This is a genomic window from Spirosoma humi, assembly GCF_054776575.1.
In genome coordinates this window covers 57,672-115,342 of the sequence record NZ_BAAHBR010000017.1, presented here as the reverse complement: position 1 = coordinate 115,342, position 57,671 = coordinate 57,672, and the positions used below count along the sequence as shown (strand labels likewise).

General features: G+C 52.2%; 46 protein-coding genes (2 of these 46 cut by a window edge). 22 read left to right on the top strand and 24 right to left on the bottom strand.

Features of this window, described 5'->3' with window-relative positions:
• Window positions 1-395 carry the end of a DUF2278 family protein gene (locus tag ACYU8Y_RS22705; protein WP_460940424.1) on the top strand. 643 nt of this gene lie to the left of the window's left edge, so only the last 395 of its 1,038 coding nucleotides appear in the window; its start codon lies beyond the left edge, outside the window; its stop codon occupies window positions 393-395.
• 166 nt (window positions 396-561) lie between these two features.
• The gene (locus ACYU8Y_RS22700; protein ID WP_460940423.1) at window positions 562-999 is read left to right on the top strand and encodes a MarR family winged helix-turn-helix transcriptional regulator; all 438 of its coding nucleotides are present in this window, start codon (window positions 562-564) and stop codon (window positions 997-999) included.
• Window positions 1,000-1,015: 16 nt separating this feature from the next.
• Here the strand turns inward: ACYU8Y_RS22700 and ACYU8Y_RS22695 are convergent, their stop codons facing one another.
• The gene (locus ACYU8Y_RS22695; RefSeq protein ID WP_460940422.1) at window positions 1,016-3,355 is read right to left on the bottom strand and encodes a right-handed parallel beta-helix repeat-containing protein; all 2,340 of its coding nucleotides are present in this window, start codon (window positions 3,353-3,355) and stop codon (window positions 1,016-1,018) included.
• Between the two features lie 294 nt (window positions 3,356-3,649).
• Here ACYU8Y_RS22695 and ACYU8Y_RS22690 point away from each other — a divergent pair, with 294 nt between their 5' ends.
• Both ACYU8Y_RS22690 and ACYU8Y_RS22685 read left to right on the top strand, forming a co-directional pair.
• Complete coding sequence (locus ACYU8Y_RS22690; RefSeq protein WP_460940421.1) at window positions 3,650-4,540, top strand: flavin reductase family protein; 891 nt, start codon at window positions 3,650-3,652, stop codon at window positions 4,538-4,540.
• Window positions 4,540-4,824, top strand: coding sequence for a DUF3459 domain-containing protein (locus ACYU8Y_RS22685; protein WP_460940420.1), 285 nt, complete (start codon window positions 4,540-4,542; stop codon window positions 4,822-4,824). Before ACYU8Y_RS22690 ends, ACYU8Y_RS22685 begins: the two co-directional genes overlap by 1 nt.
• Here the strand turns inward: ACYU8Y_RS22685 and ACYU8Y_RS22680 are convergent.
• Both ACYU8Y_RS22680 and ACYU8Y_RS22675 read right to left on the bottom strand, forming a co-directional pair.
• Window positions 4,817-5,506 (bottom strand): DUF421 domain-containing protein, encoded by a 690-nt coding sequence (locus tag ACYU8Y_RS22680; RefSeq protein ID WP_460940419.1) that lies wholly within the window; start codon window positions 5,504-5,506, stop codon window positions 4,817-4,819. The two genes, ACYU8Y_RS22685 and ACYU8Y_RS22680, sit on opposite strands and share 8 nt — an antisense overlap.
• 7 nt (window positions 5,507-5,513) lie before the next feature.
• Window positions 5,514-6,203 carry a DUF421 domain-containing protein gene (locus tag ACYU8Y_RS22675; RefSeq protein ID WP_460940418.1) on the bottom strand — a complete coding sequence of 230 codons (690 nt, stop codon included), beginning with the start codon at window positions 6,201-6,203 and terminating at the stop codon, window positions 5,514-5,516.
• Window positions 6,204-6,498: 295 nt separating this feature from the next.
• Here ACYU8Y_RS22675 and ACYU8Y_RS22670 point away from each other — a divergent pair, with 295 nt between their 5' ends.
• A complete protein-coding gene (locus ACYU8Y_RS22670) occupies window positions 6,499-8,238 on the top strand; it encodes an alpha-amylase family protein (protein ID WP_460940417.1) in 1,740 nt (579 codons plus the stop codon).
• Window positions 8,239-8,259: 21 nt separating this feature from the next.
• Here the strand turns inward: ACYU8Y_RS22670 and ACYU8Y_RS22665 are convergent, their stop codons facing one another.
• The 6 genes from ACYU8Y_RS22665 to ggt form a co-directional block, all read right to left on the bottom strand.
• The gene (locus tag ACYU8Y_RS22665) at window positions 8,260-8,823 is read right to left on the bottom strand and encodes a TetR/AcrR family transcriptional regulator (RefSeq protein ID WP_460940416.1); all 564 of its coding nucleotides are present in this window, start codon (window positions 8,821-8,823) and stop codon (window positions 8,260-8,262) included.
• 208 nt (window positions 8,824-9,031) lie between these two features.
• Complete coding sequence (locus tag ACYU8Y_RS22660) at window positions 9,032-9,835, bottom strand: ferritin-like domain-containing protein (RefSeq protein WP_460940414.1); 804 nt, start codon at window positions 9,833-9,835, stop codon at window positions 9,032-9,034.
• Between the two features lie 15 nt (window positions 9,836-9,850).
• Entirely contained in the window at window positions 9,851-10,579 is a 729-nt protein-coding gene (locus ACYU8Y_RS22655; protein ID WP_460940413.1) for a ferritin-like domain-containing protein, read from the bottom strand.
• A gap of 140 nt (window positions 10,580-10,719) precedes the next feature.
• Complete coding sequence (locus ACYU8Y_RS22650) at window positions 10,720-12,039, bottom strand: sensor histidine kinase (protein WP_460940412.1); 1,320 nt, start codon at window positions 12,037-12,039, stop codon at window positions 10,720-10,722.
• A gap of 293 nt (window positions 12,040-12,332) precedes the next feature.
• Window positions 12,333-12,503, bottom strand: a complete 171-nt coding sequence (locus ACYU8Y_RS22645; protein ID WP_460940411.1) for a hypothetical protein — start codon at window positions 12,501-12,503, stop codon at window positions 12,333-12,335.
• 294 nt (window positions 12,504-12,797) lie between these two features.
• Window positions 12,798-14,606: a gamma-glutamyltransferase gene (gene ggt, locus ACYU8Y_RS22640; RefSeq protein WP_460940410.1), complete on the bottom strand. Its 1,809-nt coding sequence runs from the start codon at window positions 14,604-14,606 to the stop codon at window positions 12,798-12,800.
• Between the two features lie 201 nt (window positions 14,607-14,807).
• Here ggt and ACYU8Y_RS22635 point away from each other — a divergent pair, with 201 nt between their 5' ends.
• The 3 genes from ACYU8Y_RS22635 to ACYU8Y_RS22625 all read left to right on the top strand — a co-directional run bounded on the left by ACYU8Y_RS22635 (window position 14,808) and on the right by ACYU8Y_RS22625 (window position 18,840).
• Window positions 14,808-16,052 (top strand): ABC transporter permease, encoded by a 1,245-nt coding sequence (locus tag ACYU8Y_RS22635; protein ID WP_460940409.1) that lies wholly within the window; start codon window positions 14,808-14,810, stop codon window positions 16,050-16,052.
• A gap of 739 nt (window positions 16,053-16,791) precedes the next feature.
• Window positions 16,792-17,937 carry a fatty acid desaturase family protein gene (locus ACYU8Y_RS22630; RefSeq protein ID WP_460940408.1) on the top strand — a complete coding sequence of 382 codons (1,146 nt, stop codon included), beginning with the start codon at window positions 16,792-16,794 and terminating at the stop codon, window positions 17,935-17,937.
• A gap of 42 nt (window positions 17,938-17,979) precedes the next feature.
• Window positions 17,980-18,840 (top strand): transglutaminase family protein, encoded by an 861-nt coding sequence (locus ACYU8Y_RS22625; protein ID WP_460940407.1) that lies wholly within the window; start codon window positions 17,980-17,982, stop codon window positions 18,838-18,840.
• Window positions 18,841-18,958: 118 nt separating this feature from the next.
• Here ACYU8Y_RS22625 and ACYU8Y_RS22620 read toward each other — a convergent pair whose 3' ends face one another.
• From ACYU8Y_RS22620 to ACYU8Y_RS22585, 8 genes are all read right to left on the bottom strand, one after another.
• On the bottom strand, window positions 18,959-21,013 hold the full coding sequence (locus ACYU8Y_RS22620; protein ID WP_460940406.1) for an alpha-1,4-glucan--maltose-1-phosphate maltosyltransferase: 2,055 nt from the start codon (window positions 21,011-21,013) through the stop codon (window positions 18,959-18,961).
• Window positions 21,014-21,138: 125 nt separating this feature from the next.
• Entirely contained in the window at window positions 21,139-22,647 is a 1,509-nt protein-coding gene (locus ACYU8Y_RS22615; RefSeq protein ID WP_460940405.1) for a PA-phosphatase, read from the bottom strand.
• Between the two features lie 64 nt (window positions 22,648-22,711).
• Entirely contained in the window at window positions 22,712-23,629 is a 918-nt protein-coding gene (locus tag ACYU8Y_RS22610) for a hypothetical protein (RefSeq protein WP_460940404.1), read from the bottom strand.
• 266 nt (window positions 23,630-23,895) lie between these two features.
• Window positions 23,896-25,443: a vanadium-dependent haloperoxidase gene (locus tag ACYU8Y_RS22605; protein WP_460940403.1), complete on the bottom strand. Its 1,548-nt coding sequence runs from the start codon at window positions 25,441-25,443 to the stop codon at window positions 23,896-23,898.
• 18 nt (window positions 25,444-25,461) lie between these two features.
• Entirely contained in the window at window positions 25,462-26,358 is an 897-nt protein-coding gene (locus tag ACYU8Y_RS22600) for a hypothetical protein (protein WP_460940402.1), read from the bottom strand.
• 30 nt (window positions 26,359-26,388) lie between these two features.
• Window positions 26,389-28,608: a TonB-dependent receptor family protein gene (locus ACYU8Y_RS22595; protein WP_460940401.1), complete on the bottom strand. Its 2,220-nt coding sequence runs from the start codon at window positions 28,606-28,608 to the stop codon at window positions 26,389-26,391.
• Window positions 28,609-28,685: 77 nt separating this feature from the next.
• The gene (locus ACYU8Y_RS22590; protein WP_460940400.1) at window positions 28,686-29,801 is read right to left on the bottom strand and encodes a hypothetical protein; all 1,116 of its coding nucleotides are present in this window, start codon (window positions 29,799-29,801) and stop codon (window positions 28,686-28,688) included.
• Between the two features lie 299 nt (window positions 29,802-30,100).
• On the bottom strand, window positions 30,101-30,640 hold the full coding sequence (locus ACYU8Y_RS22585) for a hypothetical protein (RefSeq protein ID WP_460940399.1): 540 nt from the start codon (window positions 30,638-30,640) through the stop codon (window positions 30,101-30,103).
• A 283-nt stretch (window positions 30,641-30,923) separates the two neighbouring features.
• On the opposite strand from ACYU8Y_RS22585, the gene moaA reads away from it, so the two are divergent.
• Window positions 30,924-31,904: a GTP 3',8-cyclase MoaA gene (gene moaA / locus ACYU8Y_RS22580; RefSeq protein ID WP_460940398.1), complete on the top strand. Its 981-nt coding sequence runs from the start codon at window positions 30,924-30,926 to the stop codon at window positions 31,902-31,904.
• Window positions 31,905-31,939: 35 nt separating this feature from the next.
• On the opposite strand, the gene ACYU8Y_RS22575 is transcribed toward moaA, so the two are convergent.
• Both ACYU8Y_RS22575 and ACYU8Y_RS22570 read right to left on the bottom strand, forming a co-directional pair.
• Window positions 31,940-32,896: an ABC transporter substrate-binding protein gene (locus ACYU8Y_RS22575; RefSeq protein WP_460940397.1), complete on the bottom strand. Its 957-nt coding sequence runs from the start codon at window positions 32,894-32,896 to the stop codon at window positions 31,940-31,942.
• Between the two features lie 276 nt (window positions 32,897-33,172).
• A complete protein-coding gene (locus ACYU8Y_RS22570) occupies window positions 33,173-33,943 on the bottom strand; it encodes an NUDIX hydrolase (RefSeq protein ID WP_460940396.1) in 771 nt (256 codons plus the stop codon).
• An 85-nt stretch (window positions 33,944-34,028) separates the two neighbouring features.
• On the opposite strand from ACYU8Y_RS22570, the gene ACYU8Y_RS22565 reads away from it, so the two are divergent.
• Window positions 34,029-36,827, top strand: coding sequence for a PQQ-dependent sugar dehydrogenase (locus ACYU8Y_RS22565; RefSeq protein ID WP_460940395.1), 2,799 nt, complete (start codon window positions 34,029-34,031; stop codon window positions 36,825-36,827).
• Window positions 36,828-36,878: 51 nt separating this feature from the next.
• Window positions 36,879-37,904 carry a sugar phosphate isomerase/epimerase family protein gene (locus ACYU8Y_RS22560; protein WP_460940394.1) on the top strand — a complete coding sequence of 342 codons (1,026 nt, stop codon included), beginning with the start codon at window positions 36,879-36,881 and terminating at the stop codon, window positions 37,902-37,904.
• A 127-nt stretch (window positions 37,905-38,031) separates the two neighbouring features.
• On the opposite strand, the gene ACYU8Y_RS22555 is transcribed toward ACYU8Y_RS22560, so the two are convergent.
• From ACYU8Y_RS22555 to ACYU8Y_RS22545, 3 genes are all read right to left on the bottom strand, one after another.
• The gene (locus ACYU8Y_RS22555; protein WP_460940393.1) at window positions 38,032-38,895 is read right to left on the bottom strand and encodes a polysaccharide deacetylase family protein; all 864 of its coding nucleotides are present in this window, start codon (window positions 38,893-38,895) and stop codon (window positions 38,032-38,034) included.
• Window positions 38,896-39,025: 130 nt separating this feature from the next.
• Window positions 39,026-39,964, bottom strand: a complete 939-nt coding sequence (locus ACYU8Y_RS22550) for a polysaccharide deacetylase family protein (RefSeq protein ID WP_460940392.1) — start codon at window positions 39,962-39,964, stop codon at window positions 39,026-39,028.
• A 179-nt stretch (window positions 39,965-40,143) separates the two neighbouring features.
• A complete protein-coding gene (locus ACYU8Y_RS22545; RefSeq protein WP_460940391.1) occupies window positions 40,144-41,103 on the bottom strand; it encodes an HNH endonuclease in 960 nt (319 codons plus the stop codon).
• Window positions 41,104-41,297: 194 nt separating this feature from the next.
• Between ACYU8Y_RS22545 and ACYU8Y_RS22540 the strand changes: the two genes are divergently transcribed.
• From ACYU8Y_RS22540 to ACYU8Y_RS22505, 8 genes are all read left to right on the top strand, one after another.
• The gene (locus ACYU8Y_RS22540; RefSeq protein ID WP_460940390.1) at window positions 41,298-41,855 is read left to right on the top strand and encodes a gluconate 2-dehydrogenase subunit 3 family protein; all 558 of its coding nucleotides are present in this window, start codon (window positions 41,298-41,300) and stop codon (window positions 41,853-41,855) included.
• Window positions 41,856-42,023: 168 nt separating this feature from the next.
• Window positions 42,024-43,733: a GMC oxidoreductase gene (locus ACYU8Y_RS22535; RefSeq protein ID WP_460940389.1), complete on the top strand. Its 1,710-nt coding sequence runs from the start codon at window positions 42,024-42,026 to the stop codon at window positions 43,731-43,733.
• Window positions 43,734-43,860: 127 nt separating this feature from the next.
• Window positions 43,861-45,651, top strand: coding sequence for an L-lactate permease (locus tag ACYU8Y_RS22530; RefSeq protein ID WP_460940388.1), 1,791 nt, complete (start codon window positions 43,861-43,863; stop codon window positions 45,649-45,651).
• Between the two features lie 127 nt (window positions 45,652-45,778).
• Complete coding sequence (locus ACYU8Y_RS22525; protein ID WP_460940386.1) at window positions 45,779-46,735, top strand: D-2-hydroxyacid dehydrogenase; 957 nt, start codon at window positions 45,779-45,781, stop codon at window positions 46,733-46,735.
• A gap of 10 nt (window positions 46,736-46,745) precedes the next feature.
• Window positions 46,746-47,900 (top strand): glycerate kinase, encoded by a 1,155-nt coding sequence (locus ACYU8Y_RS22520; protein ID WP_460940385.1) that lies wholly within the window; start codon window positions 46,746-46,748, stop codon window positions 47,898-47,900.
• 253 nt (window positions 47,901-48,153) lie between these two features.
• Entirely contained in the window at window positions 48,154-48,441 is a 288-nt protein-coding gene (locus ACYU8Y_RS22515; RefSeq protein ID WP_460940384.1) for a hypothetical protein, read from the top strand.
• Between the two features lie 108 nt (window positions 48,442-48,549).
• Entirely contained in the window at window positions 48,550-49,146 is a 597-nt protein-coding gene (locus ACYU8Y_RS22510) for a hypothetical protein (RefSeq protein ID WP_460940383.1), read from the top strand.
• Window positions 49,147-49,243: 97 nt separating this feature from the next.
• Window positions 49,244-50,236, top strand: a complete 993-nt coding sequence (locus tag ACYU8Y_RS22505) for an aldo/keto reductase (protein WP_460940382.1) — start codon at window positions 49,244-49,246, stop codon at window positions 50,234-50,236.
• Between the two features lie 58 nt (window positions 50,237-50,294).
• On the opposite strand, the gene ACYU8Y_RS22500 is transcribed toward ACYU8Y_RS22505, so the two are convergent.
• Both ACYU8Y_RS22500 and ACYU8Y_RS22495 read right to left on the bottom strand, forming a co-directional pair.
• Window positions 50,295-52,268: a glycoside hydrolase family 127 protein gene (locus ACYU8Y_RS22500; RefSeq protein ID WP_460940381.1), complete on the bottom strand. Its 1,974-nt coding sequence runs from the start codon at window positions 52,266-52,268 to the stop codon at window positions 50,295-50,297.
• 282 nt (window positions 52,269-52,550) lie between these two features.
• Window positions 52,551-54,635, bottom strand: a complete 2,085-nt coding sequence (locus ACYU8Y_RS22495) for a S9 family peptidase (RefSeq protein ID WP_460941201.1) — start codon at window positions 54,633-54,635, stop codon at window positions 52,551-52,553.
• Window positions 54,636-54,827: 192 nt separating this feature from the next.
• On the opposite strand from ACYU8Y_RS22495, the gene ACYU8Y_RS22490 reads away from it, so the two are divergent.
• The 3 genes from ACYU8Y_RS22490 to ACYU8Y_RS22480 all read left to right on the top strand — a co-directional run.
• Window positions 54,828-55,535, top strand: coding sequence for a DUF3431 domain-containing protein (locus tag ACYU8Y_RS22490; RefSeq protein ID WP_460940380.1), 708 nt, complete (start codon window positions 54,828-54,830; stop codon window positions 55,533-55,535).
• 189 nt (window positions 55,536-55,724) lie between these two features.
• A complete protein-coding gene (locus tag ACYU8Y_RS22485) occupies window positions 55,725-57,218 on the top strand; it encodes a M20/M25/M40 family metallo-hydrolase (RefSeq protein ID WP_460940379.1) in 1,494 nt (497 codons plus the stop codon).
• A 93-nt stretch (window positions 57,219-57,311) separates the two neighbouring features.
• Window positions 57,312-57,671: the 5' portion of an FtsL-like putative cell division protein gene (locus ACYU8Y_RS22480; protein WP_460940378.1), read on the top strand. The gene runs 39 nt beyond the window's last position; 360 of the gene's 399 nt are visible here — the first part of the coding sequence; its start codon is at window positions 57,312-57,314; the stop codon falls past the right edge of the window.

Here is a 57,671-nt window from a genome sequence, read left to right as displayed (position 1 = left end):
CCTTGCATACGGACGATCAGACCGGAAATCGGATTACCGAGGACACCCCGGTTGTTACACCGATCGACGGGGATGTTGTCATTGTGGCGGCTTTGGTCAATCCGAAAGGCAATGAAGCCGGCAATGAGAAAGTCATCTTGCTAAACATGACCGATGATGCGATTGCGTTAGCTGGCTGGACGTTAGTAGATCGCACGCGCGATGAATTTGTCATTGGGCAGGTCACCATCCAGGCAGGCAGTACACTGGAAATAAAGATTCCAGCCGACAGCCATTTCAATTTAAGCAATAAGGGAGGTACCATCTCCTTACTGAATAGCCAAGGAATGAAAACCAGTGGGGTCCAGTATACCAAGCAGCAAGCCCAGGTCGAGGGCCGGTTGATTCGGTTTTAGTGCTTTTATACCAACAGTCAGCCGCCGTTCGGCAAGCGGGATAGTATCCGGCCGGGTACTCTCGAAACGCATGGCGAAACGGGTGATACGCTTATTAGTAAGTTAGATTGGTTATTTTTGTCAGTTGCACTCGCGGCATTCTGCTAACCGACTCTGATTACGGCCAATGACCCACCCATCTGATACGCGTGCTTATTTTTTTAAGATTGATACGACGATCAAGAAAATTCGGAATGCGCTGCAAAAGCAATTTACCGATGCGGGCTTCGACCTAACCGTCGATCAGTGGGTAATCATTGACCACTTGTATCGCAATCCGGGCATTAGTCAGAATACGATTTCGGAAATGACAACCAAAGACGCGCCAACCGTTACGCGCATCATCGACCTGCTCAGCCAGAAAGGCCTGACCGAACGGCGGATGGCCGATACCGACCGACGTAAGTTCCTGGTCTACCTGACCAAAGCCGGCGAAGCGAAATATGCCGAGGTATTGCCGGTCGTATCGGCCATGCGACGCAAAGGCTGGGGCGACCTGAGCGATGATGATTACCAGCACTTTGTCCGAATCATGGATTCTATTTACAGCAACATCAGCGAGTGATCTGGCTTGCTGACCGCTACTTCAGGGGTAACGTCAGCCCAATGGCCTGTTGATTTCGCATAATCGTTATGGGCAGACGTCCTGTCCAGTTTATCTGCTGTTGAATGGCCATCAGTCGGCCTATCGTCGGCACCTCTTCGTTGTTGGCCGTTCGAATCACATCCCCTTTTTGCAGCCCTGCTGTAGCCAGCGGACTTTCTGTCGGCATGTCGACGATAACAATCCCTTTTTCGTCGGGAAGGCCAAAAGCGGAGCGGTCGCCCAGGCCCTGCACATTACGAATAGTCGCCCCAAGCCAAACCATTTCGTTGACGGTTTCTTCGAGTTGTGCCGTGAGTAGTACCGGTAGTTTGGGCGTTTCGGCGATGAAGCGCAACGCAGGTCTCTGTACGCCAAACTGATCCATCAAAAAATTCTGAAAACCGATTGTCAGCGCCGGGCTGCCGGGCAGCACCCGATAATCGCCTTTAGCCGCATTCGTAAACTGGGGATCGCCTGCCAGACTGTGGGCGTCGGTGCCGTTTTGCTGCGCTTTCTGTAAGGCCACCGAATCGGGAAACAAATTAAAATCTACTTCCTTCCCCCAGTCGGTAATGCCAATGGGGGCGTAGGGCCGCATGACAATATTCCGCCGAAACACATCGCCACTGTTCTTAAACCACACATGCGGATGGAATGAGCTGTTAACCAGTATGTTGTTTTCGACCACCCGGTTAACTCCCTCCCGAACCTTGAGTCCGCCGTTCAGGCAAACATTATTGGTGATAACGTAATTACTGCTACCATCATCCAGGTCAATATCCCAGCCGTGATCGCAGCGAAATCGGTTATTCCGGATAATCGTTGTTGTCCTTGCATCCAGGTCAATCCACTCAGGATGAGCTGCCACCAGGCTATCCATCGTGGCCCGGTTGGGGTGCCAGAACCGGTCGCGGCCCCATGAGTTGAACGAGCCGTGATCGCCCGTTTCGAGTACCGTATCGAACACATCGTTGTATTCCAGCAGGTGCCCGCCCCAGGTACCTTCGCTGATGTTTATCCCGGCCCGGGGCACCTGATAAATGGAGTTATGCCGAACCACGATACCCGAAGCCATCGAAATCTCAACGCCTGCCGCCTGTTTTTCGAGTTGGCCAATGTGGTGAATCAAGTTATCCTCCGCTATACACTGAGCCGGATAAGCCTCATTTCCGGGGCCAGGCTGCCGATCCTGTTTTTCGTAGGGCACAAAGGCCTCATACCGAAAGGCCGGTGAGCGAACCGCCGAGGAGTCGCCCACGAAACAGATGGCACTGCCCCCGATGGCGTGAAAATAAGACCCCTTCACAATTGACTTCCGGTTGTAACCACTTATAAACAGGGCGTTTCCACCCAGTTCCGTAAATTCACAGTTGGTGAACTGGCAATTTTCGGTGTTTTCCAGGAAAGCGGCTGCCCCCCGGTAAATCATCCAATCGCTGCGTAAAAGCGGCTCATGGGTCTCCATGACTGTTCGCTCGGCGTTGACAAACCGAATGTTGTGAACATGCACGTTTTTGAGCGGTGCTTTCGGATTTCCTTTTAACTCGATCAGCCCTTTCAGGCGGGACACATCGATGCGGGCAGTTGCCAGGTTGACACCCGGTGGCGGCATGAGCGACAACACATGGGTGGTTCGGTTATAGAACCACTCGCCGGGCGCGTCCAGCTCTTCGGCAATGTTCTCGACAAAACGCTCCTGCGGGTGCATGGGTGCCGGACGGTTGTTCTGCCAACCGCCTTCCAGTTTCACCTGACCAGCCTCTTTTCCCGTTATCCGGTAGTGAAAATCCCCCCATTCGCCATTGTGCAGGGCATGAACATACCCCCCTTTGGACGCTTTCCAGCGGCTGATTCGCTCGGCACTCAGCGCATCGGCAGCCGTACCGTTGTAGACACGCGCTTTAGCGTCATAATTCGGGTAGCGGGCCAGCACCTGTTTCTGGCCATTGACAAACAATTGCTCGAAAGCCGGGCCCGTAACAGCGGCTGTCCAGATGCCGTTCGGATTCTTTTTCCAGCGGAGCTGCAACCGCCTTCCGCCACTCAGCTGTGCCGTTTCCGTCTGGTAGTTGCTGATGGTCAAACTCTTTCCCTGCGTGATTTGCGGGTCGATACGCACCGTTTTGGGCAGATAATAAATGCCCCGTCGCAAGAAAATCTGAACCTTGTCTGTGGGCGCCGACTTTACTTTCGTCAGTGCTTTATCCAAACTGGCCAGCGGACGGGTAAACGTACCCGGATTTGAGTTGCTGCCCGATGGCGCAACAAACAACTGGGTTTGAGCATAAAGCGTCAATGTCGTCAGATAAAGAACAGGAAAGATCAGGCTTTTCATGAGTGTGCGGAGTGGCTTGACGCCAGGCATTGTAACAGGAACCCGTAGCGAATGTAAATAGATTAGGCTATCATTACTGACAGTTAGATTTGCTACTGTGTAATCAGGCAAACATACTAAAGACTAATGTTATTAGGTAATTGGCGACATCCCGACGAATACAACGATCGGCGTTGGTGCCTAATCGTCCACCAGCCATTTCTTCTTATGCGCTATGGCATTTTTAGCCGATGATGATACACTAAACTCGCGGGGCCGGGGTTTCGAACCCGGCTTTCTGGTCAATTTACAAGCATGATAACCATCAATCCAGCCGACTTAAAACCCAATGAATTCTACCGGTTTATGATCGGTACCATTGGGCCAAGACCCATTGCTTTCGCCAGCACGATGGCAGCCGACGGAACCGTCAATCTGAGTCCCTTCAGCTTCTTCAATATCTTTGGTTATAACCCAGCCACGCTGGTTTTCGCACCAAGCCGGAACCGCCACGGCCATAAGAAGCACACGCTCCTGAATCTGGAAGAAGTGGGCGAAGTCGTGATCAACATCGTTAACTACGCGATGGTCGAGCAGATGTCGCTGGCCAGTGCAGAGTTCGAAAAAGGTGTTAATGAGTTCGAGAAAGCAGGCTTCACGGCAATTGCGTCGGATCGGGTACGCCCACCCCGCGTGGCCGAATCACCGGCTGCGTTTGAGTGTATCGTAAAGCAGATCATTCCTACGGGCGATGGTCCGGGTTCGGGCAGTCTGGTCATTTGCGAGGTGGTGATGGGCCATTTCCACGATACGATTTTCGACGCTAAGGGGGCCATTGACCCGAACCAGCTCGACCTCATTGGCCGCATGGGGGCCGACTGGTACTGCCGTGCCCACGGTGATGCCCTGTTTGAGGTAGCCCGTCCACAAGTCGGAATCGGCGTCGATCAGATACCGCCCGACATTCGTAACAGCGCCATTTTATCCGGCAACGACCTGGGCAAGCTCGGCAGTTTTCAAGCTTTTCCTACTAAGGATGACCTGGAGACGTACCGGGAGTCCGGCGTTCTGGCAGAGTTGGTCAACGAAGCCCGAAACGGTTGCCAGTATTTACCCGATTTGCTGCATGCAAGAGCGAAACAACTTCTTGCCGAAAACAAGGTAAAAGAAGCCTGGCTGACGCTGCTGGCGACCCAGGCCTACTGATGTTTCCCAAACAGCTGATCAGCCTGCGGCAACAGGAACCCTCTCTAAACGTTGATGCTTATGTACCCGTTTATTCGGATACACAACTTATCGTCTACATCCGGCAAGCGAAGAGTTCCCCACGCTTCCTGATTGTGCTGAACCTCAGCCACAGCCCTGCCCATTTCACGCCAACGGACGGCTCGTTTGAGGGAATCGTCGAGATGGCCACCTCGCCAGAACGGGAAGGCCAATCGATCTGCTTGGCTAGTGATGAGGGCATTCTGGTCAGGCTAACTACTTGAGCGCCTGAACCCATTCCGTATGCTCACAGTTGGTGCAGGCATCCGTTTTCTGACCCGATTCAGGCTGTAGGTTTCCACAATGATAGCAAACACACTGCTCCGGGGCTTCTTCCTGCTCGGCAATGAACTCGGCATCCCACTCTGGCAACAGTGAAAGGCCCGGTTTGGGATTGGGCTCTTTGACGAGTGTAAATGCCCCGTTTGCTTCGATATACAGCCGCTTGACGTGGCCCAGGTGAACTAATCCGCTTGAGCGAAGCTGGGCAAAGAGCAGTTCACGCGTCATACGGGCATCTTTCATGGTCGCCAACTGAATAACGGCGTTCTCAACCAACGTGCTACTTATATCCTGAGAAAGCCCCTCGAAGGTTTCATTTCTGGCGGCCCAGTACGAAATAATTCGTTGTATGCAGACGACCACCAGCGCAATAATGACGGCGGGTAGAAGACCTCGGCTGGCATCGAGAATAGGCACCCCGATAGCGGCTGCCATCGAGACCATTGCGGCCATTTCGTTCCGGCTTAACTGTGACGACATTCGACGGCCCATCAACCGCATCGATACAACCAGTATGAGGTAAACAACAAAGGCCCGAATTATAATTTCAACGTAAAAACTCCCCGGTACTTCTCCGAAAAGAATCCGCGGCCAGTCGGCCAGATATATCTGATCTTTTTTCATGATGACCTTAAAGAACCGCTTCGACCCAGTTATCCGTTTGGCAAATGCTGCAAGGGCCGGGTTTCGGCAAGGCAGGAGCCGTGTTCCCACAATTTGTGCAGGCCAACTGATGGTCGCCTATGCGCTCATGAATGGCCCGGACTTCATTGTCGGAGGGCGGCAGCACAGACAGGCCGGGCTTAGGCTGTTCATTCTCGTAAATACTAAACTCCCCGTAAGCCTCCAGGTACAGCCGTTTTACGCTACCCAGATTATAAACATTTTCGCTCCGCAAAGCGGCAAAGATCTGTTGATGCGAAAGCCGATTGGAGGTCAGTTGCTCCAGTTGAATGATGCCGTCTTTAACCAAAACCGTTTCGGTCCCCTGAATTAACTTTTCGGCTTTGCTGCTTTTGAACCCCAGTAAGCTCGTTCCTCTCAGAAAGATGAGCGCACAGGCCAGTGCCAGTACCGCCGGTAGCAACCCCCGATCGGGTATCTGCATCCCCGGAGCCATAATTCCGCCCATGGTGAGCATGACGGCCAGTTCCAGATTCGTAAGCTGGCCGTTCATGCGTTTACCAAGTAGTCGCATGATGACCAACAGCACCATATAAATCAGTGATGTACGGATAAAGACCTCGAGCATGAATTCGACGGGAGCATCGCCGATCAGTATCCGTTGCCAGTCATCCAGCCAGATATGTTCCTTTTTCATGACCAGTTAACTGCATGTTCTATCGAAATGATTGAGTAAAAGGGAAAAATCTATCTTTATTCATATAACCTTTCTAAAAGATTATATTCCACCGGAACAGACTCGTTTTCTGCCGTTTATGTGACCTCAGCTTGTTAAATCTGATGGTAGTGTTAACGGTAATCGTGCCAAAACGGCAAGGACTAAACCCGTTTACGCCTTCATTAACAAACCAGACAATCAGGAAATGAATGAAACGCTAACAGGATCGCTTGTCAATTGGTTGATATAAGAATCGGGCCATCCTCAAATCTCCATGAAGTACTTCCTTCTTAGTCTCTTTATCAGTATCCTTGCCTCCTGCCAACCCGGCACAACGAAAACAGAATCAACTGAAACGCCCCCGGCCCCGCTCCCAACCGATTTTATGGAAGAGCTGTGGTACAAAAACGGGCTCGTTTATAGTGTCGATGTCGAAGTATTTAAAGATTCCGATAATGATGGCGTCGGCGATTTTAAGGGGCTTACCCAGCAGTTGGACTACCTCAAAACGATAGGCGTCGAAACGATCTGGCTGGCTCCCTTTCAGCCCAGCCCCAACGAGGACGATGGCTACGATATATCGGACTTCTACGGCATAGATAAGCGACTGGGCACCAGTCAGGATTTTGCCGACTGTATCCGACAGGCCAGCCAACGAGGTATTCGGGTGATGATGGATTTGGTAACGAACCATACGTCCGATCAGCATCCGTGGTTTCAGCAGGCTCGCCGACAGAAAGATTCGCCTTACCGGTCGTGGTATGTATGGGCCAAGGAGCGCCCGAAAAAATGGGATAAAGGCATGGTGTTTCCGGGCGTTCAGAAAGACATCTGGACCTACGACAAACAGGCGGGTGAGTATTATTACCACCGCTTCTACGAAGCCCAGCCAGACCTGAATATGCAGAATCCGGCGGTGCAGCGGGAAATGCGAAAAATTGTCCGGTACTGGCTCGACAGGGGAATAGCCGGTTTTCGGGTCGATGCGGTTCCGTTTCTGATCGAGGTAGCCAATGCCGACTTCGACCCCGACAAACCCGAGCATCAGTTTGACATGATCACCCAACTGCATCAGTATATTCAATGGCATAAGCGGGATGCTATCCTATTGGGCGAAGCCAACGTTGACCCCAAAGAACAGGAGCCCTACTTTGGGAAAGAAGGGCAGGGTATGCAAACGATGTTCAACTTTTTTGCCAATCAGCATTTGTTCTACGCGCTGGCTACCGGCGAAACAGCTTCGCTGAAAAAGGCCCTGAACGCCACGAAAAACATTCCGCCCACAGCTCAGTGGGCCACCTTTCTGCGGAACCACGATGAGATCGACTTAGGCCGGTTAAGCGATGCAGACCGGGATAAAGTATATGCCAAATTTGGCCCCGACACAACCATGCAGCTTTATGACCGGGGCATTCGTCGCCGGTTGGCACCCATGCTGGGCGACAAACGTCTGATCAATTTAGCGTATAGCGTGCTCTTCTCGTTGCCCGGTATGCCCGTTATTCGATACGGTGAAGAAATTGGCATGGGGGATGACCTTAGCCTACAGGAGCGGTTGTCGGTCCGAACGCCGATGCAGTGGTCGAATGAGCTTAATGCCGGGTTTTCAACGGCGGCTAAACCCGTTCGACCCATCATCAGTCAGGGGCCTTACAGCTACAAAACGGTTAACGTAGCCGCTCAACGCGCTGACTCATCTTCGCTTTTGAACCAGGTTACCCGCTTTGCCCGCCTGCGCAAACAATGCCCTGAAATTGGATTGGCAAACGGAACAATCATCGACACCGGCTCGGATCATGTGCTGGCCATTCAGTACGACTGGCAGGGCCGGTCTTTGCTAACGGTTTATAATTTCAGTACTGAACCACAGCAATGCCAGCTCAAAAGCACATTCAAAACCGGCTTCACGCTAACGAACTTATTCGACCAGACAACCAATACGATTGGCAACAACGGGACTGTTTCGGTGAACCTGGCGGGGTACGGTTCGGCCTGGTATCGCCTGAAAAAATAAGGCTGGCTGCGTGTCCGGTAGTCAGTGCGCTTTTGTTTCGTACATAGCCAGCCCTTCCTGAGTCAGTAACCCGCGAATGAAATGATGCTTTATGGCCGTTTCGGCACCAGTGTATGGTATTTCCCATTGGCTTTGGGTGATCCACAGCCAGGCAAGAGCGGGTTCATCGACATCGGAGCGGTATAATCCTTGCTCTATACCCGCCCGGATATTAGTGGCCAGAATTACACTAATATAGGTGGCCCGGAAGGTTTCGAACACACGCCAGACGGTTGGGTAATAGCGTTCAATATCGCGTAGTAAGTTTGGATTAGTCGTTTGGCGATACGCAATCAGCCGGTCCCAGATGCGTAATGCGCTAACAATTGGGTTCGAGGCCAGCCTATGAATGGCTTTGGCTTCACGTAAGCTCTCCTCCAACTGCGTTTCCAGTACCAGCCTGACGAGTTCCTCTTTATCTTGAAAATGCTGATAAAGCGTCTTCTTAGAGATGCCCAATTGCTGGGCAACATCGTCCAGGCGAACGGTGCGTACGCCGAGTTGATTAAATAAATGCCTTGCTTCGGCGATAATCCGTTCTTTCACTTGCTGTAGTTGACCATTGTCTGTACGTCAAACTGCGGATGTACTGACTATGTTCTGACAGTCTTTTCCATTGAACGATAGGCCTATACGTAAGGCTATAGCCGGCGGTGTTTTCATATTCGTAGTGTTCTTAATAAATAAGCCGCCGATGCACAGCTTACCTGCATCGACGGCTCAATTGTCTTTATGCTGTTATAAAAAGTCAGGCTTACGACAGAAAGGGCGTAACGATAGCCGTCACCTGTTCGCGGGTCAGTGGCTCATCGAAAGCTTCGGTAATGCCCTCCAGCGGCACCTGCCCTGACAGCAAATTGGCCAGGTTGATTCCTTTCTGGACGACATTGTCTTCGCCCATGTAAACCATAGAACCAACCGATTGCGGTAAGCCCGATGGGCTGGCCAGTGGAACCCAGCCTTTCTGCCCGCGCATGTACCGAATCCGGGCCGCGTGGGCTGCTTCGGTAGCGTGGATACGCAAAGCTGTCTCCAAAATAGGTTTGGCATTCATCAGATTGGGCGCCTGCCCTTTGTAAGCCCGGACACCCGTATCTTCAAAGGCCTGCGAAACGGCCGCAAACGTCTGGAAGTTGGTAAACGTATCCGTAAACATACCCTTGGCCGAATAATCGAAAGGTGGTTTAGCAATAGCTTTTGAGCCCAATACTGACTTCAGCAGTTTGACGTGCAACTCTTCATGCCGACGAATGTATTCGAAAGCAGGCTTGAACTCGTTGGGAATCAGGCCGGGTACGTTAGTACCAAACTCGTAGAAGTCCGATTCCAGATGTTCCAGCAGCAGGGCAAAGTTCAAAACATCCACCACATTCTGAGGCAGTTCACTGCTTTGTCCATACGCTTTGGTCAGCGCCGAAGCCATAATGGCCGGAGCGGCTACGGCTACAGTTTTGCGGGTTAACGTACTGAATAAACCCCGACGCGACACGTGTTCCAGCCGGTCAAAAAACTCTGCGTCAACCTTGTCGAGTTCGGTAAAAATAGATTGGAGATTCATAAGTATTGAACAGGTTTAGGCGACGTTGGTCGGGAGATTGCGGGCATCAATTGTTTCACGTACGTATTTCTGGGCTTTAGGCAGCACCTCCATCGGTTCCAGTTTGATGAACAGGCCGGCATCCACCACGATGTTGTCGCCCGCAAAAGCAGTTTGGTTCATATACTCCATTTCGCGGATGATGGATACGTGCCGGGCTTCTACAGAAACGATTTTGCCAGCAACTGCCAGATTTTCGGGGTCAGTCAGATACTTACCACCACCGTTGTAAGCCGCGGTTCCGATTTCGGCGAACATACGAGCTGCCTCCAGCACGTCGGTGCGCTGGCGGAAATTGATGTCGCTGAAATCGAGCGTCAGGTCCGGAATACCGGCACTGCCCAGTGCCGCGCGATAAAATGCCCGGTGCGTTACTTCGTGGTTGCGCAGATCCTGAAACAACTGCAACTCCATGGCGGTGATTTTTTCATAAGGATTGGCCAGCACCAGTTCGTAGAAACGAGCTTCAATCTGTTCGAGCACGAAGGCGTAGTTCAGAATGCCAAGATCTCCGCCTGGCAGGGTAATGACATCTCCAGGAGCGGCAGCGCGGGCTCCATCAGGGCTAACCTGAAGATCGGCGGTGGAACAGGCTGTTAACAGACCGCCCGTTACAGCTGCGGCCCCAACCGTTCGCAAAAATGACCGCCGGTGGGCATTCGCTGCCATACCTGTCGGTTGCGTTAATTCGTTGAGTTTTTTCATGAAAAAGATGAGAAATAAGTAGTACTATAGATTTACTGCCTCCTTAGACTTCCGAAGAAACAGAAAAGTTTCATATAATGAGATAACGGTCCTCTATCCCAACTACTTATGACTCGCTTCAACGTCAACGACCGCAACACTCACTCCGGCCGATGGATAGCCATATGAATCCGGAAAAGCGTACCGCGGCCAGGCTCGCTCTCAACCTCCAGATTAGCTTCCAGCAGATCGCATAATCGCTTGACAATTTGCAAGCCAACGCCTTCTCCATAACCTCCTTTTCGGGTTTCCTCTTTAGCTAGCACGGGGCCGGACGGTATATCCTGATTCGCATTGGGCAGAACATTAACCGGCTCTGCCTGGTCGACGCTCATTATGCTGGTCGCATCAACCGTCGGTTTGAGCTGCTTTACCAAAATACGGGTTAGTCCCGACGGCAAGCCCGGCCCTGAATCCTGAATACCGATCATCCAGCGTGCGTCACCCTGCTGCGACCAGGAAATGGAGATAAATCCGCTGGGTGTATACGCCAGTGAATTGATCAGCAGGTTCTGCACGATCCGCTGAAGTTTAATTTTGTCCGTTTCAACCAACAACGAGTCCGGGCCGTTAGCTTGCAGGACCAGGCCTCGCTGGGAGGCCATCGGCTGAACGCTTTCGACAATTTCCTTTAACAATTCACTGGCGTCAAAATGCTCCACATGGAGTGTTTCCTCGCCGGCTTCCAGTCGGGCCAACGCCATTAGATTATCCAGCATCGCCTGAACGTTAGCCAGGTTGCGGCTCAGCATATCCGTATACTGTTCTCGTTCCTCATCGCTCAGGCTTTCGGCTTTAAGCAGGTAAGCCGCACTGTTGATGATACCAAATCGTCCCCGCAAATCATGGGAAGAAGTGCGAAGGATATCTCCCCGCTGGCGGGAAAGATCTTCCATTTGATGGAGGGCCTGTTGTAAGGCAGCCACCCGATTGGCAGCTTCAAGCCGTTGAAGTTCGTCGTATTTTTTTACGCTGCCATGCATGGTTTCGGTCATCACCCAAACGATCTGCTGCTGAACCTCAAGCAGTAGTCGGGCATCCGTCTGGGGGAATAACTCCAGGTAGGTCTGCAACTCGTTGAACAGGCTCTTTATCAAATGATCGATCTCCCGTATTGTCTCCGCCAAAGCCAGCGCTTTTTGCCAGCGGTGCAGCCCATGGGATGTAGCCGTCACGCCAAGATCGGCCTCCGGTTGCTGATTCAGTAAACGTTGTTCCAGAATATCCAGAACCAGGGGAAGCAAGTCATTGAACTCCTGTCGACTAAGTACAGACACTTTACTTAACGTGGGGTCCTGTTCGCAGGCTAACCGCCAGTTTTGCAAAATGGCTTCCCGCCGTGCATATAGGTACTTGACGAGTTCCCGGATGGGCGAAAGTTGATCGGTAGTGGGTGATTGATTTGGGGCAGGGGTATCCATAAAAGCCTCTGGTTGTGCAACTCCATTTCAAGCTCAGCAAAACTGCCGAACAGAACGATACGAACTAGTTACCTGTGTTCTTTACAGGTTAACAGCCGTTTGAAGTAAAGGTTATGAAGTCATAACCAGGAAGCGAAAAAATTGGGGCAGTGCGTCGCGTATCGGTATGTACCAGACCTATACAGTCTACTGTGAAGAACCTAAATAAACCTGAATATGCCTGCGGATGAATAAGAAGCGGCATCGGAGCCATTTAGGTTCTTCATTACAGTACGTAATGCAAGGGAGGCAGACTAGCGGTTTCCCACAGTAGGTCCGTAATTCCTGGAAATAAGCCAGCCGTCAAACGTCGTTGGCTTTACCAGGTAAGGAGAAGCGACCAGGGCATAGGCCTCCATAATATCATTACAGTCTTCGGACGAACTTAGCATAATGACCGGAATCTGGCAGAAAGGAACAGCCATCAGTCTAATCTGCCTTAACGGTTGCCATTCATCCGTACGATTAGGACGATACAAATCCTGGATAATCAACTTGGGAATTTCCCATTCCTGATACTGACACTCCTGGAGGGGGCCGGTAATGCTCCCGCTTTTTCCAACCTCGATTCAATTCCGTATAACACCGACTGGCAGGATGCTATTTACCGGCCAGGGCCCATACAGAATTATCGGATCAGCAATGTCTTGATATAACAAAGCCGCCCTGGTTGATTCCAGAGCGGCTTCTTTTTTTTATAAATAAACAGACGACGTTACTCAGTAGCCCCGCGCGGTGTTGTCGGCCCGTGGGTCAGAGGCTCCTTCGTAAGAACCATCAGCCCGAATCAGGACGCAATCCATCCGGCCAAGGGTATTCGTCAGTTTTTCCAGTAGGTAACCCCGGTTTTTCAGGGCATCAATCGTGGCATCGGAGAAAGCGCCGTTCTCGAAAATCGTTTTATCCGGCAGCCACTGGTGGTGAAACTTCAGGGCATTTACCGCCTGCTGCATCGTCATGCCATGTTCGATCACGTTCAGTATCGTTTGATACACCGACGTCATAATGGTTGATCCGCCGGGCGTGCCAACCACCATAAACAGTTTCCCCTCTTTCTCCAGAATCGTTGGTGTCATGGACGACAGCATCCGTTTGTTGGGAGCGATGGCATTGGCCTGGTTCCCAATCAATCCATACATGTTAGGCGCACCGGGCTTCACGCTGAAATCGTCCATTTCGTTGTTCATGAAGAAACCCGCTCCACCAATCACGACACGGCTCCCGTAGCCACCATTGAGGGTTGTGGTAATACTCACCGCATTGCCATCCTTGTCCACCACCGAAAAGTGAGTTGTTTCCAGACTCTCGTAGCCGGGAATCGATCCGCCTTTTATGGCGCGGCTGTCGGTGGCTTTCGCCCAGGAGAAATCTGTCCAGCGGGTACGCAGGTAGTCCGGGCTCATCAGTTGCGTGGTGGGTACTTTCACAAAATCGGGGTCTCCCAAAAACTTGGCCCGGTCGGCATACACGCGCCGTTCGGCTTCAATCATGACCTGTACCGTACTGTCGCGATTCCAGCCCCATTTACGCAGGGGAAACGGCTCCGTAAAGCGCATCATCTGCACCAGCGCGATGCCACCGCTGGAGGTTGGCGGCATCGTGATTACGTTGTAGTTTTTGTAAGTCGCCTGAATGGGATCGCGCCAGACAGCGTGGTAGTTTTTCAGATCTTCTTCGGTAATCAGGCCTTTGCCACGCGCCATTTCTTCGGCCAGCAAGCGCGCTGTTTCGCCTTCATAAAAGCCAGCGCGACCCTGCGCCTGAATGCGTTGCAGCGTTTTTGCCAGATCCGCCTGCACCAGCAAGTCGCCCTGATGCCAGCTAACGGTATCGGTTACCGCTGCACTTTTCAAAAAGTAAGCTTTTCCAGGGTTGATGGTCGTGAGGTCCGCTTTGATCCGGTTCAGCCCAACGGCATCCCGTTCGGTGAGTGCAAACCCTTTCTGGGCCAGATCAATGGCGGGCTGCAACACCTGTGCCCACGGCAGCTTACCAAAGCGTTTGTGCGCTTCGGCCATACCATCGACCGAACCCGGCACCCCACTCGCCAGATGGCCGCTGATGCTGAGTCCCGGCCGAACGTTGCCCGCCGAGTCAAGGTACATGTTCGCAGTAGCCCGGCCGGGCGCTTTCTCCCGGTAATCCAGCGAATACGCTTTGCCAGCACTTTCACGGTAGACCATAAAACCGCCCCCACCGATGTTACCCGCTCCCGGATAAACGACCGCCAGGGCAAACTGCACGGCCACGGCCGCATCGACGGCATTACCACCTGCTTTCAGTATGGCAAGCCCAACCTGGGAGGCCTCCGGATGGGCCGACGCGACCATACCATTTCGCCCGATAACACCCACCCGATCCGAGAAAAATGGTTTTACGGTGGGGTCTTCGTCGCGGTACTGATAAACCCCCTGGCTCTGAGCTACCTTCGTATCGGCAGTCGATGAGGTCGTTGATTGGGTTTTACAGGCACCGACCGCTATCGCCAGAAGGAGCCATAGGGCATAAGGAGTGACACGTTTGTGCATAGAGCGTTCAGATTGCGGTTGTACAGTAATTTACAAAAATAACGTTATCCGGACGATACCCAAATCAGCCACTTATCCGCCTGAAGGTCACACTTGTCCGAAATGGTTTGGTGGATACTGGCCTATGTTGTACTTTCCGATGGTGAAGTCGTTCCGATGTAACGCACTCTCCTCCTTTCACCCTTTCGCTTTTCAAACCGCGTGAAGTTCATTCGTCAGACCTTTGAAAGTTTTCGATTTGCTTGGCAGGCGCTACGGTCAAATCTGCTGCGTACCATGCTCTCGCTGTTGGGCGTGACTATCGGTATTTTTGCCATCATCGCCGTGTTTACGCTGGTCGATTCGCTGGAACGGAACATCAAGGAGAGTCTGTCATTCATCGGCGACAAGGTGGTGTATGTGCAAAAATGGCCCTGGTCTTTCGGGAGCGGTGAGTATCAGTGGTGGAAATACTTTCAGCGGCCAGAACCCACCTATAAAGAATACAAATTCCTGAAGGAAAAGCTCGAAAATGCGCAGGCAATTGTAGCCATGGACTTCAAAGGACGCGTGACGATCAAAAACGGGAATAACAGCATGGCCGCGCTTATTCAGGGAACCACGCTCGACTATAATATCATTTCGGATGTACCCATTGAACAGGGTCGGTATTTTACCCAGCAGGAAATCGACGTGGCTCGTAACGTCGCCATCATTGGCTCCGATGTAGCCGAGAATGTGTTTCCCGGCCAGGACCCGATTGGCAAAACATTCAAAATCAGCGGTCTGAATTTCACCGTCATCGGGTTGCAGCGCAAAAAAGGCGAAAGTATTCTCAATGTAGGTGGCAACCCCGATACCAAGTGCCTGATTCCCTACGGCGCTTTTGCCAAAATGTTCCACTCCATCAACCCCAGTATCGACATTGCCATAAAAGGATACGATACCGACGAGGGACTACTCGAACTGGAAAGCGAAATTCGGGGATTGTTGCGTACCCGGCGCGGTGTGCGCCCCCTGCAGGACGATAACTTTGCCATCAACCGCCCCGAAGCAGCCGCCCAGGCGATTAGTGGAATTTTTGTGGTACTGACCCTGGCGGGTTGGGTCATTGGCGGTTTCTCGATTTTAATCGGCGGCTTTGGTATCGCTAATATCATGTTCGTTAGCGTGAAAGAGCGAACCAACATCATTGGCATTCAAAAATCATTAGGGGCTAAAAATTACGTAATCCTTTTCCAGTTTCTGTTCGAAGCGGTCTTACTAAGCCTGGTCGGTGGGCTGGTTGGCATTTTATTGGTTTACCTGATTACGTTCATAAGCCTGGGTAGTCTGGTGCTTCAACTCACGGCCGCCAACATCGTCCTGGGGCTGGGGGTCTCGAGCGTGATCGGCATTCTATCCGGTATCATTCCGGCGTTCTCGGCTGCCCATCTTGACCCTGTCATCGCCATTCGGGCCAAATAAAGGTTTAGGTACCTTGTTTCCAGAACAATCGAACCAATAGGCAATCCAGCAAAATATTTAGTTACTACGAAAACGATTTGACAAATATTATTTTCCTTGCATTGGCTATAAGGAACTTATATATGCAGAAACAGGTTGTCCCATCAGCCAACACTTATTTCTCACTCTGTCCGCTTCCAGCAATTGTTATCGTTTTTTAATGCATCTGGAGGCTCGTTTTTATCTTGTTCATTCGTCCGGTTTGTTGCCGAACGAACCCATTCTCTCACCCACACGATAAGGTTTATAACCGGTATCGCCAATAAGCAGCGTTAAAAGTCAAGCACAGCATTTACGTGAAACGGCCTGACTGTCTGCGCTACTCAGAATACACTCTACTCCCATTTCGATTCTGTTATCATTTACCCCGAAATGCCAAAAAGTAACCGAAACGAACTATCTTTCGGGACTGACCTTCTTTTAATGAGCAATGCACTGGTGATCGTCTCTAGCAAATGACACCTTTAGATCACGAAGAAAACCGCTCATGTACAGTTTATTAGGCGATAAACTTATGAAGGTTAGTAGAAAAGTTTTAGCTGGCGATTAAAAGCTCTCGTCATGTTGGGCGTTATGCCATGGGAGGCTTTTTCGGAAGTTCCTCTACGGGCTGACTGTATGTTCACCGAAAGAGGCAAACCGATTTTACCTAGTATAAAGCAGGTATAACAGATCGGCCAACTTTTTAACTATTATATTGATGTCGAATCCATTAAAATTCAGAGACCAAACCCGATCACAATTTTTTCCCACCGTTCGTAGACGAGTCGACGCTTATTTTGTCGGCAACTCCCTTTCTCCTCATGCCAATGGCGCTATGTGGAGGAAGGCAAGCTTCTTTCTGGTTGGCTATGCTACGCTGTATGGCCTTATTTTATCCAACCAGTTCGGGTTATGGACAATGCTGGGATTAGCCATTGTGCTGGGCATTTTCGCGGCTTTTATTGGTTTCAATGTATCGCACGATGGCCTACATGGCTCTTTTTCAGGGCGTAGCTGGATCAACCGGCTCATGGGCAACAGCTTTTATCTGCTGGGAGCCAACCCCTATATCTGGAAGATAACGCACAATATTGTCCACCACACGTATACTAACATACCCGGCCATGATGAAGATATCGAGCTGGCTCCGGGCCTGGTTCGCCTAGACCCTCAGGAAGACCTTCGGCCCTGGCACCGGTATCAGCAGTGGTACACCTTTCCGCTCTACGCGCTGGCGTCGCTCTCGTGGGTACTTCGCAAAGACTACGTAAAATTTTTCAAGAACGAGATTGGGCATCACGATAACTCGTCGCATCCCCGGTCTGAATACGTCAAGCTGTTTGCCTCTAAAACGATCTATTACATCTGTTTCCTGATTTTGCCGTATGTGCTTCTCGACCTGACCTGGTGGCAGTTGGCCATAGGGTTTGTGCTGATGCACGTAGCGGAAGGGCTGGTTCTGGGTCTGGTCTTCCAGTTAGCCCATGCCGTAGAAGGGACTGATTTCCCAATACCCGATGAGCGGGGCGATATACAATCGGCCTGGGCCGTACACCAGATGCACACGACAGCTAATTTTGCCCCTGATTCGGCCTTGGCCGCATTTCTGTGCGGTGGTCTGAACCGCCAGATCGAGCACCATTTATTTCCAAAAGTCTGTCATATTCATTACCCGGCAATCGGTAAAATCGTTAAAGATACGGCCCATGAATTCGGATTACCTTATCTGGAAAACCGTAGTTTCGGCTCAGCACTCGTGTCTCACTTCCGTCTGTTGCGGGTATTGGGAAAAACTCAACCAACTAAACCAGTCGAACACATTAGCCTACCACTGGCCCAACGAGTGCCCGAACCGTCCTTATAAGGACTGGTCAGGCTGGCCAGCAATTCTCTCTTTTACTTAACCATGTCTACCCGCGTTGCGATTCATCACCACACTCAGTATGATTACGATCGAACGGTTTCGCTGTCGCCCCATTTAATTCGGCTCAGGCCGGTGGCGCACAGCCGGGCTACAATCGAATCCTATTCCCTGACAATTCAGCCCACTAATCACGTCGTTCACTGGCAGCAGGACCCATTCGGCAACTTCATTGCCCGTGTTGATTTCTGGGAACCCATGCAGTCGATGTCCATCGATGTGGCCATCGTTGCCGGTCTGGAGCCCATCAACCCATTCGATTTTTTTCTGGACACCTACGCGATCTCGTTTCCGTTCGACTATGAGGCCCAGTTAAAAAAAGACTTGTCGCCTTATCTGGACGTTACCGAGCAGGGGACCCATTATGACCAGTGGCTTCAAACAATTGACCGAACAACCCAGGGCACGATCGACTTTCTGATTGGCCTGAACAGACGAATTTTCCAGGATATTGCCTACACAACGCGTATGGAGCCCGGCGTGCAAACGGCAGAAGAAACGCTTGACAGGGCCATTGGTTCCTGCCGTGATTCGGGGTGGCTTCTGGTCCAGACGCTGCGCAGAGTTGGCTTGGCGGCCCGGTTTGTTTCCGGTTACCTGGCCCAGGTTATACCGGAAGGACCCTCTGAGCTGAAGGAGAATTCGCTGGCGCTGCATGCCTGGGCTGAAGTATTTATTCCAGGTGCTGGCTGGATCGGTCTGGATCCAACATCGGGTATGTTAGCTACGGAAGGTCACATTGCGCTGGCCTGTACCTCAGAACCCATGGGCGCGGCCCCCGTAACTGGTACCTCCGAAATAGCCGAGACCACCCTTTCGTATTCGAATACGCTGGTGAAGTTGTAAATGGTACGTGCGTGATGAGCCAATTGATTTTTGTCATCCCGACGTTAGGAGGGATCTTAGTCTCCCCTAGCGTTCATATAAGGGTAAATTAAGATCCCTCCTAACGTCGGGATGACAACTACAGCTCAATCCGAAACAAGTGCATGGGCAACACGTAAGGGTCCAGTTCAACATAGTTCTGTTCTCCCTGCCAGGTATAATATGCCCCGGTGAGCAGGTCGTGTACTTTATACGGTTGATCGTATCCGATGCCCAGCTGCCAGATAGGCACCTGCACCATACCCGCCCGCCGTTGATAGGCATCCGTATTGACAACGATCAGCAACCGATTAGTACCCGTAATTTTCAGATAGGCCATAATAGCGTCGTCGCTGACCGTGCAGAACGCCAGGTTGTTGGTTGTTTGCAGAGCCACATTGTCGCGCCGAATCCGGTTGACGAGCGTGATCAGGTAGGTCAGTTTGTTTGTTTTGTCCCAGTCCCAAAGCCGTATTTCGTATTTTTCTGAATTGAGGTATTCCTCTTTGTTCGGGAAGGGCACATGCTCCATCAACTCGAATGACGGGCCATAGATCCCGTAATTACTCGACAGTGTGGCCGCCATGAAATAGCGAATCAGAAACTGTGGCTCGTGGCCGGATTGCAGGCTGTACGGATTAATATCGTGGGTCGTAGGCCAGAAGTTGGGGCGGAAGTAATGCTTCATTTCTCCCTGGGTCAACTCTGTCATGTATTCCTGCAACTCAGCTTTCGTATTGCGCCAGGTGTAATAGGTATACGAATGGGCAAATCCCCGCTTGGCCAGTTCCTGCATCACCTTCGGTTTGGTAAACGCTTCGGACAGAAAGATCATATCCGGGTATTCTTTCTTAACCTCCGCAATGATCCACTCCCAGAAAACGAACGGCTTGGTATGCGGGTTATCGACCCGGATAATGCGGACGCCCCAGGATCCCCACACCAGCAACACCCGCTTCAGTTCTTCCCAGAGATTCCGCCAGTCTTCCGTTTCGAAATAAACCGGGTAGATATCCTGATACTTCTTGGGTGGATTTTCGGCATACTGGATCGTTCCATCGGGCCGTTTCTTAAACCATTCGGGGTGTTCTTTAGCCCAGGGATGGTCGGGAGAGCATTGAATAGCCAGATCCATCGCGATCTCCATCTCGTAATTCTTGGCAATGGCAATGAGGTGTTTGAAATCATCGACCGTACCCAGTTCCGAATGAATCGTGTCGTGGCCACCCTCCTCGGAGCCAATACCATATGGTACACCCGGCTCGCCCGGCTGGCAGATAACGGAATTATTTTTACCCTTCCGGTGGGCGGTTCCGATGGGATGGATTGGAGGGAGATAAAGCACATCAAACCCCATCCCCGAGATGCGGGGCAGCAGGGCTTCTACATCCCGAAAGGTGCCATGAACACCCTCCTGGCGCGATGCCGAGCGGGGAAAAAGACAATACCAGGTACTGAATCCGGCACGTGCCCGGTCGACCTCTACGCCCAATTCATGCGCGTAGCGGGTGGTGTGGCTGCGTTCGGGATAGCGGTTGGCATAGAATGTAAACTGATCGCTTTCGGCTACCGATACCGCTTCGTTATACTGATCTCCGTCCGGGGCGTTCGATCCGGCACGAAACAGAGCCGCCAGTTCCCGAAGCACCTTGACATCGGGTATTTCGTCACTGATCTCAACCTTTTTTTTGCTCTTCGATTTAACGGCAGGCGCATCGGTTTTCTTCCCCCCGGCTCGTTCAAGCATACCGTCGAGGTAAGTCGCTCCAGCCAGTAACTCACTGGTAATTCGTTGGCCATCGGCCACTTTCAAATGAATCTCGTGTTGCCAGGAAGCGGGGTGGTTGATCCAGGCTTCGAAAGTATAGAGGTAACGGCCCTGTCTTTCAACAACGAACGAAGCCCCCCAGCGATCATTCACTAGGGGAGCCATGGCCATTTCGGTCCAGTTGGCGTCGTCGGTATGTTTATACAATAAAACTACCGTCAAGTAATCGTGGCCATCGGCAAATATGTCGGCCTCTACGGCCACAACATCGCCGGGGATGGCCTTTATAGGGAATCGGCCGCCGTCTAGTTCGGGGCTGACCCGTTCGATAACAACGCGGGCCCGACCAAAATCGGGTTGTCCGGAAAGCGAAGTAGGTAGGCTCATTGCAAAATCGTTTGATTAGTTAATCGTAAACGGTTGAGCAATGTTACAAAAAAGCTGGTTTTACTACGTCAGGCGTTTCGGCGACGTTACCCTATACCAGGTTGCTGTACCGGGTGAGCCGACGCCTATTTTGCCCCGTCAGCCTTAGCCCCGGTAACGGCCGTTTGCCCGATAAACGTGCCTAGTTTCGCACCAGCTTCGGTATCGAACCGAAAGCTTGTACCGCCATAAAGCTCCGCCAGTGCCGACTCAGTAGCCTTTGCGGCCAGATTCGTCGATTCATCCGGGAATAGATAAGCCAGTACGGTGGTGGCGGCCGCCGAAACCGCTGCCTGATCGGACACGTAGCCGGGTGTATTGGGAATAACGGTTGCCGTTTTAACGGTGGCGTCGAGCTGCGAGGGACGGGGGGTGAAATACGTATATTTCGCAGACCAGGCCGCCGTTATGGCATCCTGCATCGCCCGGTTCATGAGTGCGTACGTACGAGCGGCCCGAAGTTCATTCTGGCTATTCTGCCGAATGAGGTCTTCAACCAGAAAATTCCATTGACCCGATTGCGAATAGGTATTGGTGCCATTATCCCAGTAATTGGCAATACGCCATTGATCCCGCGTACGCGTCATAGCGATGTCACGTACTTCGCTCAGTGCTTTTTGAAACTCCGGCGAGCTGGTAGCGGGGGGCGCAGCCGGAACAGCCCGAAAAATCGCCGTTGAATCGAACCAGGTTTTCACCTTACCCGCCAGCGGCAGGATGGGCGAGCGGGCAGGCAGTTCCAGACTACGCCACTTCTGGTCGTAAGGAGCCGACGCCAGCTTCGATTGCCAGGTGCCCGATGCGTCGATAGCCTGGCTGAAGCGGTCGGTTCTGGCCCGGTCGATGACCTTGGCCGTTACGGCAGCAGCCAGTTCTTCGCCCGCTTTCACATCGCTGGGCACGTTGGTCCCGGCCCAAACCCGGCTTTGCTTGTGCTCAGCGGCTTTAGCTTTCAAAAAGGCCATTTCAGTTGGAAAGAGATAGGCCAGCACCTGACACGACGCTTCGGCAATGGCCGCATCTTCCGACGGATACGAGGGAACATCCACCACCGGAATCCTCGTAATAACGCCCTGGCTTTCCAGCGAAGCCCGATTGTACTGGTATTTGGCTCGCCAGGCAACAACCAACGCATCATATTGAGCTACACTCAGCAGCGCGTACACCCGGGCGGCATAAGGCGACCCAGCAAACGGATTGGCATCGTTAGACGTGATGACCTGCCCCGTTGCATTGTCATAACCAGGTGGGGTGTTGTATTTCGCTACCAATTGACGGGCAATCTGATTCCAGCGCAAAACGCCCCCAACTGCCCAATAATTGACTGCCGTATTCTGTTCGGGAGTAGCGCTCAGCAACCCATTTTTAACCGCGCTCAACTCCTGCTGATACGCATCGGACGTAGTGGCTGTCGGTTGGGGCACGGTAATATCGTTGGCCGACTTCAGCACAATCGTACGCCAGTTACCACCGTCGGCATCGGGGGAGCCGGGCGCGGTGAAGGGCAGAATACCCTCGTCGATGGTCGGCTCTTTACAGCCCGCAGCCCATAGCAGTAGCGTACTCAGCAGTATAGACGAAAAAATCGTTTTCATAGTTGTAAAGCTTTCGCCTGGAGACAGACTCGAAGCGGATAGGGTCGTTCAAAAATCGGGGAAACTAGTTGTTGGCTGTCCAGTGACCAATGACGATACCGCCATTGATCTGTGTTGTTTTGCCAATATTACGTCCATCCAGGGTGGCGCTATAACCGGCCAGCAGCCCAAATTGCTTGAGCAGGCGCACATAGGCCGTTGCCCCTACCCGCGTGAAGCCAACCGCATTGGTCGGAAAGGGAACGCCCGGCCCGATATCCGTACCCCGGTTGTGGGGCGTTTGCTGCTGTCCCCAAACGTCGATATTAAACACTTTGGATACGATTCCTCCACGAACAATGATCTCGGTCACGTCGGGTACGTTGACAACGGAACCACTGTTTGGATTAAGCTGGCTGGGGTCGTAGTAGTTGACCGTGTGGTCGAGCGTTACCTGCCCATTTCGGATGTAGCCGTACTGCCCAGTTATAAAAAACGAACGGGCTTTAAAGTGCAGCATTGTTCGCCCATCGAGGTTACGCGAACCCCGGCCAATGGCCACCAGCGCATCGTTCACGTAATTTTCGACCGGCACCGAGTATCCGACGGCGAACAGCCAGGATAGCTTGGCCTTGCCAAATTTGTAATCAAATGCTTCCCATCGCAAGGTAGCGGAGGCATCCTGAAAGCCTTCCTGTTTGGGCGAGTATCCAGCGCTGGCCTGCGTACGAACGTAAGGAACCGCTACTATCAGGTCGAGATCGTAGCCAAGCCCGTAAGTACCCACAACGGTCAGGGCCTGGGTGGTTACAGTGCCGAGGTTCGGATTTTTTGTCTCGGCTTTATTGACGTAGTACGTATCAAAGGTCGACTGGGAACCGATTATGGCTAAACTGGCCTTTCGCTGGCCACGCATAAATCCGTCTATTAACCCCTGCGCCTGGGTTTTTGAAGCAAGGTTCAGAAAGACCAGTACACTGGCCGTAACGGCTATAAATCGCATAAATCCATTTTAGGTTGAACAAAAGTAATCGTTCAGGCGGAGCATATCCTATGAACGACCGTTTTCCTTGTTATTGGTTAACCCGAAGCCGGAATTCTTCGATTTTCTTGTATAGGCCTTAATAGAGTGAGTTACTTGAACGTTCACTAGCCCTACCTACAAACAGAATGGCCAGAACGTTTTCGACTTAACCGGCAAAAAAGTACCCCGGCCGCAGAGCAACCGGGGACTATCAACGTAACCTATGATAAAAAGCAAAATGTCAATTATAAACCTGAGCCATCGCCCTTGCCGCGCGATACAGCATAGGCACCAATATTCTTACCGCAGGTGAGCCCCACCGAACAGTCGAACCGGTAATGGATTAAGCCGTATACCCGCGAATCCGATGCTTCCTGCGCTTTTGTCCAGAAATCGTCGGCCTGATCGGGGAAGATGCTGCCTAAAACGACGGCGGCAGCCGCCGAAAAAGTGGAGTGTCCTGATGTGTAGGATGGGAAATTAGGCAGTCCTACGGATGTTTTCATGCCAAACTGCTGAGGCCGTGGGTAGTAGTAAAACGACTTTGTATCCCAGCAGCAAATACCCGCATCCATCAGCGCCGTACCAACCAGCGCCAGCGTCCGGGCCATGCGCACTTCGCTGTATTTGGCATCGTTAGCTGCGTTGGCCGCAGCCCGCATCCAGTGGCCGGGGGGCGTGTAACTGCCCGCACCGTCGGCCCAGTAGTTGGCAATACGGGCCTGTTCGCGGGTTTGGCCTTTGTTGATCGCCTGAAGCTCGTTCATTGCTGTGGTAAACTCAGGACTGTCGATGGCCGGGGGCGGACCGGGACGAAGTTTAACTTTCGTAGCGGCATCGAAATTCCAGGTCTGCACCGCCCCATAATTAGGAAGCATCGGCGGACGGGCGGGTAACTCCTGGCTCAACCAGGCTTCCCGTAGTCCCCGGGCTTTGGCATCGGCAATCATCCCTGCGGTGAGGGTTTGGTTGTTGGCCGCACTCATACCATCCGTTTTAGCACGGGCCATCACTTTAACGGCTACCTGATTTCCCAGATCGCCACCGGCATTCAGGTCGCTCATCACATTCATACCCGCCCATAGGCGGCTGTTGCGATGTTCGGCCAGTTTAGCGTCCAGAAACGGTACTTCGCCGGGAAACATGGCCTTCAGTACAGTATATGACGCAGCCGCGACAACGGCATCTTCCGATGGGTACGCGGGCAGGGACGATGTAGGTAGAGCAACGCGAATAGTAGCATCCACTTTGGATGGGGCTGCCCGCTTGAACATGTATTTATAATTCCAGACAGCTACCAGTGCATCATACTGCGCCACACTCAGGTAAGCGAAAACACGGGCAGTATACGGTGGATTGGCAAATGGAAATCGAGGATCAGCCAGTGGGTTGGCGGCATCGGGCACCGGATATTTTCCGTCGGCCGTTGAGGCAGGCGGTACGTTGTAGCGGGCGGCCAGTTCACGGGCAATTTCATTCCAGCGGTAAGCAGCCCCGGTGCCCCAATACGCGACGGCTTCCTGTTGTTCCTGCGTCAGGCTGGCTGATTTCGATTTAAGATCGGCCACTTCGGCCAGGTATTCGGTTGATGTTACGGATGTGGGTGTCGCCACCGTTACGTCGGTGGGTGCCGTGAGCACGTAAGTTTTCCAGGTACCGGCTTTCTCGTCTACGCTGGCGGGGGTGTAGCCGACGCGTAACGGTTCGGAAATGCTTTTGTCGCAGGAGATAACGGCGGCAGACAAACCGATCAATGCGCAACTGAGTGTAAATAAATGACTGTATTTTTTCATGACGCTACGGTAGCTTGCTTATTTCTTAAAATTGATTTGATACAACAGCCCCACCATGTAACTGGTGCTCTGACCCACGTTCAACCCATCGACGACGTATCCTACGCGGGCGTTGACTCCAATGTTGTGCGGCTGCACTTTGGCATACCAGCCCACCGATGTGGCCTGCATGTTATTCGTTGGGAAAGGCATATCGTTCCGGCGAATATTGTCACCACTGAGGCAGGCCGTACGCTCAGCCCAGAATTCCGTTTGCCAGCCCTTCCGCAATACCCCCAGCCGAACGGCTGCATCGTACGTATTGGGAACCTGCACCTGGTTGGTGTTATACACGCGGTCGTCGGCCTGGTACGCGTCCTGATCGATTTTCGTGTTACCCCGCCAGCCGTAACTGCCGTGGGCTGTCAGATAAAGGCCGGTTTTGGGTTCCCGGTAGTTAGCCAGCAACCGACCCGTAAACGTACGGCATTGCAGGCCAATCGACATGGGCATAAAACTCGGTACGTAATTGCCCAGCGGAATCGACCCACCAACAACTGCGTTGAGCGAAAATCCACCTACCTGAACGGCTTTTACTTTTAGCCAGGCCGACAAGTCCTGCACACCGTGCTGGCCCATGAGGTTGCCCGCGCTGTTGCTGGTCCAAATGTATGGCAGGCTTAAAATAACGTTAACCCGCTTGCTGATACCGATAACGGGCATCAGCATAAAGCTTTGGGTGGTTTGCGTACCGATGTTCAGGTTTTCGCGCTTGAGGGTATTTTCCCAGTATTGGTTCCAGGAGCTATGGGTATACATACCCGCCACGCAAACCTGGTTTTTATTCATGTAAATAGCATCCTGAGGCATCTGGGCCTTTGTGATGAACGGTGCCAGCAAAAAAGCGATGAGCAGGCAATTGAGATGTGTTTTCATAGGTTTGTTTAGTTTTCGATACGATGGATATTAAATAGTGAGGCCAACCGTCAATACGGCACTGCGGCCATCCGATGGCCAGACACCCGGCCCGGGATAAAAGGTGGGACGTTTGGTAAAATATTGCTGATTCAGCAGGTTATTCACACTTCCGCGAATTGTCAGGCCGCGTTTGCTATGCCAGGTCCCGTTCAAATCCCAGAGGCTGTAAGCAGGCACCGGGCCAACGGCTCCATTGGCCGACGCAACGGGCGTGTTCAGGGCATCGGAAAACGTCTGGCTGACATAACTGTATTGCAATGTCAGGCTGGTGGTTCCGTAACGGGCGGTCAGTCCGTTGCGGCTGGTCCATTCCGGAGCCGACTCCACCCGATTACCCGCTACCGACCGGTTCTCGGCCCCGGCCGATACCCGACCATTGAGGTAACGTGCTTTATTATAGGCCGTTGACGTAAATCCGCTAATCAGGATTCGCTCCGTTCGAACAAGCTGGGTTTCCACGAGGGCCTCTACACCGGTGCTCCGACTGTCGCCAATGTTGGTCCGGAAAATGTAATTTGTTCCATCGGGATTGGTTAACAGGACCGTACCCAGCCGATTCCGGTAGAGCAAGTCGAACACTGTAACATTCAGATGCAAACCCTGCCAGCGACCGTCAATTCCAATTTCGGCGTTGTACCCGTGGGCATCTTTCAGGTTCTTATCGATTCGCTCGTAGACGGATGCAGGAATGATGTCCTTGAAAACAACCGGACGATACGCCTGTGACCAGCCGCCATATACCTTAATGGATTCATTGACGCGGTACTCGCCATTGACACCCAACAACAGGAAATGATGGCTGATATCGGTCGGCAGGTTTTCCGGTGCATAATAGGTGATCGTACCGCGCATTTCCGTCTTACCACTTTCGAGCCGCATACCTGGCGAAATTGTCAGTTGGTCCGTCAGGTGAAACTGGTTTTCGGCAAAGGCCGCAACATTTCGGGTTCGGTAATGCAGATCGCGCTTGAACGGGCTGGTCAGCGATAAATCAAAATCCGTTTCGGTCGTACCCACGCCGAGCTGACGACGGTGCAGGTCATTGTTCATTAGTTGAATACCCACCGCCAGGGCTGAGCCAACGTTACCCAGTTTATATTGATGCAGCAACCGCCATTCGGAGGTGTAGCTGTTGAAGTTGTCGATGTCAACCTGCCGGGCTTTGTATTGGCCCGTTATCCGGCTGATGGTATCGGGAACGGTAGCGAACGCATCCAGTTGAACGCTGTTACGAGCCCCCAGAACGGCCGACACCGTCCACAGAAGCCGGGTCCGATCCGACAGTTGCCAGTCTGTTTTCAGCGACGGGATATAGATGTCCGGGTTGAAGTAATTCCGGCTCCGGGTCGACTGGCGCGGGTTCTGGGCAAACATCGCATCCGTCAAGGGTCCCGGAATCTGGTAATTGTACGTTGACCGACCCAGTTCGGCCGTAAACCCCAGCCGCTGAGTGGCCTGATACTGTACGCGTCCAAACTGGGCATTGGCATCGGAGCGGCTGTTTTCCCGGTAGCCGTCCGAGTGACGCCGGTAGTAATAGGCATAATAGGTCCATTTCCCCACACGGCCGCCCACGGCGTTGTAGGTACTTAAGAGGCCATAGGAACCAACCGAGTTTACCGTTTCGAAGCCAAACGTCCGCGTGGTATCGGCCCCCTTGGTTACGTAATTAAGCATACCGCCAAACTGAGCGCCGTACTGCAGCGAGGCCGTACCCCGTACCAACTCGATCCGGTTAATGCTTTCCATTGGTGGCGAGTAGTGACTGGCGGGATAGCCGTACATATCGGAGTTGGTAATGACGCCATTCTGCCGGATGTTGTTTTCCCAGGACCGGTGTGGATCGAGCCCCCGGGTCGCCATGTTGATCTGATTCCCAGTACCATCCATATCGTAGACGAACACACCGGGAATCCGCGCAAATAGCTGACGGGGTGTTTTCTCCGCCACATTAGCATCAATATCGGTCAGGCGAATAACTTCATTTCGTTTTCCTCCCATCAGATACGTGCCGTGTACGTTAGGCAACGACTCGACCACCGTTGGGCGGAAACCTTTCACCGTAACCTGCTTCAGCGTTCGGCTGGGTAATGAGTCGGTTGATTGCCCTTTGGATGCTCGCTGATTGAATGACTGGGCCTTTGAGCTACAAACAAAACCTACAACGAAGCTGCTCATAAACACCCATTTAATTCCTTTACTTTTCATAGTCAGATTGTAAGCGGTATAGAACGGGAGCCATCGCCATCGCGCTTGTCACCCGTGCTACTGTCAACGTCATTCACCTAAAACCAACGCGATACATTAACCGAAACCAGGTAATCGGCAAAAGCCGCATCGCCATGTTTCAGACCCAATGGATCGAGCCGGTCGGCATAGCTCGTAATGCGGTTCCGGTAAACAGCGACCGGAACCGTGGCCGCAATCGACGTTTTGTGGCGCATGTATGCCAGGCCCGGCTCGACCGATACGATGTAGCCGGGGCGACGAAAGCCGCTGCTACCGCCGAAAGCATCAATGGCAGGTACGCCTTCTACCCGACCGCCCAACATAACGGCCAGCCCCGGAATGGCTTTGATGGATTGGCTTAAACCAAGACGAGCAGCAAACTGATCAGCTACGGAGAAATTGCCCGTTACCAAATCAATCGTGGTGGCTTCCGGATTACGCACCGTGCTGTTGGTTTCGCGCGGATTGAATAGGTAAAAGCCGTTAGCGTACGCGGCCAGCGTTTTGGTCAGCGACACGTAGCCCTGAAGTTCAACGCTTACGCCCACGCCACCATCACCAAGCTGAATCGACTGATCGACAGGTTTGTTGATCGTGTAATCGACGCCTTCCTTAGTCAGTTTGTGGAAATCGTCAGTTACGCCGTAATTACCCGTTGGGAGCTTTACCCCCAGGCCTACCGATAGATTAGCCTTGGGCAACTTCACCGGATTTACGAGCCAGTAATTACCCGAAAGGCGCAGATCGCCAATTCCCTGCGATTGGGTATCGAATCGTTTCTGCTGGGGGTTCTGAGCGATGGCGTTGCCGTAATGTTCGTAAAGCGACGAACGGTCATTGTACTGGATAGGCAGATTGACCGAGAACGACAACCGCTGGTTAACCATGTAGGTGAGGCCCAGATCGATGGCGTGCGACACGTTGATGACGTTGGTCCCTTGCTGAACGCGCTGTTTCTGTTCTTCATCGCCAACAAAATGTTTATAAGACCGAAAGAACCGGTAGCCTGCCGATACCTGCCAGTGGCCAGTGCGCTGTTTAAAGTAATCGGCCGAGCCCACGGGCGCAGCACTACTCATGTGCCGGACAGCCACGCACCCCTGCGCCGACGCAGATACGGTAAAAATAACGGTACAGGCGAACGCCAGTACGATTGTATAAATCGATTTCATGGAGAATAGAGTCTGAATAAGAAAAAATGAATTGCGTAGGACTTTTCAGTCGACGGGAGCCCACGTGCCGCATCCAGCTATTGTAAAAAAGCGGACACCAGACACTAGCTCGTTAAGCGGAGAAAAGCCTACAATCGCATGCGGAGTTGATCAACCAGCCATTGGGTCATGTAGCGGTTCGGGAAGCCTGGGCCAGGCATCGACGCACATCATCTACAAGCTGCTCACACCCTAAAGCGCAACAGAACGACCAGCAAAAGCCACTGAAAAACAGCCAGAAATACGATCAGAAATTCACCTCAGACTTCGGGAGGGGGCGAATGAACGGGGAGCGCACGGGCGGCCGTCACAAACAGGAAGTTTGGAATGCGGCTGGCGGTACGCCAGACAGGGGCGCAAAAATTGAAAATATCCCTTGGATTGGGGGAGTATTCTTTCAGAAGAAACTTGAGCAGTTTACTGGCTTTCTTGTGCGAATCCGACGCACCCGAAACGTGGTCGTTCATGAACGACAGCAAATCGCTCTGCCAGAATGAATGACTCTCGGTCTGTAAACCTGTAATATGCAGTACGTCGCCCTGAATTTCCAGACTAACAACGCTGTAATACTGCCCATGATAGCTGAATCCGTCGGAGGTGGTGCGGGTAAGGGCGCTGGCATCGGGCTTGTCTTTCAGCGGAATCTGAAATTCAACCATACTATCAACCGAGCGGTACACCATAAGCTGTTCCGACAGGTCATGCTCGGCCTGCCACCACGTACCAACGAACACCAGCACATAAGCCAGCGTGTGGTAGAGGAACAAACCAAAGAGACCAATGGAAACCGCTTTCTTCAAAATTGTAGCCAGTTAAAGTTTTTTCAAAAATAATACAAAAATTTAAACAAAAAGAATTCTAAACAGGTTTGCCCGTAATTTTACTCAACTTCGTAACGATATAGTCGGGTTAGACTATCGGCTATCGACCGATGGGGAGACGAATTCGACCCCTAAATAGGCTTTCTCCTTGCAAGTGCCTAGTTGCGTCAATTCAATCTTGATTTGTGGACGATAGATACCGGCAGAATTAGGATTGCTGACTGTAATCAAAAGCCGTAGATTTGTGTTAGAAGACTACCGCATGATTTACGACAACCACAACCGCCCCATTACGTACGTCCGGCTGGCCGTAACGGACCGCTGTAACTTACGGTGCTTCTACTGTATGCCCGAAGAAGGGATCAAGTATTTACCGAAGCATCAGGTTCTGACTTATGAAGAAATGGAGCGACTGGTGCGGGTACTGGCTCAGTTGGGCGTTCAGAAAGTGCGGATTACGGGTGGCGAGCCTTTTGTCCGGACGGGCCTGATGGATTTTCTCCACCGACTGGCTGAAATTAATGGGCTAAACGACATATCCCTGACCACAAACGGTGTATTGACCGCTCCGCACGTCAGCGCCTTAGCTGCCCTGGGAGTTAAATCCGTGAATTTGAGTCTGGATACACTTGACCGGGAGCGCTTTCGCCAGATCACCCGGCGTGATGAATTACCCGCCGTTCTGAAAACCCTCGATGCCCTGCTGGCAGCCGGCATCCATACGAAGATCAACGCGGTAGTCATGGATGGACAGAATACCCAGGATCTGGTTCCCCTGACCGAAATGACCCGGACGATGCCTGTGGACGTTCGGTTTATAGAAGAAATGCCCTTCAACGGTGAAGGTAGTCACTACCCGGTGCTTAACTGGACGCACCGCCGTATCGTAGACGAAATACGGGCACACTTCCCCGACTTACAAAAGATACAAGACCCCCCGTTTTCTACCTCAGCCAACTACCAGGTTCCCGGCCATCAGGGCTCCATCGGCGTCATTGCTGCTTTCAGCCGGACCTTTTGCGGCAGCTGTAACCGAATTCGTATGACGGCGCAGGGCACGCTGAAAACCTGCCTGTATGATAACGGAGTGTTGGATGTACGGGCGCTGCTCCGGGGAGGTGCTTCGGACGACGAATTGACGGCGGCTTTTCTAAAAGCCTTTTCCCATCGCCCGGCCAATGGTTTCGAAGCGGAACAGCAACGGGATACCGTTACCGAGTCGATGTCTACCATTGGCGGATAACCAGTACAGAAGCCGACGCCTGTTAGGTATCCGCATCAACGCATCATCGCCGGAACCCCATCCAGAAATTTATTGGTAAATAACGTATCGACGTCCATGCGCTGAATCAATTCTCCGTCCCGATCACTCAGCAGGTGGTTTCGAATCATCCAATTCACGAAAGACACCCAGACATTGCGGTGCATAAACCCCCAGTGTCCTTCGCCATCCAGGTAATAGCCGGAGACCAGTTGCTGGCTTTGTTCCAGAAAATTACGTTTGGTGAGTGTTGGGTGATTCGCCGTTTTCATCAACAGCCGAACGGATTCATCCGGATTCTTTATGGCAAAGCGATAGCCAGCCGCTGTCTCCTCCAGAAATCGGCGTAATGCATCACTGTTTTGTTCTGTCCACTGGCTATGAGCGGTCAGCACAGGGTTGTAGCCGTACGGAATTTCGTATTCATCAAACAAAAACTGGTTCAGGTCAACGCCCTGTATATCAGCCTGTACGCCCTCCCAGGTCAGCCAGCACCAGGCCGCATCGACTTCGCGGGTCAGTAAGGCCCGCCAGATACCGTCCCAGCCTAGTTTATGGGATATGAACTGCCCGCGACCATCGTCATTCTGAATAAGCTGCCGAATCATATCATCCTCATACCGAGCCCCATACGAACCATATACCTTCCCATCCAGCTCCCGGGGACGGCTGATGCCACTTTCCTTGAGGGTGACAATAGCACTAATATCCCGCGCCAGAACGGCCGCCACGGCAACCAGGGGAACACCGTTTGTCTGGTAACTAACAACGCTCTCAGAGGGCGTAATGGCCAGTTCGGCCTCCCCGTTCGCTACCCGACGGGAAGGCATTGTCCGGTAGTCATCCTGATCAGGCGATATCAGTTCTACATCGAGGCCAACCTGACGGTAAAGCCCTTTGGCCAGGGCCACATAGAATCCAGTATGGTTCGTATTAGGTGTTCTATCAAGAGCTATACGGATGCGAGTATTCATACTACGGTAATGCTACGGCTTTTTTTACGTGCCAGATAAAAAGTTAATGACACGCTCCAAACCACTGAAAAAATGTTAATTTATTGACAACGAACATGTTACTTAAGACGACACCGACCCACATACCCGATGCCATTAATTAACTATACAACCGAAGTAAGGTTTTTTAAATAGATGCCGTCGGCAAGAAAAGGGCACCAGGCACGTATCCTTTCCTGATCTGCAAAATTCCGAGTATGCTCATGCAACTACTAATGAGTCAGTTACACTATCTACCTAGCCTACAAACAGAATTTCGTCCTTTAACGCTTTTTCATATTTCACCTTATCGAACCGGTATAAATACGGGGCTTTGTGAGCACCGCCGGTTTTGCGTTCTTCCAGCCGTTCCAGAATGTCGTACCCAAGCATGCGTTTCTGAAAATTCCGCCGGTCGAGTAACTGACCCAGAATGGTTTCGTAAAGCTGCTGCAAATCAGGCATGGTAAACTTATCCGGCAACAGATTGTAGCCAATGGGCTGATAACTGAGTTGACGGCGCAGGGTTTTCAACGCCAGCGTAACCATGTCGTTATGATCGAAAAGCAGGGGCGGAAGTTGATCAATATCCCACCAGCGGCATTCTTCCGTAAAAAAATCAGGCGAGGGCGTTACTTCGGCAAACTCAACCAGGGCGTAGTACCCTACCGATACGTCACGCGTAATGATTTCTTTTCCCATTTCGATGGGTAGCCCCAGCTTTATCAGTGTTTCCTGCAACGTGAAATTTTTGTACCGCTCCACATCGCCGAAGGTGTGAAACTGTTGCAGAAAGATTTCGCTCAATCCCGTCCGCTTCTGTAAGCTGCGATGGGCAGCATCATCCAGGTTCTCTCCGTGAAGCACCCGCCCACCCGGTAAGCACCAATCATTGGTCCCTTTCCAGCGTAACAACAGCACCTTTAGTTGCCCATCGTGAAACCCGAATATGGTGCAGTCCAGGGACACATGCGGCAAATAATCCTTCAATTCGTCAATAAACCGCAGCACTTCATTTTGGTACTCCATACAGGAAATTTAAAATTATTTATAGTGTGTAAAATCAACACAATAGAAAATTATACTATTATTGTGTTGATTTTACACATCAATTATGACATCTAGCTCCTATACACCGAGGGCCTACCGCACACTAACAGCCCTGTGCCTGGGGGCAATCGGCCTGTGGGCTTACTCAGCCAAACCCTTAGTCGATCCGGGCGACTTGCCCGATGCGAACCGCTTCACAAAGGTAGTACTCGCCGAAAAGCTAAACGAGCCGCTCGAAATGGCCATTCTCCCCGATGAGCGCGTGCTACTCGTGGAACGTCACGGCGATGTTCGCTTGTATTCGCCGGTGACCAAACAGCTTAAAACAATTGCAACAATTCCGGTCAGCACAAAATATAAAGATAAAGAAGGGAACGAAACCGAAGCAGAAGACGGGCTGCTTGGCGTCAATATCGACCCCAATTTTGAGAAAAACCACTGGATTTACCTCTACTACTCGCCTGCTGGGGCTGAGTCGAAAAATAGTTTAGCCCGGTACGAACTGCGCGGTGACGAACTGGTGCTCTCGTCGAAAAAAGTTTTGCTGGACGTAGCCACCCAGCGCGAGCAATGCTGTCATACCGGTGGGTCAATCGACTGGGACCGCGACGGTAATCTCTATCTTTCTACCGGCGACAATACCAGCCCCCGCGCGACGCTCTACGCCCCCATCGACGAGCGACCTGGCCGTGGTCCCTGGGATGCCCAGAAGTCGTCGGGCAACACCAATGACCTGCGGGGAAAAATTCTGCGTATCCACCCCGAAGCCGACGGTACATACACCATCCCCGACGGCAACTTGTTTCCCAAAGGAACCCCGAATACCCGCCCGGAAATTTATACGATGGGGCACCGAAATCCCTACCGAATTTCGGTCGATAAGCGGACGGGTTACGTGTACTGGGGCGATGTGGGGCCCGATGCAGGGGTAGATTCGGCCGGCGTTGGCCCAACGGCGGAGGATGAATACAATCAGGCCAGGAAGCCGGGGAATTTCGGATGGCCCTATTTTGTGGGCGATAACAAAGCGTACAACGATCTGGACTTTGTATCGAACAAATCGGGGGCAAAATTTGACCCGGCTCACCCGGTCAACGACTCGCCCAACAACACCGGTCTTCGTGACCTCCCCCCTGCTCAACCGGCGCTGATTTCGTATACGGCAGCCGAAACCAAGAAATTTCCACTCATGGGCAGCGGGGGCCGCAGCGCGATGGCTGGACCAACGTATTATAAAGACGACTTCAAAAACGCAAAACGTCTCTTTCCGGATTATTACAACGGTAAAGTATTTATGTACGAGTGGATGCGCGACATGATTCTGGCCGTCAGCTTCGATGGTAAAGGCGACATGACCAAAATGGAACGCTTCCTACCAAATATGCCCTTCAGCCACCCGATCGACATGGCGTTCGGCCCGAATGGTGATCTGTACGTACTCGAATACGGTACGGGCTGGTTCCTGAAAAATGATGATTCCCGCCTGGTACGCATCGAATTCAACGCCGGTAATCGCAAACCTAACCTGCAACTTGCTGCCAGTCAGAAAGCAGGGGCTGTTCCACTAAAAGTAAACCTGTCATCCGAGGGCACGAAGGATTTCGACGGCGACGCCCTAACCTATCAGTGGAAAATCGTCAGTCGGGCGGGCGGGTCAAAAGCGGGCAGCCAGCCAATTATTCTGAACGAACCGAACCCGACCTTTACGTTCCAGAAACCGGGGCAGTACAAAGCCATCCTGACTGTGACCGATGCAAAAGGTCTGAAAGATTCCCGCGAGATCGATATCATGGCGGGCAACCAGCCGCCCCAGGTAACGCTGGACGTCGCCAAAGGCAACAAGAGCTTTTATTTCCCCGATCAGGCCATTGCCTATCAGGTCAATGTGACGGATAAAGAAGATGGCAGCCTCGCCAATGGTCGCATTCAACCCCGGCAAGTGATGGTACAGGCTACTTATCAGGACGAAGCCAATGCAAAGAGCGAAGCCGAACGCAATCCGGCAGGCCATAAATTCTCCGAAGCGACGTATTTATCGACGGGCCAGGCGTTGATGGAGAAAAGTGACTGTAAAGCCTGTCATTTTACGGACAAAAAGTCGGTGGGGCCTTCGTTCATGGATGTCGCAAAACGGTATAAAAGTGATGCCAACGCCGTCGCCAGTCTATCCAATAAAATTATCAAAGGAGGGGGCGGTTCCTGGGGCGATGCCATCATGACGGCGCACCCGCAGCTGGCGATGCCCGACGCCAACGAAATTGTCAAGTACATTCTGACGCTAGCGGATAAAAAAGTGGCCAGTCCGTCGCTGGCAACGCAGGGCACCTACATACCCAAAGCAGACGAGAAAGGAAGTCTGGTTTTTCAGGCATCGTACACCGACAAAGGCGCCAACGGGTTACCGCCACAAACAGCCGAACAGGTACTGACGCTGCGCAACCCACTGGTAGCGATGGGCGCAAGCAACAGCCAGTCGAAAGGCATCACGCTCTTCAAAATGGGCACGCAGCCCTATCCGTTGGTTGTCGTGATGGCGTCGGACACCTACGTGCAGTTTGACCAGCTTGACCTGACGGGCATCAAGACAATGGAGTTTGCGGTAGCGGTTCCCAAAGCGCAGCTCATTGCGGTGGGCGGCCGCATCGAAATACGCATCGACTCGCCCAAAGGCCAACTGCTGGGCCAGACCGAGGAGCTTTTACCCAACACAAGCAACGACCCGGCCGACATGTTTAAGCCCAGTATGGCTAAGGTCACCATTACGCCGACTACAGGCCAGCATAATTTGTACTTCGTCTTTAAAAACGAGAAAGCGGGTAAATCACCGTTGTTCGTGCCCGCCACTGTCCAGTTTTCTAACTAAACTCATCCACCGCCCTTCTCTTTCCGGAGCGAAGGGCTTTCCTTTTGAACCATGACACAATCCCGTCGCGCTTTCCTGAATCAACTTGGCCTGACAGCCGCTGGACTGGGGCTTGCCTCCACCCTTTCACCTGACCTATTTGCCAAAATGGCTCCCACTAAGTTTACCTTCGATATTTCGCTGGCTGAGTTCTCCTTCGCTGGTGAGCTAATGTCGGGGAAGATGACCAACATGGAATTCCCGGCCAGAGCCAAAAACGACTTCGGGATCAACGTGCTGGAATACGTTTCTATGTTTTTCAACAATAAACACACCGACCAGACCTACCTGAAAGAGCTTAAACAGCGCTGCGATGACCTCGGCATGAAAAACAACATGATCATGGTAGATGGCGCCAACATTGCCGATCTGGATGCGACGAAACGGAAGCAGGCGGTGGAAGCCCATCATGCCTGGGTCGATGCCGCCAAATTTTTAGGTTGCTCTTCCGTTCGGGTCAACCTGGGCGATACGTCCAAAGCGCTGACGGGCGTAGCGGATGACCCGGCTGATGAAGCCGCAAAATCGGCTGCGGATGGCTACCATAAATTGCTCGAATATGCGGCCAAATCGAACATGAACGTTATTGTGGAAAACCACTTCGGCAACTCGACCGATATCGACTGGCTGGTTGGTGTGCTCAAACAGGTCAACATGCCAAACGCGGGCTTGCTGCCCGATTTCGGCAATTTCTGTCGGCAGCGCAGTACCCCCGAAACCAACGACATCAAGGGCATCATGGGCACCAAGTGCATCAAGGAATACGACCGATACGAGGGCGTCAAAAAGATGATGCCTTATGCCAAAGGTATCAGTGCCAAAACCCATAAGTTCGACGCCAGCGGCAACGAGACGGAAACGGATTTCCGGAAGATGTTTAAGATCATCAAAGACGCGGGTTTCAAAGGGTACGTCGGCATTGAATACGAGGGAGGTATTATGAGCATGTACAAACCAGATGGTGGCTATTTGCCAACTACAGAAGGCATTCGGGCAACCAAAACCCTGCTCGAACGCGTACGTACCGAATTGGCCTAGTTAACGCGGTGATGTCGGGTTTGAGAACCCGACAAGCAAGGTTTCTCAAAACCTCGTGCGGCTGATTTATTTTCGCGGTTTTGAGAAACCTTATTTGTCAGTTTTTAGAAACTGACATCACACGCCCCTACTTCCCCAAGTCGTTATACCCAATCAACTGAATCCCTTTTTTCCTGATCAGTTCTTTAACGCGCGGGTTCGTCCAGGTATCCGTTACGCCCTGACGATCAGCCGCAACGTTCTCATAGCCAATGTGGTGAATCGCCTGTACCTCGGGCGTATTCAGGCCGGGATGATCGACAAAAATATAGGTTTTCCCGGCGTCAAGGCTTTCGAGCATAGTCATAAAGCTTTGTAGTTTTTCGTCCGATGTCGTGTGCGCGCCAACGTAGCCCGCGTAGATGACGCCAGCCTCGCCAAGCTTCACATCGTACTGAGGAATGCGGTACTCCTGCGCTAATTTTTTGACCAACGCATTTACCTCATCGTTCAGACTGGTACAGCCCATATGCCCCGACAGGTGGCTTATCCGGGGTATCTTCCGCATGGCCAGTTCAATTTGCGCGCGGAACTCCTTTTCGATATCGGCCAGTTTCCAGTCATTTTCCACCACCGAACGTTTGGGGTAGTTTTTGTTCGGGCGCAGCATCGGATAAAAGTAGCCGTCGGCATCACGCAGACTGGGGCAATCGGACAATGGCCGCCATTTAACATTATCCCACTCGCTGGTGAGGGTTAAATGAATACCTATGTCGGCCGTCGGGATTTGCTCCAGCATGGTAACCGCTTCGGGAAACCAGGGCGAAGGCACCAGCACTTCGATCGACTTCTCGATACCGTCTTTATAACATTTCAGAATGGCTTCGTTACCCGCGTGCGAGTAACCCATATCGTCTCCCCGAACGATGAGACGGGGTGGAGTCGATTGCGCCCGAACAGAACCTAGTCCGACGAGAAGAAACGCTACCGTAAGAAAATTTTTACCAGTCATCAGATCTATAAATAAGTTCAGGCAGGTTAACCTGTTGGTGTAAAGGCAGTTCCCAATCAAATCTCCTGCCGCCCTAAACGACAAAAGCGGCCGAAGCCGCTTTTTGTCAGGTAAGTCGATTTCCAGAACGTTAATCGAAACTCTGAATCATGTTCCGGTACATGGTGGTTGCTTTCCACTGTCCACCGGCAATGATCCGCCGAACTGTGTAGAGCGGCATACTATCATCGCGTTTGTCGGCCAGCGTAAACGCGGCTGCATAGCCCCGCTGTTTCAGTTCGGGTAAAGCCTGCTTGTTCCAAAGGCCAAATGGATAGGCAAAGTAGTTGACGGGTTTCCCGATGATAGCTTCCAGCTTTGCTTTAGGCTCCTCGATCTGGATTTTCCAGTCTTCGCCCTGGTATTTTTTCACGTTGTGGTGATCCCAGGTATGCGCGCCAATGGTATGTCCCCGATCCGACAAATCTTTGATCTGCGCTTTGTCCATATACGGCTGTTTGCCATGACGGCCTATGGCCACGGTCATGATGAAGAACGCTCCTTTGAACCCATGCTTTTCGAGTTCGGGAGCCGCCACAGTATACTGGTCAAGGTCGCCATCGTCGAAAGTAAGCATAACGGGCTTCGACGGCAGCGGAGCCCCGGTAGCCAGGTAGGCGTAGAGTTGATCGGGCAGTACCGTATGGTAACCGCTGTCGGCTAGCATCTTCATCTGTTCGCGGAAAGCCGCCACGGGAATGATATAATCTTTCGCCGATTTGGAATCGCTCGGACGCCAGTCTCGGATCTGGTGATAACACAAAATGGGAACCTGCGGACGCGCCAGAATCGTAGCGGCATCAGCTATTTTACTGGCGGGAATACTGGCTGGCGTTTCGGCCGGGCTTTTCTCGCCGGGTTTATCGGTCGATTTTTCGGCGACGGTGAGGTTGCTGGCTGGACCAGCTGCCGAATCAGCCGCGTTTTCGGTGGCAGTAGATCCTTTGGACTGGCAACTTGACAATCCATTGGTGAATAAAACAGAGAGGCCAACGGCCAGGGCAAGCGGTAGAAACTGACGACTGAACATAAGACAAGAATATGCACCAAACATAATGAAAACTACATTGTCACCAACAGAAACACCAAAAATAGAGCAAACTTTATTTCTGTTTATCGTGGCTGAGTAGGTTAAAGTTCAGCTGTCTTATAGACCAAAATGTCTACTATTGGTGAGAATGAGATACAAGAGTTTGCATCTCTACGGAGTCATTTCAAGAACCGCTCCTGCATATGCCATCGAAAGCTTTCCATTTTCGGGTTATGTATGTCGCCGAACGGCAACCGTAGCGGTTGACCATGAAACTGCTTGAGATTATAGGGACTCGATACGTTGTCAGCTAAGGTGGGAGAGACAACGACACGCAGTTGTTCATCCACAGCAATCATTCCCTTGTCGAAGGCGGTATGCAGGTTCGGGCAAAGGGCAATGCCATTGGTCACTTTGTCGTCACCGGAAATACTGATCGGAACGATATGACAGGCTTCGACCAGCGACAAGCCATCCATACTGATGACTTTCATACCCGAAATGGCACAGGTAAAGTCGTATACCTTAGGCACTAATCTCTTGAACAATCCACCGCGTACGAAACGAGTTTCTTCATCATCTATTGGCTGTAGAGGCACATACAGCGCTTCCCGCTCATTAAGAAGATACGTTTCCAAATCATGCAGATAGCTGCGTCCGGCGTTTTTAATACGAAGGAATTCAGCTTTGGTTGCACTGAAGTAGTAGTCGAGCAGGACGGTTTTTAACTGTAAGCGAGCATATTCATTCGTCAGTAAGAGAAACAAATCCTCGGCGAAATAGCCATAATCAAGCCGGTCGCTGAGAGTTTGAACACTTCGGATGTAGACATCCAGTTTACCCCCGCTTTTGGTTTTCAGAAACCAGAATCCTTCATTTTGAAGGTAGAAAAACGGCTGTGTAAAATCGTCCTTGTGGGCCGTTTGAACCAGCAAGGAAAAATTCTCTTTGAAAGTCGCTACCAGTTCGGGCGTAATCGTCACCCGGTTTTCGGTAATGAGCTGCTTCTCCAGAAGTTCGAGCAAGGTGATTAGAAAAACGGGTTTATGTGGAGCTTTCCCGTATTTGGTACCCCCCTGCTTGAGCTTTGTAAATTTCCGGCTGTAAATGGCTAAGTGAGTCTGGTCTGAAAAAGGCATAAGTCAAGGCAAATTGAACAGCTAAAGATAGCGTAGTGCCCAACAAACTTTCGGTCCCGCCTATTCGCTATTTTTAGCCGTACACACTCGTCACCTTCATTCACCACCCAACGTTACAGTAAAAACCACTTCCCGAACGGGGTATTAATTAGCCGTAATTGTCTTTACTGAACGTACTTAACTAAACACAACGAATGAACAGACGGGAAGCATTATCGAGGGTCGGTCTGATGCTGGGCGGCACCCTTTCGGCCCCGACACTACGGGCCTTCGATCGCTGGAACCAGACAAGTCCGGGAAATCGGATAAACAGCGGGTCTGTACTGAATGAAGAGCAGCGGGAGATCATGGCGCGAGTGGCCGACCTGATTATTCCGAAGACAGATACGCCGGGGGCCATCGATGCGGGAGTTCCGGCTTTCATTGAGGTAATGCTACGCGATGGCTATACCAAACCCGTGCAGGATGTGTTTCTGGCGGGTCTCGGCGATCTGGCGGGCAAAGGGTTTCTGACCGCTTCGTCCGACCAGCAAACAACGATCCTGAAACAAATCGAAACGGCTGCGCTGGCCAACGCCAAAACCGGTTCGGTGTCGTTCTGGCAACTGATCAAAGAGCTGACGGTCTGGGGATATTTTACTTCGGAAGCGGGCATCAAGTCATCACTGGACTATCAGCCGATTCCGGGAAAATTCGAAGCCATCAAGATCAAGCCGGGTCAGAAAGACTTCATGTACGGCAACCAGGTTTAATCCTCAACCTAAAATATCCCCGTATTACTTGCCATCGTCCCCAACCCCCTAAAGGGCTTAGGTTGAGAATAGTCAAGCTATAGCCCCCTTTAGGGGGTTGGGGCAAAACGCCGAAAAAACATAATACACAATGTATTTAACCCCTTCACTACGTCGATCTTTCATTGTATGAACCTGAATATAAACGCACAAAAAGCCCAAACCTTCGACGCCATCGTGGTGGGTTCGGGTATGACAGGGGGCTGGGCCGCCAAAGAACTAACCGAAAAAGGATTGAACGTACTCGTGCTGGAACGCGGCTACGAGATTAAGCACGTTGAGGATTATAAAACAGCCATGCAGGACCCCTGGGAGTTCGAGCATCGGGGCAAGATTACGACCGTAGCCGCCGAAGAGCACTATGCCAGCATGTTCTTCTCAGCCAAGGAGGGCAGCCAGTTTAACTTCACCAACGACAAAGAGCATCCGTACATTCAGAAGCGGCCATTCAACTGGATTCGAGGATACCATACCGGCGGCAAATCGCTGATCTGGGGCAAGCATACCTACCGCTGGAATCGGGAAGATTTCATGGCGAATGCCAAAGAGGGCCTTGGAATCGACTGGCCTGTTCGTTACGAAGATTTGGTGCCCTGGTACACTTACATCGAAAAATTCGTGGGCATCAGCGGGCAGGCGGAGGGATTGTCCGTTTTGCCGGACAGCACCTTTCTGCCCCCTATGGCGATGACCGCTCCGGAAGTGCATTTCAAAAAATCCGTCGCCCAGAAACTAAATCGCCCGATGACCATAGGCCGGGTGGCGCACCTCACCAAACCACAGCCCTGGCATTCGGCAGTGGGCCGGGCCAGCTGTCAGTTCCGAAACCGCTGTACGCGGGGTTGTCCGTTCGGGGCTTATTTCAGCTCGCTGGCGGCCACCCTGCCAGCCGCCCGAAGCACCAACCGGCTGACGATTATTCACAACGCCATCGTGAAAGAAATTATTCTGGATGATCACGCCCAGAAAGCCAAGGGCGTGCGGGTCATTGACCAGAATACGATGGAAGTGCGGGAGTTCTACGCGAAAGTGCTTTTCCTGAATGCGGGCACAATTGGTTCTACGTCGATCCTGATGAACTCAAAATCAGCCCGTTTTCCGACGGGGCTCGGCAACGACAGCGATCAGTTGGGCCGCAATCTGATGGACCACCACCTGGCGGTTGGGGCCAGAGCCGATATTGACGGGTTTGAGGCCGACCACTATTTCGGAGCGCGTCCGGGCAGTCTGTACATCCCGCGCTTTCGGAACTGGGGCAACGACAAACGAGACTACCTGCGCGGGTTCGGGTATCAGGGGGGAGCCTCCCGCGCCGACTGGTCGAGAGGTGGTACGGAGCCGGGGTTCGGAGCTGATTTTAAGCAGAAGATGACGCAGCCCGGCCCCTGGAGAATGAGCCTGACCGGCTTTGGCGAAGTGCTGCCCGACCCGAATAACCGGTTCTACCTCAGCCCCGACAAAACCGACAAATGGGGATTGCCGCAGGTTGTGTTCGACGCCGATTTCAGTGCCAACGACCGCGCCATGCGGAAAGACATTATGAACGACGGAGCCGAAATGCTGGAAGCCGCCGGTTTCAAGAATGTTGTTCCCTACGATAACCCGGCGGCCCATATGGGATTGGGTATCCACGAGATGGGAACCGCCCGCATGGGCAAAGACCCAAAAACATCGGTGCTCAACAAATACAACCAGGTACACACCTGTAAAAACGTATTCGTTACGGATGGCTCGGCGATGGCGTCGGCCTCGAACGTAAATCCGTCGCTGACATACATGGCCCTCACCGCACGGGCCGCCAGCTATGCTGTAGCGCAACTGAAAGCGAGGAATCTTTGAGGGGGCCTTAAGCGACTAGACTGGTTTTCCTGGTACCAAAGCAACGTCACCCACCCTCGTTAGTGTTGGGGATGGATTCGGGAAGGGAAACGTCGGGGAGCGTTTCAGTCATCAACTTTATCACTCCATGACCTGGAAACAAGTTATTGATCCGTTCGGAAATCTCACGCTCTCGGTACTGGTAGCGGCACTACCCGTTCTGTTTATCTTCTGGGCACTGATTATCCGAAAAATGAAAGGCTATCAGGCGAGTTTGATTGCAACGGGAATTGCCATGCTCATTGCGACGCTGGTGTATGGGATGCCGGTCAAACTCGCTCTTTTGTCGGCAGCGCATGGGGCGCTGTATGGGCTGTTTCCCATTTGCTGGCTCGTGCTTATGGCTGTGTTTCTGTTCAACCTCACCGTCAAAAGTGGCCAATTCGAGATCATTAAACATGTCATGGGGTCGATCACGACCGACCGCCGGTTGCAGGCGCTGTTGATTGCGTTTTCTTTTGGCTCGTTTCTGGAGGGTACGGCTGGTTTCGGGGCACCGGTAGCCATCACGGCCGCCATGCTGGTTGGTCTGGGGTTCAACCCCCTCTACGCGTCCGGCATCTGCCTGATTGCCAATACGGCACCGGTTGCCTTCGGCTCTATCGGTATTCCCATTACGGTGGCCTCGCAGGTATCGGGTATTCCCGAACTACCCATTTCGCAGATGGTGGGCCGCACGTTGCCTGTTCTGTCGGTCCTGTTGCCTTTTTACCTGGTGAGTATCATTGCTGGGGTTACCAAAGCCCGGGAAATCTGGCCCGCCGTAGTGGTCTCCGGCATTTCGTTTGCCCTTCTCCAATACATCTCGTCCAATTTTTTAGGGCCTGCCCTGCCCGATGTCATTGCTGGTCTCGGGTCAATTATTTGTTTGATGACCTTCCTGCGTTTCTGGAAGCCTAAAACCATCTGGCGTTTCGCCAATGAACCGGCGGTAACCAGCAACGACCCTGTCAGCTACACCGCCAGCCAAACGATCCGTGCCGGGTCGCCGTTTATTGTCCTGACGATTCTGATCATTGCCTGGGGTATCCAGCCCATAAAGGACGTACTCAACGCGACAGGGATGCTCCAGTTCGAGTTTCCGGGTTTGCACAACGCGATACTTGGGCGTGACGGCAACCCCATCCCGAAACTAGTCAAAGTCAATTATTTATCCGCTGCCGGAACAGCCATATGGGTCGCTGCCCTGGTAGCCATTCCGCTGGTTGGCTTAACCTACCGGCAGGGAGCCAGTGTGTTTGTGGCTACCCTGAACCAGTTAAAATTCCCCATTCTGACCGTAGCCGCCGTGCTGGCGTTTGCTTACATTGTCAATGACTCCGGCATCACGCTCACGCTGGCCGATGTCCTGGCTCATACCGGCTTTCTGTTTCCATTTTTCGCTCCCATACTGGGCTGGCTGGGGGTATTTATTACCGGCTCCGATACGTCGGCCAATGCCTTGTTCAGTAAACTCCAGTATGCCACGGCTCAGTCAATTGGCGTTGATCCAGTTGTAACGGTGGCGGCCAACGTATCGGGTGGTGTCGTGGGTAAAATGATTTCGCCCCAATCCATCGCGGTGGCCGCGGCTGCCGGTGACCTGGTCGGCAAAGAATCCCAACTGTTCCGGTTTACGGTGAAACACAGCTTCATTATGCTGGTCTTTATTTGCTTTCTGACCCTCGCCCAGTCTTACGTCCTGAAATGGCTCATTCCGGTCTACGAGATGATCGACGCGAAGAGAGCCCCCGTTTTACCGGATCTGTCGCGAGGGTATCTCTATCTGGGTATATTGGCGGTGGTTTTGGTGGGAATCGGAGTTACAATCAGGACGATGGTTGGGAAGTCAGCTGTTTTACCACCGTCACCTCTTTCACCACCCCCAACCCCCTCCTAAAACAGGAGGGGGCTTTATGACGGGGTATCCTTATCTTAGCCCTTCCTGTTTTAGGAGGGGGTTGGGGGCGGTAAAACAGCCGACTCACATATCTCTTATCAACAACACAAACAAGAAAAACTCAATCATGAAGATTGTTGTCTTAGATGGATACACATTGAATCCGGGCGATTTATCCTGGGAAGATCTGGAGAAATTAGGCGATCTAACCGTTTACGACCGAACGTCGCCCGATGCTGTGGTGGAACGGGCAAAAGATGCCGACATCATTTTCACCAATAAAACGCCACTCAACGAGGCCCTGTTGACCCAGCTACCATCGGCCAAATTCATTGGCGTACTGGCAACGGGATATAACATCGTCAATACCGATGTGGCCCGAAAACAGGGCATCACCGTCAGTAATGTGCCGGGTTACAGCACAGCGTCGGTTGTTCAACTGACGTTCGCCCTGCTCCTCGAACTGACCCTGCACGTTCAGCGCCACAGCGATGTTGTACGCGATGGCAAGTGGGCTCGCTCAGTTGATTTTAGCTTTTGGGATTATCCGCTCATTGAGCTGGCCGGAAAAACAATGGGCATCATTGGCTTCGGTAGTATTGGCGAGCGTGTGGCCGATGTGGCCACGGCTTTTGGTATGAACGTTATGGGGTCTAAACGCCACCATACGGATCAATCGCACCGTAAGAATTTCAAGTGGGCCGAAATCCCGGAGCTGCTGGAGCAATCGGATGTGGTGAGTATTCACGCGCCCCTCACGCCCGACACCCATGGCCTGATCGACAAAGAAAACCTGGCACGCATGAAGCCTACCGCCTTTCTGCTAAACACCGCGCGAGGGCCCATCGTGGTCGATAAGGATTTGGCCGATGCCCTGAACAAGGACGTTATCGCCGGAGCCGGGATTGATGTCTTATCGGTTGAGCCACCGGCCGCCGATAACCCATTGTTTACGGCCAGAAACTGCCTGATTACCCCGCACATTGCCTGGGCCACGCTGGAAGCCCGCACGCGGCTTATGCAAATTACCGTCGCGAACCTGACGGCATTCTTGAACGGGAATCCGGTTAATGTAGTCAATTAGCCAGCCTCTTATGGATCCAATCCGCATCCTGATTGCACCGAATGCGTTTAAACACAGCCTGAACGCGACGGATGTAGCGACGGCCATTGAACAAGGATTAACCCAAAGCCACCTCAACTGCGTTTGCGCGTGTTTTCCCGTTGGCGACGGGGGCGATGGTACGGGGACATTGATGATTCAAAGACACGATGGCTTGCTCATCCCGGCAACGGTCAACGACCCGCTCGGCCGCCCCATAGCCTCGTCTTTCGGATTGGTAAACAACGGGCATACGGCGGTCGTCGAAATGGCGAATGCGTCGGGGCTTCAGCTACTCAAGCCCGACGAGCTGGATCCCCTGCGAGCCACGTCGTTCGGTACCGGTGAACTGGTCAGGCTGGCGCTCGACAAGGGCGTCCGGGAAATTGTACTGGCTGTTGGCGGATCGGCAACGGTAGACGGGGGCACCGGCATTTTACGCGCGCTCGGTATCCACTTCCTGGCGGCTTACGAGACGGTATTAACTACGCCCGAAAGCCTGACCGATTTGGCAACCATTGACGTATCCGGTCTTGATCCGCGCCTATCAGCCTGTACGGTGACCATCCTTTGCGATGTAGACAATACGCTGGTAGGCAATCAGGGATCGGCGGCTGTTTTCGGGCCGCAGAAAGGGGCCACTCCCGAAAGCGTTAATAAGCTGGACGCCAGTCTGCGCCGGTTTGCCGAGGTCGCTTACCGTCAAACAGGACTGGACATGACGCAAGTAAAGCATGGCGGTGCTGCTGGCGGAGTAGCCGCGGGGCTTCATACATTCCTTAATGCAAACCTGGTCAACGGGATCGACTTTTTTCTCGCGTTTACGAATTTTGGAAAAGCACTGGATCAGGCGGACCTGGTCATTACCGGTGAAGGCAGCCTGGACGAGCAAACGCTGTATGGAAAAGGGCCATTCGGCGTCGCGTTTCAGGCAAAGCAGAAAAAACTGCCCGTGCTGGGCCTAGCAGGCAAAGTTTCGTTGGAACCAGACGTATTGAGCCCGTATTTCGACGTAGTGCTGGCCATCGGAAATGAACCGGCTGACCTAGAAACGGCTATGCAACTGACCCGCCAAAACCTGACACGTACGGCCCGGCAACTGGGCAATTTATTGGCCTTAACGGGTATCACTAACCAAAAGCTTTAGCGTAACTGTGTGAATTTTTTGTCATTCTGAGGAACGAAGAATCTTAATGTGTCCTTGCTCGTGTGAGGACACATTAAGATTCTTCGTTCCTCAGAATGACAAAAATGCCAGAATACGTTTATTACGGTGTAATAAGTGGCTTATCATCCTAACCAATTGCCATTCGCTCGGTATACCCTTTTGAGATAGCCTTTCTGGTCTGTTTGTAGTTACCATACTGATGGTTAACGTAACCACTTAAAAAACGACAAACATGAAAAGGCTACTACTCATGAGTGCTCTGCTGGTTGGGCTAACGGCTTTTGGTGCTGAAGCCCAAACGACGAACGCGGGCAACCGGAGCAAAAAGGGACAACCTAAATCAATCAGGCGCTCGCCAGACAGTAATCCGGTGGCCGACAGCGCGGCTATGATGAGTGCCACAGACGATGGGGCAAGTGGGCAGAGTGGCCGGCCGGTCGTTAACCCATCGGTTCCCGTTACGAAAAGCGATTCGCCCAAAAATAAAGGACGTAACCGCAAAGCTAAACAAGGCTCCTGAAGCGCTAACGAACAGGCCGACTGCCTAACCGGCCCAGCCTCTGGCGATGCCCGGCAAAACCTTGTCTAGACTCCATACGTTGATTCTGTTTACTAACCGACTCAACGTATGGCAAGATACTGCTTGTTTATAGGCCTTTACCTCACGTGCTTTTCGTTGGCAAGCGCGCAGGTTGCTCCTTATAAAAACACGGTCGGCATTGGCGTCGACTACATGAGCCTGGATGGTCCCGACGATCTTGGGCTCCGATACGTTGCTCGGTATGCCCGCCATATCGCCAATGATCGGATCGTATTGGAAGGCAGTCTGGGCTATCTTTCCATCAAAAACCGGCGGCTGATTATCAATAACGTTTATGACGAAGGGCGTCCGAGAGAACGATTGACCGTTGACTTTACTGTTTCCGTTGATTTCCTTCGCCATAGTCGACATGCGTTACGTTTAGGGGCAGGTCCCTCTATCTGGTACCGCAAAGACGATTTACTGCAAAGTGCTCAGTTCAGCGTTCAACAGAACGGTACCATAACCGATGTGACCATTGTTCGAAACCGGATAGACGAAACGAATTTTGGTTACCACATCAGAGGTGAATACGAATACGCCTTTACACCCCGCACGACACTGGCTGGAAGAGTGGGAATCGCAAATTTAAACCAGGCAGGCTTTAGCTCGATAGCAGGTCTAACCCTGGGTCATCGCTTTTAGCTGGTCTATCGCACAAATTCCAATCAGCTCGCGAGCTGGTTTAACAAAACAGCGCGCCAGCCGTTGGTAAGAGCGAATAAGCATTGTTATACAACCTATGGAATACAGAAAACTGGGAGAATCAGAGTTAAGCGTTTCCGCTATTACGTTCGGGGCCTGGGCCGCTGGCGGCTGGATGTGGGGCGGAACCGAGCGCCAGGGGGCTATTGATGCCATTCGGGCTTCGTATGATCTGGGCGTTACATCCATCGATACGGCTCCGGTTTATGGGCAGGGCACGAGTGAAGAGATTGTGGGAGAAGCCATCAAAGGCATTCCCCGCGACAAAGTACAAATCCTGACTAAATATGGTATGCGCTGGGATGTGGCCAAGGGCGATTTCGGTTTCAAAAGTCAGGACAACGACGGAAACCCGATCGATGTCTACAAGTATTCCGGCAAGGAAAGCATCATCAAAGAATGCGAAGACAGCTTGAAACGGTTAGGCACCGATTACATCGACCTGTACCAGATGCACTGGCCCGACGTAACCACGCCTATTGAGGAAAGCATGGAAGCCGTACTTCGGCTGATCGAGCAGGGCAAGGTTCGCCAGGCCGGGGTAAGCAATTACAGCGTCGACCAGATGAAACAGGCGGAAACGGTTCTCAACCTTGCATCGAATCAGGTACCGTTCAGCATGATCAATCGGGGAATTGAAGAAGAACTCGTACCCTACTGCATCGAGAACAAAAAGGCCATTCTGGCTTACAGTCCGATGGAACGTGGACTGCTGACGGGCAAAATCAAGCCCGGCCATCAGTTTGCCGAAGGCGATCACCGCGCAGGTTACCGGTTCTTTAAGGAAGAAAACATTAAACAAACCGACGACTTTCTGCAAAAGATAAAGCCATTGGCCGATAGTAAAAACGCCAGTTTGAGTCAGTTGGTCATTCGCTGGACCATCCAACATCCCGGCATTACGGTGGCGCTGGTGGGAGCCCGCAATGCCGAACAAGCCGTCCAGAATGCGAAAGCCATCGATATTCAACTGGCAGCGGACGAGGTTGAGTTTATCAACCAGCAGTTGGAAGCCGTGAAGCTTGTGTAGTTCGATACACTCGTGAAGAAGCGTTGTGTCGTCATCGATAAGATGATGCCGCAACGCTTTAGTTTACCTGTCCAAACCAAACCGCCATTTCATTGGGTCCCCGGTGCGACCAGGCATAGTAGGGAATCAGGTTGAGCGAACGGCCGGGCGCGTTGCCCGACAGCGACACAATACCGCCCAGCTTTTCGGGCTGCAGCGTTGGGGTGAACGTCATACCAGCCGGAATCGCCAGGGTCAGGGCTTTCCCACCGTTGTCGACGCCTTCGGCACAATACAGAATAGGGCCGCGCTCAATGGCTACTTTATGATGATCATCGGCCACCTGTTCATCCGCTTTTACTTCCCGAACGGGCATGTCCAGCGTCCAGTCAAGCCGGTCGCCGGGTTTCCAGGTCCTGCTAACTTTGGCATAGCCATTGTCGACCGTATACTTGACCACCTGGCCGTTTACCCGCAGGATCAGCGGTTTCGACGCCTTGTTCACGTAGCTATATAAGCGACCGGGCATGGGTTTTCCCGACGCCCAGCCTGGCATCCGAATCTGGAGCGTGAACGGCTGCGCCTTCTCCGGCCGAACCGTTACCGACACCTTACCGTCCCAGGGATAGTTCGTCGTCTGCTGGATTTTCACCGGCTTTCCATTGACAACCAGCTTTGATTGGTTGGTCAGAAACAGGTTGACAAACAGGTTATCCCCTTTTGTGGCATACACATAACCGGGCAGCGATGGCATAAACCGTACGACGTTGGTCGGGCAGCAGGATGTACCGAACCAGGGCGCGCGGGTAGCGGCCTGCCCTACGTTGAACTTGCGCTGGCCGTCGGAAGCCAGTGGGTTGACGTAAAAAAATGAATCGCCTTCGAGCGAAACGCCCGACAAAAACCCGTTGTAAAGGACCCGCTCAAACACATCCATGTATTTTGATTCGCCCGTCAGCAGAAACATGCGGTGATTCCACAGCATATTGGCGACGGCCGCGCAGGTTTCGGCATAGGCAACATCGTTGGGTAACTCGTAGGCCGCGCCGAATGCTTCGCCATGACCGCGGGCACCCAGGCCACCCGTCAGGTATTGTTTGCGCTCAACGACGTCGCTCCAAATGGCCAGCAGGGCATTCATATAGGCTTTGTCCTGCTGAATGGCCGCAATGTCGCTCATGGCGGCATACATATACCCCGCCCGCACGGCATGCCCAACGGCCTCTTTCTGCTGGGTAACCGGCACCTGATCCTGTAAGTAACTGGCCCCCTGACCCGAATTGGCCGGATCGGGGAAGAGGGTTCGCTTGTCGGAACGTCCACGCATGTCAAGCAGAAAACGGGCGAAATCCAGGTATCGTTTGTCGTTTGTAACCCGGTAGAGTTTGACCAGTCCAAGCTCGATTTCCTGATGCCCCGGCACAACGATCAGCTTGTCGGGACCGATGGTCCGCATGAGGTAATCGGCATTTTTCAGGGCCACATTCAGAAATGATCGCTTGCCTGTCGCCAGAAAATGGGCAACGGCCGCTTCGTACATATGCCCCACGTTGTAGAGTTCATGACTCCCGGCTACGTACGAAAACCGCGTTGGCCCCGCCTGGTTATCTTTTTTATTCGTGCTGTCTTTCAGAATCGTACGGATGGTGTATAAATAGCCATCCGGCTCCTGGGCTGCGGCAAAAAGTGTAATCAGGCTATCCAGATACCGATCCAGTTGAGGATCATATTTTGTCTGGAGGGAATAGGAAGCACCCTCCACGACTTTGAACACATCGGAGTCGTCGTATCGTAGCCCACGAAACGTCCCTTTGGCGAGCCCCCCGGCAATAGCGAAGTTGCTAATCCGGCCCGTTTCCTCGCATTTCTTAAAATCGAACGGAATGGTTACCGTCCGGTTGGTGGTTAGGCGGGGTTGCCAGAAACCACCGTTTATCGTTACACTCGTGAAAGGCACCGGCACAATGGGGTAGTCCTGCGCCGGGGCAACGATTGTCCACAAAAGAAATAGTGTCAAGAAAGCCGTTTGGGGCATCACGTAGGATGGATTCATGGGGGTATGCTCTCTAAATTTTCCTCTTGCACACTAGCCCGTTACGGCACTATGCAAGAGGAAGAATTGACGATTAAACCAACTAATCCCAGACTAAACACGATAAGCCTATCCGCTAGCCCGGTCAGTTGGAGTAAGCAGCTTTTACCCGAAACCTACCCCTCCCCAAAAGAATCTACAACATAACATTTACAGAAGCCCTGTTCAGGTACAGCCAATAGCATCCGGTATGGAACGCCGGCCAACTGCCCATTCCCGAATGGAGCCATCCTGACTCCTGCTTTACTGCCGCTCACCGACCAGATTGAGAATGAACGCATACTCTAGGGCGATCTCTTTCAGAGCCTCAAACCGGCCCGATGCGCCACCATGACCCGCTTCCATGTTGGTATGCAGCAACAGTTGCGTTTCCTCGCCGGGATTAGTATTCGTTTTCATGACCCGAAGCTTGGCTACCCATTTTGCCGGCTCCCAATACTGCACCTGCGAATCGTGCAGTCCCGTTGTCACGAGGAGGTTCGGATAAGCCTTCTTCTCGACATTGTCGTAAGGTGAATACGACAGCATGTAGTCGTAGTATTCCTTGTTCTTCGGATTGCCCCATTCCTCAAACTCGCCCGTTGTGAGCGGAATGCTTTCGTCGAGCATGGTCGTCACCACATCGACGAAGGGAACAGCCGCCACCACGCCCCGGTAGAGTTGCGGAGCCTGATTGATAACGGCACCCATGAGTAATCCACCCGCGCTGCCCCCCATGGCAAAGAGTTTGTCGGTATTGGTGTATTTGTTCTTGATTAGGTACTCCGACACGTCAACGAAGTCGTTGAACGTGTTTTTCTTTTTGAGCATCTTGCCATCTTCGTACCAACGGCGGCCCATTTCCTGGCCGCCCCGGATGTGCGCAATGGCAAAAATGAATCCCCGGTCCAGCAGGCTCAAACGCGTTGAACTGAACCCCGGATCGGTTGAGTAACCGTAGGAGCCGTAGGCGTACTGAAGCAATGGAGCCGAGCCGTCTTTCTTGGTGCCCTTCCGATATACCAACGACACGGGCACTTTTGCGCCGTCGCGGGCCGTCACAAAAAATCGCTCCGACACGTAATTGTCCTTATCGAAACCGCCCAAAACCTCCTGCTGTTTCTTAAGCGTTTTCACCTTCGTATCCATGTTGTAATCGAAGGTGGAGTTAGGCGTCGTCAGCGACGAATAGCTGTAGCGCAGCACATTGGTATTGAAATCAGGGTTATAGCTAATGCCCGCTACGTAGGCTGGCTCGCCAAAATCGAGGTATTCATCAGCTTTAGTAAGCTGATTGATCACCCGAATGTTGGTCAGGCCCGCTTTGCGTTCGCCCAACACCAGGTGCTTGGCAAACACATCCATATTGGCCAGATACACATCCGGCCGGTGGGCAATGACTTCTTTCCACGCCGTCCGGTCCGTCGTTTTTCCTTCGGGCACTTCCATCAGCCGGAAGTTCTCGGCCTTCCAGTTGGTGCGTACGTAAAACTTGTCTTTGTAATGGACAATGTCATACTCGTGCCCTTTCTGGCGAGGCAGGAATGTGGTAAAGTGTCCGGTGGGTTTGCTAGCTTCCAAGAGCTGATATTCCGTGGCTACGCCATTATGGTCGGAACTTATCTCGATGTATTTTTTCGATTTCGAGCGCCCTAGCCCCATGTAGAACTGGTTGTCTTTTTCTTCATAAACCAGCACATCGCTTTTCGAGTCGGTGCCCAACACGTGCCGATAGACCTGATAGCCAAGCAGCGTTTGTGGGTCTTTTTTGACGTAAAACAGCGTCTTGTTGTCGGTTGCCCAGGCAAAACTTCCGGCTTCGGTGTTTGGAATGGCTTCGGCGTAGAGCTTACCCGTTTTCAGGTTTTTCACCCGCAATGTATAGAGCCGACGGCTCACGGTATCTTCAGCAAAAATGGCCAGCTCATCGTTGTCCGACACCTCAAACCCACCGATCTGGTAATAGTTATGGCCTTTTGCCATCGCGTTACCATCGAACATGATTTCTTCGGCGCCCTGCATCGAGCCTTTTCGGCGGCAGTAAATCGGGTACTCGCCCCCCGTAATGAATCGGGTGTAATAATAATAAGCGCCTTCTTTATACGGCACCGATTCGTCCTGCTGCTTAATTCGCCCTTTCATTTCGTCGAACAGCTTAGCGCGCAGGTCTTTGACGGGAGCCAGCACCTGGTCGAGGTAGGTATTTTCAGCGTTCAGGTACTTGATGACCTCCGGATTTTCGCGTTCGTTGAGGTAATAATAATTGTCGATTCGTTTATGACCGTTCGTAATCAGTTCTTTGGGTTTTACAGCCGCTTTGGGCGGTGTAACGGGTTGTGCCTGAGCCATGCTATATAGCGTGAGAGAAGTAATGAAAAGTAGACAAGTCCGTTTCATGGGGGACGTCGTTTCAGGTTGTTTCGGAAGTTCTTCCGTAAAAATAATGGTTGTTTGGGCGTAACGGTTAGCCGAAGGCACAAAGAGACCATTAATTTCTTCGCGATCTTTGCGAACCGGTCTGTTCATGACGGTCATGATTCCATGCTCGAACTCGTTGTTGCTCATTATACGGAGAACCTCAATTGGTTGCGTAACCTTCCTGCCGAGGTCCGCAAAACGGTTTACACCAAGAGTCCGGAGCCCATCGCCGAGCCTCAAACCCTTCCTCTGCCCAACATCGGTCGGGAAGCGCATACGTACTTGCACCACCTCGTCAGTCGCTATGACTCGCTGGCCGAATGGACGGTTTTCTGCCAGGGAAAGCCATTCGATCATGCGTATGATTTCAAGAAAACGGTCAGGGAGTTTGCCTCGGAACACCTGGATGATACCGGGCCTACCGCCAGCCGAACCCAGCAAACGCAATTCCGATGGTTTGGGCATCTGATCGACACCGACGATAACCAGGGACGTCGGCTCTTTGTCCCCTGGAGTAAAAACGAGGATGGACGAAGCCTTGATTTGCTCGGATTTCATCGCACGTTGTTTGGCACCGATGGGCCCGATTTATATACCTTCGTGCTGGGTGCTCAGTTTGCCGTTCACAAAACCCTTATTCAAAACCGACCGCTTTCCTTCTATGCACATGCCCTGAACGTCTCGGTTTCGTTTCCGGATGCGGCCCACTGTTTCGAGCGGAGCTGGGATCGGGTGTTTGGTGTAGTTGGTATCGACCCGGACTGGCTGGCAGAACGCCAAACCGTTTACCTGAAACCGATGAAACACCAGCAGCCCGGTCAATTTCCGTAAAGGGTTTACCGCGTATCCATGGCCCAACGGTGGACCTTTAAATAAAAAGTAAATTGAAAACAGGCCCTTATTTCTGAATTATATATTTTTCTTGAAATAGACGAACGCTTTACCCCTACTTTGCGTCTACTCTTTCGGCATCTAAATCAATTATTCGTTTTAAACAGGCACTCTTCCATCTGTCTTCCCATGGCCCGCACATTTTACGTGCCTCGTTTTCGACTCGTCTTACTCTGTATCGGCACGGCCAGTACATTAACGGCTTTTTACCCTGGTACACTCGCCTTTCGGAAGGCGTTTACCCGCATAAACGCGGAAGTAATCGAACATAGCCGCGCTTATGAAACCCTGGCCGATGCCTCACAACGGGTAGGTCATCGACTAACGGGAAGTCCTAACGGTGCCCGTGCCGAAGCGTATGCGTTCAACCTGCTGTCATCGTATGGATTTAAGGAAATTCGCTACGAACCATTCGAGGTAGAGTCGTGGATGCGTGATACGGTTACGCTGGCTATTGTCCCCAACAAGAGCGACAATTTCCGGGATGTTCCGGTAGTAGCCCTGGCCCATTCGCCCGTAGAAGCCCACGTACAGGGCGAAATCGTTGATGTGGGTAATGGACTGGAAGGCGATTTTGCGGCTCTAAAAAACAAGTTGAAGGGGAAAGTCGCGTTGGTGAACATTGGTTTATCGTCCCCAACGCAGGGTGCCCGAAACCTGCATCGATCGGAGAAAACCGCCCTCGCTATTCAATACGGAGCCACGGGCGTCATCATGGTCAATCTGGTGGCGGGAAATGTGTTGTTAACCGGAACGGCTTCCGTAACGGGCAAGCTGATCTCCATTCCGTCGGTTTGTATTTCTCTTGAAAGTGGTCAGGCCCTGCGGGCGTGGATGCAGGAAGAACCGGAAAAACTACACGCACAGATTCACATGACCAATACGAGCCGAAAAATACGGGCTCGTAACGTGGTGGCGACCCTGAGAGGCTCTACCTATCCCGACGAAAAAATTATTGTTGGTGGCCATCTGGACTCCTGGGATCTGGCCACGGGTGCTATCGACAACGGCATTGGTTCCTTTGCCATTATGGACATTGCCCGCACGTTCAAAGCCCTGAAATTAAAGCCCAAGCGCACCGTGGAGTTCGTCTTGTTTATGGGTGAAGAACAGGGTCTGCTGGGCTCACGGGCGATGGTCGAAAAACTAAAAAAATCGGGTGAACTGGACAAGGTACGTTACATGATGAACCTTGACATGACCAATGACCCGACCGGCCTGAACGCCTTTGGCCGCTCCGATATGGTTTCGTTTTTGAACACCATCGGCGAAACGATGAAAGAAGTCGAACCGGCCTTCCCCAATCAAATGGAAAACCAGGCCGGGCTGCACTCCGACCATCAGCCCTTTATGCTGGAGGGCGTTCCGGTAGTGGGTATGAATGGGCATCTGTCCAGAGAGGTACTCGACTGCTACCATGCCAACTGCGACCGCATTAACCTCGTCAATGCCAACCAGTTAAAAAACACGGTTCGGTATTCGTCCATGCTGCTTTACGCCCTGGCCGACGCCGATGACATTCCGGCGCACCGGCAAACGGATACGCAAACCCGCGATTACCTGGTGACACAAGGGCTCCGCACGCCCCTGCAAATTGCCAACGAGTGGCGCTGGAAAGAGTAAGTTAACTCGGATTTTACAAAATTTAGCTACGACCGAGAGGGACCCCTCACGATGATTTTGTTTCTTTGTACAGACATCGTACCCTAACCCATCATGGCTAAAAATACCTTCCGGCAACCCGAGCGTATAGCCAAACAGAAAAAACAACGGCGTAAGCTTAAACTGGCATCCTGGCTCAATGAATTCATTGGGTTAGACCGTCTGTTTGGGGAAGATAACGCCTGGCCAATTCAGCACATTGACCGCATTCTGTGGGTCACTTTTCTGCTAATCCTCTACATTGGCCTGAACCATAACGCCGAACGACTGGTCCGGCGAACCCAACGCGCCAAAGCTCAGGTCGATGAATTACGATCGCAGTTTACGGTTCTGCAGGCCGACTTTAACAAGAGCGGCAAACAATCCGAAATCAGTAAACGTGTGGCGACGCTCGGCCTGGCCGATAGCCAGACG

Bases quoted from the DNA above. Each gene is read 5' to 3' on its own strand.
- ACYU8Y_RS22700 (WP_460940423.1), top strand. From the start codon at position 562: ATGACCCACCCATCTGATACGCGTGCTTATTTTTTTAAGATTGATACG.
- ACYU8Y_RS22695 (WP_460940422.1), bottom strand. From the start codon at position 3,355: ATGAAAAGCCTGATCTTTCCTGTTCTTTATCTGACGACATTGACGCTT.
- ACYU8Y_RS22690 (WP_460940421.1), top strand. From the start codon at position 3,650: ATGATAACCATCAATCCAGCCGACTTAAAACCCAATGAATTCTACCGG.
- ACYU8Y_RS22685 (WP_460940420.1), top strand. From the start codon at position 4,540: ATGTTTCCCAAACAGCTGATCAGCCTGCGGCAACAGGAACCCTCTCTA.
- ACYU8Y_RS22680 (WP_460940419.1), bottom strand. From the start codon at position 5,506: ATGAAAAAAGATCAGATATATCTGGCCGACTGGCCGCGGATTCTTTTC.
- ACYU8Y_RS22675 (WP_460940418.1), bottom strand. From the start codon at position 6,203: ATGAAAAAGGAACATATCTGGCTGGATGACTGGCAACGGATACTGATC.
- ACYU8Y_RS22670 (WP_460940417.1), top strand. From the start codon at position 6,499: ATGAAGTACTTCCTTCTTAGTCTCTTTATCAGTATCCTTGCCTCCTGC.
- ACYU8Y_RS22660 (WP_460940414.1), bottom strand. From the start codon at position 9,835: ATGAATCTCCAATCTATTTTTACCGAACTCGACAAGGTTGACGCAGAG.
- ACYU8Y_RS22655 (WP_460940413.1), bottom strand. From the start codon at position 10,579: ATGAAAAAACTCAACGAATTAACGCAACCGACAGGTATGGCAGCGAAT.
- ACYU8Y_RS22650 (WP_460940412.1), bottom strand. From the start codon at position 12,039: ATGGATACCCCTGCCCCAAATCAATCACCCACTACCGATCAACTTTCG.
- ACYU8Y_RS22645 (WP_460940411.1), bottom strand. From the start codon at position 12,503: ATGGCTGTTCCTTTCTGCCAGATTCCGGTCATTATGCTAAGTTCGTCC.
- ggt (WP_460940410.1), bottom strand. From the start codon at position 14,606: ATGCACAAACGTGTCACTCCTTATGCCCTATGGCTCCTTCTGGCGATA.
- ACYU8Y_RS22630 (WP_460940408.1), top strand. From the start codon at position 16,792: ATGTCGAATCCATTAAAATTCAGAGACCAAACCCGATCACAATTTTTT.
- ACYU8Y_RS22625 (WP_460940407.1), top strand. From the start codon at position 17,980: ATGTCTACCCGCGTTGCGATTCATCACCACACTCAGTATGATTACGAT.
- ACYU8Y_RS22620 (WP_460940406.1), bottom strand. From the start codon at position 21,013: ATGAGCCTACCTACTTCGCTTTCCGGACAACCCGATTTTGGTCGGGCC.
- ACYU8Y_RS22615 (WP_460940405.1), bottom strand. From the start codon at position 22,647: ATGAAAACGATTTTTTCGTCTATACTGCTGAGTACGCTACTGCTATGG.
- ACYU8Y_RS22610 (WP_460940404.1), bottom strand. From the start codon at position 23,629: ATGCGATTTATAGCCGTTACGGCCAGTGTACTGGTCTTTCTGAACCTT.
- ACYU8Y_RS22605 (WP_460940403.1), bottom strand. From the start codon at position 25,443: ATGAAAAAATACAGTCATTTATTTACACTCAGTTGCGCATTGATCGGT.
- ACYU8Y_RS22600 (WP_460940402.1), bottom strand. From the start codon at position 26,358: ATGAAAACACATCTCAATTGCCTGCTCATCGCTTTTTTGCTGGCACCG.
- ACYU8Y_RS22595 (WP_460940401.1), bottom strand. From the start codon at position 28,608: ATGAAAAGTAAAGGAATTAAATGGGTGTTTATGAGCAGCTTCGTTGTA.
- ACYU8Y_RS22590 (WP_460940400.1), bottom strand. From the start codon at position 29,801: ATGAAATCGATTTATACAATCGTACTGGCGTTCGCCTGTACCGTTATT.
- moaA (WP_460940398.1), top strand. From the start codon at position 30,924: ATGATTTACGACAACCACAACCGCCCCATTACGTACGTCCGGCTGGCC.
- ACYU8Y_RS22575 (WP_460940397.1), bottom strand. From the start codon at position 32,896: ATGAATACTCGCATCCGTATAGCTCTTGATAGAACACCTAATACGAAC.
- ACYU8Y_RS22570 (WP_460940396.1), bottom strand. From the start codon at position 33,943: ATGGAGTACCAAAATGAAGTGCTGCGGTTTATTGACGAATTGAAGGAT.
- ACYU8Y_RS22565 (WP_460940395.1), top strand. From the start codon at position 34,029: ATGACATCTAGCTCCTATACACCGAGGGCCTACCGCACACTAACAGCC.
- ACYU8Y_RS22560 (WP_460940394.1), top strand. From the start codon at position 36,879: ATGACACAATCCCGTCGCGCTTTCCTGAATCAACTTGGCCTGACAGCC.
- ACYU8Y_RS22555 (WP_460940393.1), bottom strand. From the start codon at position 38,895: ATGACTGGTAAAAATTTTCTTACGGTAGCGTTTCTTCTCGTCGGACTA.
- ACYU8Y_RS22550 (WP_460940392.1), bottom strand. From the start codon at position 39,964: ATGTTCAGTCGTCAGTTTCTACCGCTTGCCCTGGCCGTTGGCCTCTCT.
- ACYU8Y_RS22545 (WP_460940391.1), bottom strand. From the start codon at position 41,103: ATGCCTTTTTCAGACCAGACTCACTTAGCCATTTACAGCCGGAAATTT.
- ACYU8Y_RS22540 (WP_460940390.1), top strand. From the start codon at position 41,298: ATGAACAGACGGGAAGCATTATCGAGGGTCGGTCTGATGCTGGGCGGC.
- ACYU8Y_RS22535 (WP_460940389.1), top strand. From the start codon at position 42,024: ATGAACCTGAATATAAACGCACAAAAAGCCCAAACCTTCGACGCCATC.
- ACYU8Y_RS22530 (WP_460940388.1), top strand. From the start codon at position 43,861: ATGACCTGGAAACAAGTTATTGATCCGTTCGGAAATCTCACGCTCTCG.
- ACYU8Y_RS22525 (WP_460940386.1), top strand. From the start codon at position 45,779: ATGAAGATTGTTGTCTTAGATGGATACACATTGAATCCGGGCGATTTA.
- ACYU8Y_RS22520 (WP_460940385.1), top strand. From the start codon at position 46,746: ATGGATCCAATCCGCATCCTGATTGCACCGAATGCGTTTAAACACAGC.
- ACYU8Y_RS22515 (WP_460940384.1), top strand. From the start codon at position 48,154: ATGAAAAGGCTACTACTCATGAGTGCTCTGCTGGTTGGGCTAACGGCT.
- ACYU8Y_RS22510 (WP_460940383.1), top strand. From the start codon at position 48,550: ATGGCAAGATACTGCTTGTTTATAGGCCTTTACCTCACGTGCTTTTCG.
- ACYU8Y_RS22505 (WP_460940382.1), top strand. From the start codon at position 49,244: ATGGAATACAGAAAACTGGGAGAATCAGAGTTAAGCGTTTCCGCTATT.
- ACYU8Y_RS22500 (WP_460940381.1), bottom strand. From the start codon at position 52,268: ATGAATCCATCCTACGTGATGCCCCAAACGGCTTTCTTGACACTATTT.
- ACYU8Y_RS22495 (WP_460941201.1), bottom strand. From the start codon at position 54,635: ATGGCTCAGGCACAACCCGTTACACCGCCCAAAGCGGCTGTAAAACCC.
- ACYU8Y_RS22490 (WP_460940380.1), top strand. From the start codon at position 54,828: ATGCTCGAACTCGTTGTTGCTCATTATACGGAGAACCTCAATTGGTTG.
- ACYU8Y_RS22485 (WP_460940379.1), top strand. From the start codon at position 55,725: ATGGCCCGCACATTTTACGTGCCTCGTTTTCGACTCGTCTTACTCTGT.